General features: G+C 71.1%; 53 protein-coding genes and 1 pseudogene (1 of these 54 only partly in view). 33 read left to right on the top strand and 21 right to left on the bottom strand.

Going from position 1 to position 56,205, the window contains the following annotated elements; translation table 11 throughout:
• Together IO33_RS0112815 and trhA are read right to left on the bottom strand one after the other, a co-directional pair.
• A protein-coding gene (locus tag IO33_RS0112815) for an MFS transporter (RefSeq protein ID WP_031163890.1) crosses the window boundary here: on the bottom strand, positions 1–947 show its 5' portion. 604 nt of this gene lie to the left of the window's left edge; the window shows 947 of its 1,551 coding nt (coding positions 1–947); it begins with the start codon at positions 945–947; its stop codon lies off the left edge, out of view.
• 112 nt (positions 948–1,059) lie between these two features.
• Positions 1,060–1,773: a PAQR family membrane homeostasis protein TrhA gene (trhA, locus tag IO33_RS0112810; protein ID WP_031163888.1), complete on the bottom strand. Its 714-nt coding sequence runs from the start codon at positions 1,771–1,773 to the stop codon at positions 1,060–1,062.
• Positions 1,774–2,061: 288 nt separating this feature from the next.
• Between trhA and IO33_RS0112805 the strand changes: the two genes are divergently transcribed.
• On the top strand, positions 2,062–3,882 hold the full coding sequence (locus tag IO33_RS0112805; protein WP_031163886.1) for a phosphoenolpyruvate carboxykinase (GTP): 1,821 nt from the start codon (positions 2,062–2,064) through the stop codon (positions 3,880–3,882).
• Positions 3,883–4,088: 206 nt separating this feature from the next.
• On the opposite strand, the gene IO33_RS0112800 is transcribed toward IO33_RS0112805, so the two are convergent.
• Both IO33_RS0112800 and IO33_RS0112795 read right to left on the bottom strand, forming a co-directional pair.
• Positions 4,089–4,511: an SCO4983 family protein gene (locus IO33_RS0112800; protein WP_031163884.1), complete on the bottom strand. Its 423-nt coding sequence runs from the start codon at positions 4,509–4,511 to the stop codon at positions 4,089–4,091.
• A gap of 111 nt (positions 4,512–4,622) precedes the next feature.
• The gene (locus IO33_RS0112795; protein WP_031163882.1) at positions 4,623–5,834 is read right to left on the bottom strand and encodes a pyridoxal phosphate-dependent aminotransferase; all 1,212 of its coding nucleotides are present in this window, start codon (positions 5,832–5,834) and stop codon (positions 4,623–4,625) included.
• A gap of 125 nt (positions 5,835–5,959) precedes the next feature.
• Between IO33_RS0112795 and IO33_RS0112790 the strand changes: the two genes are divergently transcribed.
• The 3 genes from IO33_RS0112790 to IO33_RS0112780 all read left to right on the top strand — a co-directional run bounded on the left by IO33_RS0112790 (position 5,960) and on the right by IO33_RS0112780 (position 8,396).
• Positions 5,960–6,706, top strand: coding sequence for a hypothetical protein (locus tag IO33_RS0112790; RefSeq protein WP_245235771.1), 747 nt, complete (start codon positions 5,960–5,962; stop codon positions 6,704–6,706).
• Positions 6,707–6,802: 96 nt separating this feature from the next.
• A complete protein-coding gene (locus IO33_RS0112785) occupies positions 6,803–7,408 on the top strand; it encodes a DUF1707 SHOCT-like domain-containing protein (RefSeq protein ID WP_051926638.1) in 606 nt (201 codons plus the stop codon).
• A gap of 154 nt (positions 7,409–7,562) precedes the next feature.
• Positions 7,563–8,396: a trypsin-like serine peptidase gene (locus IO33_RS0112780; RefSeq protein ID WP_031163874.1), complete on the top strand. Its 834-nt coding sequence runs from the start codon at positions 7,563–7,565 to the stop codon at positions 8,394–8,396.
• Between the two features lie 3 nt (positions 8,397–8,399).
• On the opposite strand, the gene IO33_RS0112775 is transcribed toward IO33_RS0112780, so the two are convergent.
• Entirely contained in the window at positions 8,400–10,010 is a 1,611-nt protein-coding gene (locus tag IO33_RS0112775) for an N-acyl-D-amino-acid deacylase family protein (protein WP_031163872.1), read from the bottom strand.
• 24 nt (positions 10,011–10,034) lie between these two features.
• The gene (locus IO33_RS0112770) at positions 10,035–11,300 is read right to left on the bottom strand and encodes an amino acid deaminase (RefSeq protein WP_031163870.1); all 1,266 of its coding nucleotides are present in this window, start codon (positions 11,298–11,300) and stop codon (positions 10,035–10,037) included.
• Between the two features lie 202 nt (positions 11,301–11,502).
• On the opposite strand from IO33_RS0112770, the gene IO33_RS0112765 reads away from it, so the two are divergent.
• The 5 genes from IO33_RS0112765 (at position 11,503) to IO33_RS0112745 (ending at position 15,917) form a co-directional block, all read left to right on the top strand.
• Positions 11,503–12,531 (top strand): sugar kinase, encoded by a 1,029-nt coding sequence (locus IO33_RS0112765; RefSeq protein ID WP_031163868.1) that lies wholly within the window; start codon positions 11,503–11,505, stop codon positions 12,529–12,531.
• Entirely contained in the window at positions 12,528–13,301 is a 774-nt protein-coding gene (locus IO33_RS0112760; RefSeq protein ID WP_031163866.1) for an IclR family transcriptional regulator, read from the top strand. The genes IO33_RS0112765 and IO33_RS0112760 overlap by 4 nt, the downstream gene beginning before the upstream one ends.
• A 16-nt stretch (positions 13,302–13,317) precedes the next feature.
• A complete protein-coding gene (locus tag IO33_RS0112755) occupies positions 13,318–13,728 on the top strand; it encodes a RidA family protein (RefSeq protein ID WP_031163863.1) in 411 nt (136 codons plus the stop codon).
• 109 nt (positions 13,729–13,837) lie between these two features.
• Complete coding sequence (locus IO33_RS0112750) at positions 13,838–15,316, top strand: GntP family permease (protein ID WP_031163860.1); 1,479 nt, start codon at positions 13,838–13,840, stop codon at positions 15,314–15,316.
• 73 nt (positions 15,317–15,389) lie between these two features.
• Positions 15,390–15,917, top strand: coding sequence for a hypothetical protein (locus tag IO33_RS0112745; RefSeq protein WP_031163858.1), 528 nt, complete (start codon positions 15,390–15,392; stop codon positions 15,915–15,917).
• Positions 15,918–15,921: 4 nt separating this feature from the next.
• Here the strand turns inward: IO33_RS0112745 and IO33_RS0112740 are convergent, their stop codons facing one another.
• Complete coding sequence (locus tag IO33_RS0112740) at positions 15,922–17,265, bottom strand: M14 family metallopeptidase (protein WP_031163856.1); 1,344 nt, start codon at positions 17,263–17,265, stop codon at positions 15,922–15,924.
• A 194-nt stretch (positions 17,266–17,459) separates the two neighbouring features.
• The gene (locus IO33_RS0112735; RefSeq protein WP_037685274.1) at positions 17,460–19,184 is read right to left on the bottom strand and encodes a chitinase; all 1,725 of its coding nucleotides are present in this window, start codon (positions 19,182–19,184) and stop codon (positions 17,460–17,462) included.
• A gap of 310 nt (positions 19,185–19,494) precedes the next feature.
• Between IO33_RS0112735 and IO33_RS0112730 the strand changes: the two genes are divergently transcribed.
• From IO33_RS0112730 to IO33_RS0112665, 14 genes are all read left to right on the top strand, one after another.
• Entirely contained in the window at positions 19,495–20,379 is an 885-nt protein-coding gene (locus tag IO33_RS0112730) for a hypothetical protein (protein ID WP_107069293.1), read from the top strand.
• Between the two features lie 59 nt (positions 20,380–20,438).
• Positions 20,439–21,146 carry a Flp pilus assembly protein CpaB gene (gene cpaB, locus IO33_RS0112725; protein ID WP_031163849.1) on the top strand — a complete coding sequence of 236 codons (708 nt, stop codon included), beginning with the start codon at positions 20,439–20,441 and terminating at the stop codon, positions 21,144–21,146.
• Between the two features lie 12 nt (positions 21,147–21,158).
• Positions 21,159–22,391: a CpaE/TadZ family protein gene (locus IO33_RS0112720; protein WP_031163847.1), complete on the top strand. Its 1,233-nt coding sequence runs from the start codon at positions 21,159–21,161 to the stop codon at positions 22,389–22,391.
• 7 nt (positions 22,392–22,398) lie between these two features.
• A complete protein-coding gene (locus tag IO33_RS0112715) occupies positions 22,399–22,779 on the top strand; it encodes a TadE family protein (RefSeq protein ID WP_031163845.1) in 381 nt (126 codons plus the stop codon).
• Between the two features lies 1 nt (position 22,780).
• Entirely contained in the window at positions 22,781–23,125 is a 345-nt protein-coding gene (locus tag IO33_RS0112710) for a TadE/TadG family type IV pilus assembly protein (protein ID WP_031163842.1), read from the top strand.
• Between the two features lie 18 nt (positions 23,126–23,143).
• Positions 23,144–24,481: a TadA family conjugal transfer-associated ATPase gene (locus tag IO33_RS0112705; RefSeq protein ID WP_031163839.1), complete on the top strand. Its 1,338-nt coding sequence runs from the start codon at positions 23,144–23,146 to the stop codon at positions 24,479–24,481.
• Positions 24,482–24,488: 7 nt separating this feature from the next.
• Positions 24,489–25,433, top strand: a complete 945-nt coding sequence (locus IO33_RS0112700; protein ID WP_031163837.1) for a type II secretion system F family protein — start codon at positions 24,489–24,491, stop codon at positions 25,431–25,433.
• Between the two features lie 13 nt (positions 25,434–25,446).
• A complete protein-coding gene (locus IO33_RS0112695; protein WP_031163834.1) occupies positions 25,447–26,334 on the top strand; it encodes a DUF5936 domain-containing protein in 888 nt (295 codons plus the stop codon).
• A gap of 187 nt (positions 26,335–26,521) precedes the next feature.
• On the top strand, positions 26,522–27,784 hold the full coding sequence (locus tag IO33_RS0112690) for a sensor histidine kinase (RefSeq protein WP_037685272.1): 1,263 nt from the start codon (positions 26,522–26,524) through the stop codon (positions 27,782–27,784).
• 13 nt (positions 27,785–27,797) lie between these two features.
• Positions 27,798–28,550: a response regulator gene (locus IO33_RS0112685; protein ID WP_031163830.1), complete on the top strand. Its 753-nt coding sequence runs from the start codon at positions 27,798–27,800 to the stop codon at positions 28,548–28,550.
• Between the two features lie 125 nt (positions 28,551–28,675).
• Positions 28,676–28,873, top strand: a complete 198-nt coding sequence (locus IO33_RS0112680; protein ID WP_031163828.1) for a Flp family type IVb pilin — start codon at positions 28,676–28,678, stop codon at positions 28,871–28,873.
• Positions 28,870–29,481, top strand: a complete 612-nt coding sequence (locus tag IO33_RS0112675) for a pilus assembly protein TadG-related protein (RefSeq protein ID WP_031164215.1) — start codon at positions 28,870–28,872, stop codon at positions 29,479–29,481. Before IO33_RS0112680 ends, IO33_RS0112675 begins: the two co-directional genes overlap by 4 nt.
• 16 nt (positions 29,482–29,497) lie before the next feature.
• Positions 29,498–30,079, top strand: a complete 582-nt coding sequence (locus IO33_RS0112670; protein ID WP_031163826.1) for a hypothetical protein — start codon at positions 29,498–29,500, stop codon at positions 30,077–30,079.
• Positions 30,080–30,086: 7 nt separating this feature from the next.
• Complete coding sequence (locus IO33_RS0112665) at positions 30,087–30,704, top strand: OmpA family protein (RefSeq protein WP_031163824.1); 618 nt, start codon at positions 30,087–30,089, stop codon at positions 30,702–30,704.
• A gap of 63 nt (positions 30,705–30,767) precedes the next feature.
• Here the strand turns inward: IO33_RS0112665 and IO33_RS53520 are convergent.
• Positions 30,768–30,851 (bottom strand): annotated as a pseudogene (locus IO33_RS53520) (DUF3224 domain-containing protein); the annotation flags it as partial.
• A gap of 27 nt (positions 30,852–30,878) precedes the next feature.
• Complete coding sequence (locus tag IO33_RS0112660; protein WP_031163822.1) at positions 30,879–31,268, bottom strand: DUF192 domain-containing protein; 390 nt, start codon at positions 31,266–31,268, stop codon at positions 30,879–30,881.
• Positions 31,269–31,316: 48 nt separating this feature from the next.
• On the opposite strand from IO33_RS0112660, the gene IO33_RS0112655 reads away from it, so the two are divergent.
• From IO33_RS0112655 to IO33_RS0112630, 6 genes are all read left to right on the top strand, one after another.
• The gene (locus IO33_RS0112655) at positions 31,317–32,225 is read left to right on the top strand and encodes an LLM class flavin-dependent oxidoreductase (RefSeq protein ID WP_280921785.1); all 909 of its coding nucleotides are present in this window, start codon (positions 31,317–31,319) and stop codon (positions 32,223–32,225) included.
• A 183-nt stretch (positions 32,226–32,408) separates the two neighbouring features.
• Complete coding sequence (locus IO33_RS0112650) at positions 32,409–33,200, top strand: methyltransferase domain-containing protein (protein WP_031163817.1); 792 nt, start codon at positions 32,409–32,411, stop codon at positions 33,198–33,200.
• A gap of 810 nt (positions 33,201–34,010) precedes the next feature.
• Positions 34,011–34,784, top strand: a complete 774-nt coding sequence (locus IO33_RS0112645; protein WP_031163815.1) for an isoprenyl transferase — start codon at positions 34,011–34,013, stop codon at positions 34,782–34,784.
• Between the two features lie 397 nt (positions 34,785–35,181).
• Positions 35,182–36,507, top strand: coding sequence for an RNA 5'-3' helicase PhoH2 (gene phoH2, locus IO33_RS0112640; RefSeq protein ID WP_031163813.1), 1,326 nt, complete (start codon positions 35,182–35,184; stop codon positions 36,505–36,507).
• A gap of 399 nt (positions 36,508–36,906) precedes the next feature.
• Complete coding sequence (locus IO33_RS0112635) at positions 36,907–37,608, top strand: aggregation-promoting factor C-terminal-like domain-containing protein (protein WP_031163811.1); 702 nt, start codon at positions 36,907–36,909, stop codon at positions 37,606–37,608.
• A gap of 160 nt (positions 37,609–37,768) precedes the next feature.
• Complete coding sequence (locus tag IO33_RS0112630) at positions 37,769–39,124, top strand: AI-2E family transporter (RefSeq protein WP_031163809.1); 1,356 nt, start codon at positions 37,769–37,771, stop codon at positions 39,122–39,124.
• Positions 39,125–39,145: 21 nt separating this feature from the next.
• Here IO33_RS0112630 and IO33_RS0112625 read toward each other — a convergent pair whose 3' ends face one another.
• Together IO33_RS0112625 and IO33_RS0112620 are read right to left on the bottom strand one after the other, a co-directional pair.
• Entirely contained in the window at positions 39,146–39,679 is a 534-nt protein-coding gene (locus tag IO33_RS0112625) for an alkyl hydroperoxide reductase (protein WP_031163807.1), read from the bottom strand.
• Between the two features lie 3 nt (positions 39,680–39,682).
• Positions 39,683–40,237 carry a peroxiredoxin gene (locus IO33_RS0112620; RefSeq protein ID WP_023547062.1) on the bottom strand — a complete coding sequence of 185 codons (555 nt, stop codon included), beginning with the start codon at positions 40,235–40,237 and terminating at the stop codon, positions 39,683–39,685.
• Between the two features lie 133 nt (positions 40,238–40,370).
• Here IO33_RS0112620 and IO33_RS0112615 point away from each other — a divergent pair, with 133 nt between their 5' ends.
• A complete protein-coding gene (locus tag IO33_RS0112615; protein WP_031163806.1) occupies positions 40,371–41,315 on the top strand; it encodes a LysR substrate-binding domain-containing protein in 945 nt (314 codons plus the stop codon).
• A gap of 54 nt (positions 41,316–41,369) precedes the next feature.
• Here IO33_RS0112615 and IO33_RS0112610 read toward each other — a convergent pair whose 3' ends face one another.
• The 5 genes from IO33_RS0112610 to IO33_RS0112590 all read right to left on the bottom strand — a co-directional run bounded on the left by IO33_RS0112610 (position 41,370) and on the right by IO33_RS0112590 (position 46,182).
• Positions 41,370–43,709 carry an ABC transporter permease gene (locus IO33_RS0112610; RefSeq protein WP_031163804.1) on the bottom strand — a complete coding sequence of 780 codons (2,340 nt, stop codon included), beginning with the start codon at positions 43,707–43,709 and terminating at the stop codon, positions 41,370–41,372.
• The gene (locus tag IO33_RS0112605; RefSeq protein ID WP_031163802.1) at positions 43,706–44,401 is read right to left on the bottom strand and encodes an ABC transporter ATP-binding protein; all 696 of its coding nucleotides are present in this window, start codon (positions 44,399–44,401) and stop codon (positions 43,706–43,708) included. Before IO33_RS0112605 ends, IO33_RS0112610 begins: the two co-directional genes overlap by 4 nt.
• A complete protein-coding gene (locus tag IO33_RS0112600) occupies positions 44,398–44,922 on the bottom strand; it encodes a PadR family transcriptional regulator (protein ID WP_031163800.1) in 525 nt (174 codons plus the stop codon). Before IO33_RS0112600 ends, IO33_RS0112605 begins: the two co-directional genes overlap by 4 nt.
• Positions 44,923–45,016: 94 nt before the next feature.
• Entirely contained in the window at positions 45,017–45,250 is a 234-nt protein-coding gene (locus tag IO33_RS0112595) for a type II toxin-antitoxin system antitoxin (protein WP_031163798.1), read from the bottom strand.
• Positions 45,247–46,182: an SPFH domain-containing protein gene (locus IO33_RS0112590; protein WP_031163796.1), complete on the bottom strand. Its 936-nt coding sequence runs from the start codon at positions 46,180–46,182 to the stop codon at positions 45,247–45,249. Before IO33_RS0112590 ends, IO33_RS0112595 begins: the two co-directional genes overlap by 4 nt.
• Before the next feature lie 230 nt (positions 46,183–46,412).
• Between IO33_RS0112590 and IO33_RS0112585 the strand changes: the two genes are divergently transcribed.
• Entirely contained in the window at positions 46,413–48,749 is a 2,337-nt protein-coding gene (locus tag IO33_RS0112585) for a transglycosylase domain-containing protein (RefSeq protein ID WP_031163795.1), read from the top strand.
• A gap of 59 nt (positions 48,750–48,808) precedes the next feature.
• Here IO33_RS0112585 and IO33_RS0112580 read toward each other — a convergent pair whose 3' ends face one another.
• From IO33_RS0112580 to IO33_RS0112570, 3 genes are all read right to left on the bottom strand, one after another.
• Entirely contained in the window at positions 48,809–50,917 is a 2,109-nt protein-coding gene (locus IO33_RS0112580; protein ID WP_390984984.1) for an ATP-binding SpoIIE family protein phosphatase, read from the bottom strand.
• 268 nt (positions 50,918–51,185) lie between these two features.
• Complete coding sequence (gene fomD, locus IO33_RS0112575) at positions 51,186–51,875, bottom strand: cytidylyl-2-hydroxypropylphosphonate hydrolase (protein WP_031163792.1); 690 nt, start codon at positions 51,873–51,875, stop codon at positions 51,186–51,188.
• A gap of 90 nt (positions 51,876–51,965) precedes the next feature.
• On the bottom strand, positions 51,966–53,351 hold the full coding sequence (locus IO33_RS0112570; RefSeq protein ID WP_031163791.1) for a class II fumarate hydratase: 1,386 nt from the start codon (positions 53,349–53,351) through the stop codon (positions 51,966–51,968).
• Between the two features lie 86 nt (positions 53,352–53,437).
• Here IO33_RS0112570 and IO33_RS0112565 point away from each other — a divergent pair, with 86 nt between their 5' ends.
• A complete protein-coding gene (locus IO33_RS0112565; RefSeq protein ID WP_031163790.1) occupies positions 53,438–54,238 on the top strand; it encodes a helix-turn-helix domain-containing protein in 801 nt (266 codons plus the stop codon).
• Positions 54,231–54,464 (top strand): DUF397 domain-containing protein, encoded by a 234-nt coding sequence (locus tag IO33_RS0112560; protein ID WP_031163789.1) that lies wholly within the window; start codon positions 54,231–54,233, stop codon positions 54,462–54,464. The genes IO33_RS0112565 and IO33_RS0112560 overlap by 8 nt, the downstream gene beginning before the upstream one ends.
• Here IO33_RS0112560 and IO33_RS0112555 read toward each other — a convergent pair.
• The gene (locus tag IO33_RS0112555; RefSeq protein WP_031163787.1) at positions 54,433–56,103 is read right to left on the bottom strand and encodes a fumarate hydratase; all 1,671 of its coding nucleotides are present in this window, start codon (positions 56,101–56,103) and stop codon (positions 54,433–54,435) included. The two genes, IO33_RS0112560 and IO33_RS0112555, sit on opposite strands and share 32 nt — an antisense overlap.
• Positions 56,104–56,205 lie beyond the last annotated feature (102 nt).

Genomic DNA, 56,205 nt, shown 5'->3' with positions numbered 1-56,205 from the left:
GCGACCAACAGCCCGAGCGACAGCGGCAGCAGCCGCACCCCGGTGGCGAAGGCGTCCTGGCCGAGCACCGCCTGAAGGTAGGTCGGCACGGTGAACATCAGGCCGGACAGCACGAACATCACGAGGGTCGCGGCGACGGTGTTGAGCAGGAAGCCGCGGTGGGTCAGCAGGGTCATGTCGAGCATGGGCCGGACCATCCGGCGTTCGCGCAGGACGAGCGCGGTGAGCAGGACGGCGGCCGCCGCGAACGTCGCCAGCACCACCGGGTCGGTCCAGCCGCGGTCCGGGGCCTCGATGATCGCGTAGATGAGGGCGCCGAGGCCGGTCGCGGTGAGCGCGGTGGAGACGGTGTCGACCCTCGGGCCCGCCGGGTCGCGGGTCTCGGGCAGCAGGAGGAGGCAGGCGGCGATGCCGAGCCCGGCCATCGGGATGTTGATCAGGAAGACCGACCCCCACCAGAAGTGGTCGAGCAGGAAGCCGCCGACCAGCGGGCCGAGCGGCATGCCGAGGGCGGAGGCGGCGGAGATCATGCCGACGGCCTTGCCCCGCTCGTCGGGGGTGAACATCGCGGGCAGCACGGCCAGCGACAGCGGCATGATCAGCGCGGCGCCGACGCCCATCACCGCGCGGGCCGCGACGACGGCGTTCACGTCCGAGGCCAGGGAGCCCAGGACCGAGCCCGCCAGGAAGACGCCGAGTCCGGTGATCAGCATCCGGCGCCGGCCGAACCGGTCGCCGAGCAGGCCCGCCGGGAGCATCAGCGCGGCGAAGACGACGACGTACGCGTCCGCCATCCACTGCTGCTGACCGGTCGTGGCGCCGAGCTGCCCGGCCATGGTCGGCAGGGCCACGTTGAGGATCGTCGAGTCGAAGGCGAGCACCAGCATGCTCGCGACCAGGGCCCCCAGGGCCCACCAACGCCGAGGGTTCGGAGTGACAGTAACCATGAAATGAAAGTAACTCTCAAAAACATGTGACTGTCAATGGCGAGCTGGTGTCAGGCACACGAAAACGGCCACGGCTGGTGAGCCGTGGCCGGAAGGGGAAGGGGGTGCGGGGTTATGCGTGCTGGTACGCCACCAGCGAGATGCCGACGTAGTGGACGACGAACGCGGCGAGCGTCAAGGAGTGGAAGACCTCGTGGAAGCCGAACCAGCGCGGGGACGGGTTCGGCCGCTTGATGCCGTAGACCACGCCGCCCACGCTGTAGAGCAGACCGCCGACGATCACCAGGACCAGGACCGCGATGCCGCCGGTGCGCAGGAAGTCGGGCAGGAAGAAGACGGCCGCCCAGCCCATCGCGATGTAGCAGGGCGTGTAGAGCCAGCGCGGGGCGCCGACCCAGAAGACGCGGAAGACGATGCCGGCCGCGGCGGCGGCCCAGATCCCCCACAGCAGCCACTGCCCCTTCGCGCTGGGCAGGAGCAGCATCGTCAGCGGGGTGTAGGTGCCCGCGATGATCAGGAAGATGTTGGCGTGGTCCAGACGGCGCAGGACGCCGTCCATCCGGGGGCTCCAGTTGCCCCGGTGGTACAGCGCGCTGACGCCGAAGAGCAGGCAGGCCGTCAGGACGTAGATCCCGCAGGCGACACGGCCTCTGGTGGAGTCGGCGAGGGCGGTGAGCACGAGTCCCGCGATGAGTACGGCCGGGAACATGCCGAGGTGCAGCCAGCCGCGGAGCCTGGGCTTGACCGGGTGCGGCAAGGAGAGCGCGACGGGACCGCGGCCGCTGGCCGGCGTCTCCGTGGGCGCGTCAGGGGCGGACGCAGTCATGCGGGGCATGGTACCTACGACGCCGTAAGTCGGGTATCCGCGCGGCTCTTGGTCGATCGAACGCAAAAAGACCTTCAGGTGGCGCATACCTGGACGCAAAGGAAACGTAAACCCCGCTGGAAACCGTGGCCTTCCTCACGTGCTCACCTGTGAGGCCCCCTGGACATATGGGCACTCGTGTCGGATACGATCAAATGAGTGCAGTCGGCACCGGATGAGCATCACGAAGCGTCCGGGTCGCAGCCCCCACGGGGCCACCAGGACAAAATCCCTCACTTAGGAGCAACCGTGGCGCGCGACAACTCGGCTTCCAGCGTTCCCACCAACCATCAGGAACTGATCTCGTGGGTGCATGAGATCGCCGAACTGACGCAGCCGGACGACGTGGTCTGGTGTGACGGATCCGAGGCCGAGTACGACCGGCTGTGCGAAGAGCTGGTGGCCAAGGGCACCTTCAAGAAGCTCGACCCGATCAAGCGCCCCAACTCCTACTACGCGGCCTCCGACCCGACCGACGTCGCGCGCGTCGAGGACCGCACCTTCATCTGCTCGCAGAAGGAGGAGGACGCGGGCCCCACCAACCACTGGAAGGCCCCCGCCGAGATGCGGGAGATCTTCACCGGCGAGAAGGGCCTGTTCCGCGGCTCCATGCGCGGACGCACCATGTACGTCGTCCCGTTCTGCATGGGCCCCCTCGGCTCCCCGTTGTCCGCGATCGGCGTGGAGATCACCGACTCCGCCTACGTCGCCGTCTCCATGCGCACGATGACGCGCATGGGCCGGCCGGTCCTCGACGAGCTCGGCGACGAGGGCTTCTTCGTGAAGGCCGTGCACACCCTCGGCGCCCCGCTGGAGGAGGGCCAGCAGGACGTCCCGTGGCCGTGCAACTCCACCAAGTACATCTCGCACTTCCCCGAGGACCGCGAGATCTGGTCCTACGGCTCCGGCTACGGCGGCAACGCCCTGCTCGGCAAGAAGTGCTACGCGCTGCGTATCGCCTCGGTCATGGCGCGTGACGAGGGCTGGCTGGCCGAGCACATGCTGATCCTCAAGCTCACCCCGCCGCAGGGCGAGTCCAAGTACGTCGCCGCCGCCTTCCCGAGCGCCTGCGGCAAGACCAACCTCGCCATGCTGGAGCCGACGATCTCCGGCTGGACCGTGGAGACCATCGGTGACGACATCGCCTGGATGCGCTTCGGCGAGGACGGCCGCCTGTACGCGATCAACCCCGAGGCCGGCTTCTTCGGTGTCGCGCCCGGCACCGGTGAGCACACCAACGCCAACGCGATGAAGACGCTGTGGGGCAACTCGGTCTTCACCAACGTCGCCCTCACCGACGACGGTGACGTGTGGTGGGAGGGCATGACGGAGGAGACTCCCGCCCACCTGACGGACTGGAAGGGCCGCGACTGGACCCCGGCGTCCGCCGAGCCCGCCGCGCACCCCAACGCCCGCTTCACCACCCCCGCCGCGCAGTGCCCGATCATCGCGCCGGAGTGGGAGGACCCCAAGGGCGTGCCGATCTCGGCGATCCTCTTCGGCGGCCGACGCGCGAGCGCGGTGCCGCTGGTGACGGAGTCCTTCGACTGGAACCACGGTGTCTTCCTCGGCGCCAACGTGGCCTCCGAGAAGACCGCCGCCGCCGAGGGCAAGGTCGGCGAACTGCGCCGCGACCCGTTCGCGATGCTGCCCTTCTGCGGCTACAACATGGGCGACTACATGGGTCACTGGGTCGACGTGGCCAAGGGCAAGGACCAGTCGAAGCTGCCCAAGATCTACTACGTCAACTGGTTCCGCAAGAACGACGAGGGCAAGTTCGTCTGGCCCGGCTTCGGCGAGAACGCGCGTGTCCTGAAGTGGATCGTGGAGCGGCTGGACGGCAAGGCCGAGGGCGTCGAGACGCCGATCGGCATCCTGCCGGCCAAGGCGGCGCTGGACACCGACGGCCTGGAGCTGTCCGAGTCCGACCTGGACTTCCTGCTCACCGTGGACAAGGAGGTCTGGCGCGAGGAGGCCGCCCTGGTCCCCGAGCACCTCAACACCTTCGGCGACCACACCCCCAAGGAGCTGTGGGACCAGTACCGCGCGCTGGTGGAGCGCCTGGGCTGAACAAGCCCGTCCCAGACTCCACGGCCGGTCCGGATGCCCTGACCAGCGATCGTCACGGCCGGCCGTGGTGACCACCCCGGCGGGGCCCCGCACAACGGCGTGCGGGGCCCCGCCTTCCTTTGTCGCGCGCGATGTCATGGCGCCCGGTCCGCGCGTCGCTGCGGGTGCACGCGGACCGGGGCCGATCGGGGACCCCTCGTCGGGGGTCAGTGGGCCGCGCTGAGTTCCTTCGGGTCGGCCGACAGCGCGGCGCCGTGCGCGTCCATCCGCTCGGCCGCGAGGATGGCGGCCGCCGTGTCCGCGCGCGAGGCGGCGACCACGAGGGCGCGTCCGGCCAGGGCGTGCGCGCGCCGGTGCAGGGCCGTGAGGTCGGCGGCGGCGGACGGCGTCGCCCGCAGCGGGGCCCGCCCGCCCCGGAGCCGGGTCACCTGCTCGGCGAGCCGTTCGGCGGCGGTCTCCAGGTCGGCCGACGGGGCCGGTCCGCGCAGTTCGTCGGTCACGGCGAGCAGGGCCGCGAGGTGCCCGGCGAGCTGGATGTCCAGTTCCTCCTCGCGCGACCGGTGGGGGAAGTCGGAGGCGGTGCCGGCCGTCGTGCTGTGGACCGACTTGGTGCGGATCGGTTCGTACATGGGGACGGCCTCCTGTGCTCTGACAGGAAGCCATCCTAGCTTAGATTTCGTCTAAAGTTGAGTCGAGTCACGGAAGGGAGTCCATCGACTACACCCCGCCGTGTCCGTCCGCTACGGCTGGCCGTATCCGTCCAGGAAGTTCCCGATCCGGGTGATCGCGTCCCGGAGATCGCCGACCGACGGCAGCGTCACCACCCGGAAGTGGTCCGGCTCCGGCCAGTTGAAGCCCGTGCCCTGGACGACCATGATCTTCTCCTGGCGCAGCAGGTCCAGGACCATCTGCCGGTCGTCCTTGATCTTGAAGACCTGCGGGTCGAGGCGCGGGAAGAGGTACAGCGCGCCCTTGGGCCGCACGCAGCTCACGCCCGGGATCTGCGTCAGCAGTTCGTACGCGGTGTCCACCTGCTCCTTCAGCCGGCCGCCCGGCAGGACCAGGTCGTTGATCGACTGGCGTCCGCTGAGCGCGGCGACCACACCGTGCTGGCCCGGCATGTTGGCGCACAGCCGCATGTTCGCCAGGATCGTCAGGCCTTCGATGTACGACTGCGCGTGCGCGCGCGGACCGGAGATCGACATCCACCCGACCCGGTAGCCCGCCACCCGGTACGCCTTCGACATGCCGTTGAAGGTGAGGGTGAGCAGGTCGGGGGCGACCTTCGCGGTCGGGGTGTGGGTGGCGCCGTCGTAGAGGATCTTGTCGTAGATCTCGTCGGAGCACACCAGCAGGTTGTGCCGGCGGGCGATGTCGGTCAGGCCCTTGAGCACCGCCTCGTCGTAGACCGCGCCCGTGGGGTTGTTCGGGTTGATGACGACGATGGCCTTGGTGCGGTCGGTGACCTTGCGTTCGACGTCGGCGAGGTCGGGCATCCAGTCGGACTGCTCGTCGCAGCGGTAGTGCACGGCCGTGCCGCCGGACAGGGAGACCGCCGCCGTCCACAGCGGGTAGTCCGGGGCCGGTACGAGGACCTCGTCGCCGTCGTCGAGCAGGCCCTGCATGGCCATCACGATCAGCTCGGAGACGCCGTTGCCGATGAAGACGTGCTCGACGTCCGTCTCGACGCCGAGGGTCTGGTTGTGCATGACGACCGCGCGCCGGGCGGCCAGCAGGCCCTTGGCGTCGCCGTAGCCGTGCGCCGTGGAGACGTTGCGGAGGACGTCCTCCAGGATCTCGCGCGGGCACTCGAAGCCGAAGGCGGCCGGGTTGCCGGTATTGAGCTTGAGGATGCGGTGGCCCGCCGCCTCAAGCCGCATGGCCTCTTCGAGAACCGGACCCCGGATCTCGTAACAGACGTTGGCGAGCTTGGTCGACTGGATCACCTGCATGCCCGTGAGCTTACGGCCCGGTAACGCTTCATGGGTCGTGTTTTCCACCACGTGAGACCGGGGGTTTGCCCGGATATCGCCGAAGGCTGTCTCAGGAGCCACTTGCGTCCCTAGAATCCGCTGTCATGTCCACCGAACGGGAGCATGAGACGGGGGCGTACGGCGCGCAGGGCCCGGGCGGTGAGCAGCGGGAACGACCGCCCGCGCCACCCGCCCAGCCGGCGCTTTCGGTGCCGCCGAACGTCTACCTCCGGCAGGCCCCGGCGCCGGCGTACGACGACTACGCCGACCCGGCCGCCGCGCACGGCTGGCAGAACGCGTACGACGAGACGCGTGAGCTGCCCCCGCTGACCGAGGCCGCCCGGCCGGCCGAGCCGGTCCGGCCGGGCGAGGGCAGGGCCGCGCGGCGGCGTGCCGGGCGGCGCACGGGTGGCCGCCGACGGGTGGCGGCCGTCGCCGGGGTGCTGGGCGTGGCCGGCGCCGCCGCGGTGATCGCCGCTCTGGCGGGCGGCTCGGACGCCGCGCCCCCGGACGGGTCCCGCCCGGCCGGTACCGGGCGGGTCGCCGCCGGTGACTCGGCCGGCGTGAGCCCCCGTACGGGCACCGGCTCCCCGGCGGCGACCGTCTCGACGGCCGCCGGCGGCCCCGCCGCGGCGGCGCCGTCCGGCTCGGCCGCCTCCCCGGCCGCCCGCGCGTCCCGGACGGCCGGCGGCCCGAGCGGCGCCGCGTCCCTCTCGCCTTCCGCTCCGGCCACGTCGGCGTCGGTGTCCGCGCCCACGCCCACCGCGACGGCGGCCGGCCCGGCCTCCTCCGCCCCGGGCCTGCCCGGCGGCCGGGGGCACGGTCGCGGCGCCACCAAACACCCGCACTGACCGGCCGGCGGCCTCTTTGCCGTCAACACCCCTGTCCACCCAGCCGTTTGGCGCGCCGCCTGCCGTAAGTCGCGTCCCCCGTGCGAGGGTTGCCCCATGACAGAGCAGCCCCCTGCGGCGGAACAGCCGCCGACCGCTGCCGGCACGCTCGCCTGTGACGAGGACCGGGAGCGTGCCGTCGAGCGGGTGCGCGCCGCCGTGGCCGACGGCCGCCTGCCGCTGGCCGAGCTGGACGACCGGCTCGGCCGGGTGTACAGCGCCCGGACGCTCGGCGAGCTGGCGGTCGCCGTGCGCGGCCTGCCCGAACCGGGGCCCAGGGACGCGCTGGTGGTGGACCGGGTGCCCGACTCCCGCTGCGCGCTGGGCGTGTTCGGCGGCTTCGCCCGCGAGGGCCGCTGGGTCGTCCCGGAGCGGTTCACCTCCTGGTCGATGTGGGGCGGCGGCCGACTCGACCTGACCGAGGCCCGCTTCGCCTCCCGGGAGACCGAGATCCGGGCGGTCGCGCTCTGGGGCGGCACCGAGATCGTCGTCCCGGACGACATCGACGTCGAGGTCAGGGGCCTGGGCCTGTTCGGCGTGTTCGGCAGGCGTGGCGCCGGCAGGGCGCGGTGGCCCGGTGCCCCGCGCGTCGTGATCAGGGGGCTGGCGCTGTTCGGTGCCGTCGTCACCAAGCCGAAGGCGCTGGGCAAGACGTTCCGCTGACCGGCGAGCCGGCGCGGCCCTCCCGCACAGGGAAACCCCTATGACCTGACGTGGCTCCTTGTTCGCCACCCCTCGCAGCATTGAGAATGCGCATGACAAATCAAGGGTGGCCGGAAGATGTCCGGTCGCTCAAGTCGTCAGAGGGGACCCCCACATGAACAAGCCTCTCCTTGCCGCACTCTCCTCCGTGGCCATAGCCGGGCTGGGCGCGGCCCCCGCAGTCGCCGCACCGCACACCGCCGCCAAGCCCGCGGTGACCGTCAACTTCGCCGGCACCGTCTCGCTCAGCAACTGCTCCGGTTCCGTCATCCGCTTCCCCAACTCCGCGGACACCGACCCGGCGCTCGTGCTGACCAACGGCCACTGCCTGGAGACGGGCTTCCCCGAGCCCGGCGAGGTCATCACCGGCCAGTCCTCCAGCCGTAGCTTCGGCCTGCTCAACGCCAGCGGCAGCAAGGTCGCCACCCTCCGTGCCAACCAGGTCGTCTACTCGACCATGACGGACACGGACGTCACGATCTACCGCACCACCACCACGTACGCGGCGATCAAGAACTCCTACGGGATCTCCCCGCTCACCGTCCAGGACACGCACCCGACCGCCGGCACCGCCATCAAGGTCGTCTCCGGCTACTGGAAGCGCACCTACAGCTGCAACGTCGACGGGTTCGTGTACCGGCTCAAGGAGGGTGACTGGACCTGGAAGGACTCGCTGCGCTACACCTCCTCCTGCAACACCATCGGCGGCACCTCGGGCTCCCCGGTGATCGACACGGCCACCGGCAAGGTCGTGGCGGTGAACAACACCGGCAACGAGGACGGCGAGCGCTGCACCGAGAACAACCCCTGCGAGGTCGACGAGAGCGGCAACGTCACCGTCCGCAAGGGCATCAACTACGCCGAGGAGACGTACAACATCCCGGCCTGCTTCACCACCGGCAACAAGCTCGACCTCAGCGCGTCCGGCTGCACCCTGCCCAAGCCGTAGGGGTCACACCGGGGTACGGCGGACGGACCGGCCCGCGAGCACGTCCGTCCGCTTCCCGTCCTCGATGACGAACCGGCCGTCGACCAGGACGTACGGGATCCCCGTGGGAAGCGTCCGCGGCTCGGCGAAGGTCGCGCCGGACGCCACCGACCGGGGGTCGAACAGCACCAGGTCGGCCCGGTACCCCTCGCGTACCAGCCCCCGGTCCGGCAGTCGCAGCCGGGCCGCGGGCCGGGACGTGAGGTGGGCGACGCACTCCTCCAGCGAGAGGATCCCCGACTCGCGCACGTAGTGGCCGAGATAGCGCGGGAAGGTGCCGTAGGCGCGCGGGTGCGGCTTGTCGCCCCGCAGGATCCCGTCGGAGCCGCCCGTGTGCGTGCGGTGCCGCATGATCGCGCGGACGTTGTCCTCGTGGCCGACGTGCTGGAGGACCGTCGTACCCAGCCGGTCCTCGACCAGCAGCCGCCGGGCGGTGTCCCAGGGGGCCTCGCCGCGCGCGCCGGCCGCCTGCCGGACGGTGCGGCCCACCAGGTCCCCGAGCGCGGTGTCGGTGACGCCGGAGACCTCGATCGTCCCCCAGTCCACGGGCACGCCGTGGCAGCCGTCCGAGCCGGTCACCTCCAGGTCGTGCCGGATCCGCTCGGCCGCCGCCGGGTCGGTCAGCCGGGCCAGGACCGCCTCCGGGCCGCCCTCGCTCGCCCAGCTCGGCAGCAGCGCGGCCAGGGTGGTGCAGCCGGGGGTGTAGGGATAGCTGTCCAGCGTGATGTCCGCACCGGCGTCCAGGGCGTCGTCGAGCAGGGCCAGCAGCTCAGGGGCCCGTCCCTCGTTCACCCCGAAGTTCATCGTCGCGTGGGCCAGATGGAGCGGACAGCCGGCCTCGCGGGTGAGGGCGACCATCGCGGCGTACGCCTCCAGGGCGCCGGCGCCGTAGGAGCGGTGGTGCGGGCAGTAGTAGCCGCCGTACGACGCCACCACCCGGCACAGCTCGGTCAGTTCGGCGTCCGGGGCGTACATGCCGGGCGTGTAGGTGAGCCCCGACGACATCCCGACCGCGCCCTGCTCCAGCCCCTCCGCGACCGACCGCCGCATCCGGGCGAGCTCTTCCGGGGTGGCCGCGCGGTCCTCCCAGCCGACGACGAGGGCGCGGACCGTGCCCTGGGGGACGAGATAGGCCGCGTTCACGGCGATCCCGCGATCCAGCCGGTCCAGGTACTCGCCCACCGACCGCCAGTCGAGGTCGAGGTCGTCGCCGTACCCGTTCCACCCGGTGATCGCCCGGCGCACCTCCTCCAGGGTGCGGTCGTCCACCGGCGCGTACGACAGCCCGTCCTGGCCGATGACCTCCAGCGTCACCCCCTGCGCCGCCTTCGCGCTGTGATCGGGGTCCCGGAGCAGGGCGAGGTCGGAGTGGGCGTGCATGTCGATGAAGCCGGGGGAGAGGACCAGGCCCTCCGCGTCCAGCTCCCGCACGGCGCGCGGGCGCTGGCAGCCGGCCGCGGCGGCCTCCTTGACGATCGAGACGATCCGGCCGCCGTCGATCACCACGTCGGCCCGGTACGACGGCTCGCCGCTGCCGTCGGCGACGTCGGCGTCCCGGATGACCAGGCCCTCCATGTCCCGCCCTCCCTTCACCGGCTCCTAGAAGAACGTACGGATGTAGTCGACGACCGTCCCGTCCGCCTCGGCCACCGGGATCAGCTGCCACTTGTCGAAGGACGTGCACGGGTGGGACAGCCCGAGGCCGATCCAGTCGCCGACCTCGACGTCCGCGCCCGGTTCCGTGCGCAGCCACGCGTGCTGGTCGGACAGGCCGGTGACGGTGACGCCGGTGGCCGCGCGCTCGACACCGTTCCGGCGTACCACCTGGGCGGTGGGCAGGTCCAGGTCGTAGGCGGCGTCGCGCTTGCCGGCGTTGACGAAGGCCTGTTCGGGGGTGGGCCGGGAGACGACCTGCGCCCACAGCCGGAAGGCGGGCTCCAGGGCGCCCTCCTCGGGGACCCGGCTGAAGGGGGTGAGCCTGCGGTAGTGCCCGTCGTCGTGCGAGACGTACGCCCCCGAGCGCAGCAGCTTCAGCACGGGCAGGGAGAGGCCGGGGATCTCCTCGAACACCTCGGCCACCGCGTCGAACCACGCGCTGCCGCCCGCGCTGACGATGACCTCCTCGGCCTCCCCGAACCGGCCCTCCTTGTCCAGTTCGACGGCGAGTGCCACCAGCCGCCGCAGATACGACCGCACCCGCGCCGGATCCGCCCGCGGCACCTCGCCCTCGTACCCCGCGACGCCGACGAGCCGCAGCGTCCCGGTGGCCGCCACGGCGCCGGCGACGGCCAGGGCCTCGGCCTCGGTGCGCACACCGGTGCGGGCGCCCTCGCCGGCGCCGAGCTCGACGACGACGTCCAGGGGCCGGGCCGAGCCCTTGAGCGCGGAGTCCATCAGCTCGACACCGCGCACGGAGTCGACGTAGCAGACGAACCGGAAACCGGGGTCGGCGGCCAGCTCGCCCGCGATCCAGCGGAGCGCGGCGGTGTCGATCAGCTCGTTGGCGAGAAAGACCCGCTGGATGCCGAACGCCCGGGCGACGCGCACCTGGTGGGGCACCGCCAGGGTGATCCCCCAGGCCCCGTGCTCGATCTGGCGGTGGAAGAGCTGCGGGGCCATGGAGGTCTTGCCGTGCGGCGCGAAGGCGAGGCCGTGCCGGGCGGCGTACGTCTCCATCAGTGCCAGGTTGTGCTCCAGGCGCTCGGCGGACAGGGCGAGCACGGGGGTGGGGAAGTCGTCCGTGAAGAGGTTGCGGCGCTGGGCGGCCAGCTCGCCGACCGTGCGGCCGTCGGCGTCCGGCGGCAGGCCCTTGAAGCGGTGGTCGACGCGTTCCTCGGCCAGCCGGGCGAGCGCTTCGGTGCTCATGGAGCCCCTCTCCTGGCTGTTGCATCCTCTGCAACAGTCATTGCATGTGGTGCTAACTGGTGTCTAGCATCTCGCCGACACCGGGTCAACGGAGCCGTCACCCGGTCATCGGACAGGAGTCATCATCAACGACGCTGCTTACGTCTCGCCCGTTGCGCACGACCGCGTGGCAAACGTGGACGTCGTGGCGCTCGGCGAGTCCATGGTCACCTTCCTGCCCAGCCGGCCGGGCCGCCTCGCGGACGTGCCCTCCTTCGACCGCGCGATCGGCGGCGCCGAGTCCAACGTGGCCTGTGTGCTGGCCGCCGCCGGCCACAGCGTCCGCTGGGTCGGCCGGGTCGGCGCGGACGGCTTCGGCGACCACCTGGTGGAGCGGATCGCCGGGTACGGCGTCGACGTCTCCTTCGTGCACCGGGACCCGGCCCGCCCGACCGGTGTCTACTTCCGCACGGCCGGCGACCGGGGCACGGGCGCGCACGAGGTCGCGTACTACCGGGCGGGTTCGGCGGCGTCGGCGATGTCCGTGGCGGACGTGGACCGGACGGCGGTGCGAGCGGGCCGGATCCTGCACCTGTCCGGCATCACGGCGGCCCTGTCCGAGTCCTGCCGCACCCTGCTGCACACCCTGACGGCCCCCCGCCCCGGGCGCCCTGTCCTCTCCTTCGACGTCAACCACCGCCCCGCCCTGTGGCGAACCGCCGAGGGTCCCCTGGTGCTGCTGGACCTGGCCCGCCGAGCGGACCTCGTCTTCGTCGGCGAGGACGAGGCGGAGGAGGCATGGGGCATCACGGGCGGCCCCGAGGCGATCAGAAGGGCGCTGCCGGAGCCGGCGGTACTGGTGGTGAAGCAGGGCGGCAGAGGAGCAACGGCGTTCGAACGCCCCACCACCGGGCCGGAGACGGACGGCGTGCGCCCGCTCCGGCGTTCTCCCGCGGTCACCTTCGAACCGGCCCCGAAGGTGGACGTCGTGGCCACCACCGGCGCCGGAGACGCCTTCGCCGCGGGCTTCCTCTCCGGCACCCTGCGCGGCCTGCCCCTCGCGGCCCGGCTCAGGTACGGCCATCTCTTCGCCGCGGCCGCCCTCACCACCCCCGGCGACCTGGCCACCCCACCCGCCAGGGACCACGCCGACCGCCTGTCCGCCCTGGACCACGGCGCATGGGGGAGACTTCGACTCGCCCCCGGCTGGACGCAGGCCGAGCGGGCCAACGAGGAGGCGAACACCCCATGAGCCAGACCGTCGACCGCGCGCTGAGCATCCTGCCCCTGCTCGCGGAGGGCCCCGCCGACCTCGGCCAGGTCGCCGACCGCCTCGGCGTCCACAAGTCCACGGCGCTGCGGCTCCTGCGCACCCTGCACGAACACGGCCTGGTCTACCGCCAGTCCGACCAGCGCTACCGCCTCGGCGCCCGCCTCTTCGCCCTCGCCCAGGAGGCGATGGAGAACCTCGACATCCGCGAGATCGCCCACCCCCACCTCGCGCGGCTCAACGAGGCCTGCGGCCACACCGTGCACCTCGCCGTGTACGAGGAGGGCGAGGTGCTCTACATCGACAAGGTGGAGAGCCGCTACCCCGTCCGCATGTACTCGCGGATCGGCAAACCCGTCGCCATCACGGTCGCGGCCGTCGCGAAACTCCTCCTCGCCGACCTCCCCGAACCCGAGCGCCGCGCCCTCGCGGACAAGCTCGACTACCCCCTGTACACGCCCCGTTCGACCCCGAACGCCGAGGCGTTCCGCAAGGAGCTGGCCACGGTGCGCGAACAGGGCTGGGCGACCGACCTCGGTGGCCACGAGGAGTCCATCAACTGCGTCGCCGCCCCCATCCGCGGCGCCGACGGACGGGTGGTCGCCGCGATGTCGGTGTCCGCGCCGAACGTCGTCGTCACCGCCGAGGAACTCCTCACCCTGCTCCCGCAGGTCCGCAGTACCGCGGACGCGATCAGCGGCGAGTACTCCGGAAGGACGCCGGTGACGGACCCCGCGAAGGACCGCGCATGACAGACAAGGACGCCGTATGACCGAGAAGACCGCCCTCACCCCGAAGACCCACACCACCCCGCCCGCGAAGTTCTCGCACGGCGTGAAGAAGGGCAACATCCTCCAGGTCGCCGGCCAGGTCGGCTTCCTGCCCGCCGAGGACGGCAAGCCCCCGACGCCGGCCGGCCCCACCCTGCGCGAACAGACCCTGCAGACCCTCGCCAACGTCCAGGCGATCCTCGAAGAGGGCGGCGCGAGCTGGGACGACGCGATGATGATCCGCGTCTATCTGACGGACGTGGACCACTTCGCCGAGATGAACGACCTCTACAACGCCTACTTCGCGGAGCAGGGCCTCACCCAGCCGCCCGCCGCCCGGACCACGGTCTACGTCGGCCTCCCGGCCGGCCTCCTCATCGAGATCGACGCGCTCGCCGTACTCGGCTGACCTCCTGACGCGTCCCCGGCCCGCCGCACACGGCACGGCGCCCTCCGGCGCGCCGTGCCGCGATCCCCCCTGCCCGAAAGCACCATGTTCTTACGCAGAGGACCCCCGTATGTCGCGTTCCGCCCTTGCCGTATCCGCCCCCGCGACCCCACCCCGCACCGGAGGCCTGCTCCTCCTCCTCGACGGCACCCCCGGCCTCCTCACGGTCGCCGCCCTCGGCATAGCACTGCTCCTCTTCCTGATCATCAAGGTGCGACTGCAGCCCTTCGTGGCCCTGCTCGCCGTCTCCGTCGCCGTGGGCCTGCTGGCCGGCCTCTCCGTCACCGAACTCTTCGGCACCGTCCAGCGCTCCGACGCCGTCTCCACCATCGAGTCCGGCATGGGCGGCATCCTCGGCCACGTCGCGATCATCATCGGCCTCGGCACCATGCTCGGCGCGATCCTCGAAGTCAGCGGCGGCGCCGAGGTGCTGGCCTCCCGCCTGCTGGGCCTGTCCGGCGAGCGGCGCGCCCCGCTGGCCATGGGCCTGACCGGCCTGATCTTCGGTATCCCGGTCTTCTTCGACGTCGGCATCTTCGTCCTCGCGCCGCTCGTGTACGCGGCCGCCAAGCGCGGTGGCAGGTCGATCCTGCTCTACTGCCTGCCCCTCCTCGCGGGCCTGTCCATGACCCACGCCTTCCTGCCGCCGCACCCCGGCCCGGTCGCCGCCGCGGGACTGCTGCACGTCCAGCTCGGCTGGGTCGTCCTCATGGGCGTCGTCTGCGGCGTCCCGGCCGTCCTGGCCGCCTGGGCGTACGCCGCCTGGATCGGCAAGCGCGTCTTCGTCGCCGTGCCGCAGGACATGGCCGAGGCCGCGGAGGAGGCCCGGCGGGCCGTCGTCGCCGAGCAGCGCGCCCAGGGCGTGGAACCGCGGGAGAGGCCGGTGCCGCTCGGCACGGTCCTCGCCGTCATCGGTACGCCGCTGATCCTGATCCTCGCGGCCACCTTCTCCTCGATCGCGCTCGATCCCTCCCCGGGCCGCTCGGTGCTGGAGTTCTTCGGTCACCCCTTCGTGGCCCTGGCCCTCGCCCTGCTGCTCGCCTACCACCTGCTCGGTATCCGGCGCGGCTGGTCGCGCAAGTCCCTGGAGGCGGTGTCGACCGCGTCCCTGAGGCCGGTCGGCAACATCCTGCTGGTGGTCGGCGCGGGCGGGGTCTTCGGCGCCGTACTGAAGGCGAGCGGGGTCGCCCAGGCGCTCTCCGACACGTTCCACGGCGTGGGCCTGCCGGTGATCGTGCTGGCGTACCTGATCTCCCTGGTCCTGCGGGTGGCGCAGGGCTCGGCGACGGTCGCGATCGTCACGACGGCGGGCATCGTGGCACCCCTGCTGACGGAGGGCCACCACTCCCAGGCCTTCGTCGCCCTCGTCATCATGGCCGTCTCGGCCGGCTCCATCTTCGCCTCGCACGTCAACGACGGTGGGTTCTGGATGGTGGCCAAGTACTTCGGCATCACCGAACGGGACACGCTGCGGACGTGGACGGTCCTGGAATCGGTGCTGTCGGTGGCGGGGTTCGGGGCGGCCGCGGTGGTGAGCGTGTTCGTGTGAACGTGACGTGAGTGAAGCCGGGGATGAGCGGGCTGACTGGTTCCGGCACAGGGAAGTCGTCCATACTGCCGCCGTGGAGCAGCGCATAGGAGCGAGCAGCAAGCCGTCCAAGGCCGAGCCGTTGAAGGCCGAGCCCGTGACGGGCGCCGGTTTCGACCCGGCGTTCATCCCCGGCATCACGGCCCCGGCCAAGGCCGTGTCCGGCGAGCCGGAGCCTCAGGACGCGGCGGAGCCGGCGGAGCCCGAGGACGCGAAGGTGTCCGAGACGACCGCGGCGGCCGAGGACGTCACGGAGTCCGTGGACGAGGAAGGCCCGGCCGGCGGCCCCGTCTTCGAGGCGGCCGACCGCCGCGCGAGGATCGTGGCCGACCGCAAGGGCGTCCGCCTCAGCCTGGACGAGGAGTCCTGCGAGTTCCGCTGGGACGAGATCGCCGCGGTCGAGACGGAGTCGCCCCGCTTCGGCAAGCGTTTCACGGTCACCGTGCACACCCCTGACCGCCGCTGGTACCCGATCGAGATCGAGGCGGCGGCCAGGGCGCGCTTCCAGGAGTGGGACGAGCAGCTGGACGCGGTGCTCGACGCCTACTTCGAGGAGGCCTGAGGAGCTAGCTGCAGTACTGGGCGGCCTTGCCGATCGCCCGGTACATGCAGTCGGCGTTCTCCAGCAGCTGCAACACGGCGTCCTTGTTACGGGAGGTCTCCCGCTCGATCACCTCGTCGGGCGGGTAGAACCCGCCGTCCCAGGCGGACGTCGGATACATCTCGAAGGTGTAGTCGAAGATCTTCTGCGTACCCCACAGATAGTCGTCGATCGACCCGTCCGTGATGTACAGATCGCTCGACTGCTCCGGCGTGTACCCGTTGCTGGCGGCCATCTTCTGCCCCACGGCCTTGAAGGCGGCGGCGTCGTCGGCCGTCATGCCGGTCGCGGTGTCGTCGTACGTCCACCCGAACGGCCACAGCACCAGCTCGCTGTAGGTGTGGAAGTCGATCCCGGCCTTGATCTGCTGCTTGCCCCCGACGACCCGGCTGCGGACGAAGCCGGCGACGACCTTCACCTCGGGCGCGGACTCGGCGGAGGCACCGCGGTAGGTCTCGGACGACTTGCTGCCGGAGGACCCGCCGCAGCAGCCCCACTTGTAGTCCCAGTTCCGGTTGAGGTCCGTACCGACGGCCGAGGAACCGGGGTTGGGCTGCCGGTTCTTCCGCCACGACCGGTACGAGCCGGTGGCGATGTCGTACTCCCCGCCGTCCGGATTCAGATCCGGCACGATCCAGATCTCCCGGCTGTTGACGAGGTTGGTGATCCGGGAGTCCTTCCCGTACCCCGCGCCCAGCTCGCGCAGCAGGTACAGCGCCATCTCCACGGTCAGGTGCTCGCGCGCGTGCTGGTGGGCGGTGAAGAGCACCTCGGGCTCGTCCTCGTCGGTCCCGACGTTGTCGCTGACCTTGATGGCGACGATGTCCCGTCCCTCGTACGACTTCCCGATCACGCGTTTGCTCATGATGCCCGGGTAGGCGGCCAGCCGCTGGTCGATCTCGGCGTTCATCTCGGCGTAGTTGTGGTACTTCGAGTCGGCGCTCGGGAAGTCGTACGGCCGCGCTCCGGACCGCACGGGGGCGGCGCCCAACGGGCTGACCTCGTAGCCGAGTCTGCGCAGCGCGCGGATCTGGTCGGCACGCCCGGAGACGACGACGGTCTCCTCGTCGGCCTCGTCCACGGTGACGCCCGCGGCCTGGATGGCCGTACGGGTCACGGGAGTCGTGCTCTGGTGGATCTCGTACTGCCGGACGTCCTGTCCGGAGGGTGCGGCCTTGCGGATGCTGTCGGCGCTGGCGCTCGGCGCGGTCGCCGCCACGGGGGCGGCCAGGGCGAGGGCCAGCAGGGCGCCGAGGCCGGCGGCACGTCTGCCGCCGCGCGCGCCGGAGCCGCGGGTGCGAAGTCGCATGAAAACTCCTTGGGGTGGAGGTGGGGTGCTTCAGTGCGACGTGCGTGGGGTGCGGGCGCCTCATGGTCCGGCTATGTCATGGTCAGGTCAAGAAGGTAAAAGCGGCTCGGCTGAAAATGGGCGGGGCGGGTCATGCGGACGCGGCGCCCGGAGCCGTGCAGGCCCCGGGCGCCGCGGGTCGGTGGGCGCTCAGGTCACGGCATCGCGTGCACATGCGCTCCTACCGCGCCGGACCAGGCGTTCCCCGCCGACGCGTCCCAGTTCGTCGACCAGGTCATCGCGCCCCGCAGGTCGGGGTAGGTCTTCGACGGCTTGAACGAGCCGCAGTTGGTGCCCGCCGCCAGACAGTCCAGGGCGTTGTTCACGACCGTCGGGGAGACGTAGCCGCTGCCCGCCGCGCTGGTGGAGGCCGGCAGGCCGAGGCCCACCTGGGACGGGGAGAGGCCGCCCTGGAGCTGGATGCAGGCCAGCGCCGTGAGGAAGTCGACCGAGCCCTGGCTGTAGACCTTGCCGTCGCAGCCCAGCATGGAGCCGCTGTTGTAGTACTGCATGTTGACGACCGTGAGGATGTCCTTGATGTTCAGGGCCGTCTGGAAGTAGGAGTTGGACGTCGACTGCATGTCGATCGTCTGGGGGGCCATCGTGATGACGAGGGACGAGCCCGCCTTCGCCGACAGGGCGCGCAGCGCCTGCGTCATGTACGTCGCGTTGAGGCCGTTCTCCAGGTCGATGTCCACGCCGTCGAAGCCGTAGGTCTGCATCAGCGAGTAGACCGAGTTCGCGAAGTTCGCCGCCGACGTCGAGTCGTTGACCGACACCGTGCCGTTCTGGCCGCCGATCGAGATGACGACCTTCTTGCCGGCCGCCTGCTTCGCCTTGACGTCCGCCTTGAACTGGTCGACCGTGTAGCCGCCCAGCCCGGACGAGTCCAGGTTGAACGTCACCGCTCCCGGCGACGACGCCGTGTCCGCGAAGGCCACCGCGACGATGTCGTACGACGACGGCACGTCCGAGAGCTTCTGGACCCGCGCGCCGTTGGCGAAGTTCTGCCAGTAGCCGGTCACCGCGTGCCTGGGCAGGGAGCCGCCGCCTCCGCCGCCCGTGCCGGCGGGGGACGTCGTGGCCGTCACAGACGCCGACCGCGCCGACTCGCCCGCCGCGTTCGTCGCCGTCACCTGGAAGCCGTACGACGTCGACGCCGCGAGGCCCGTCACCGTCGCCGACGTTCCCGTCGCCGTCGTCGCCCTGGTGCCGTCACGGTAGACGGTGTAGCCCGTGGCGCCCGGTACCCCGGTCCAGGACAGCGACACCGACGACGACGTCGTACCGGAGACGGACAGGCCGGCCGGCGCGGCGGGGACCGTCGGGGCGGGGTCGCCGCCTCCGCCGCCGTCGGGGCCGTAGACCGAGACGTCGTCGGCGTAGTAGGCCGCCTGGCCGTACCAGCCGTGCGTGTAGACCGTGACCGAGGTCGTCGACGCGCCGGTGGTGAAGGTGGTCGAGAGCTGCTTCCAGGCCGTCGTGTCGGGGGTCCAGGCCGAGACGTCCGTCGTGCCGGTGCCCGTCACGCCCAGGTAGGAGTAGCCGCCCTGCACCCACGCGCTCAGTGAGTACGTCGAGTTGGGCTTGACCGCGACCGTCTGGGTGCATCGGGCGTCGTCCTGGCCGGCCGGGGTCGCCTTCAGCGCCGCCGACCCGCCGTGCGCCGGGGAGGAGACCGTCGTACCGCTGCCCGCGGTGCAGGTCCAGCCGGCCAGGCCCGACTCGAAGCCCGCGTTCCTGACGTTGTTGACGTCCGCGGCGGAGGCCGGGCCGGCGGCCGCGGTCAGGCCCGCGACGGAGAGGGCCAGGGCGGTGGCGGCGGACCACAGCGTGATTCGGCGTCCGCGGGGTCTGGGTATGCCTGGTGCATGGTCCACTGGGGCCTCCGGTGGGGGAGTGCGGCGAGGGAGCCGGAACAGGAGAGTTCCGCGGGGAGGGGTGAGGGACGGTGGCCACCGTTGGCCTACAAGTTGGTCCAGACCAATCCGGGTGTCAAGAGGTCCAGACCAACTCTGTTCATGGATCGCCGTTCAAGCTGTCCGGATTTGGCGGGACTTGCGCCGAGAGAGTTCCACGCGAGCTTCACAAACGCTGTTCTCCGGCCAGACGGCCGTGGATACAGTGCTCACGTAGTCACGCAGTGAAGTCGTCCTGGCGCACGGGAGTCACCCCGGTGGGCCGGCGGGTGTGAAGAGCGGGGAGCTGCGCGTGCCAACTGCCATTGCCGTGACCAGTGCCGACATGGCGCTGCCGGCACAGGACGAGCGGACCGTGCCGGCCGTCGTGCTCGGCGGCCTCGACCAGCGCCCGCTGGAGCAGTCGCTCACCGAACTCCACACCCTGACCGAGCAGTACGGCTATGTGGTCGTCGTCTGCTCGGCCGCCACCCCGGAACCCGTCGTACGCCGCCTGCACACCCTGCGCTCGCTGCTGGAGAGCGACCGCATCGCCCTGTTCCGGCCCGAACTGCCGCCCCTCGGCGTCGCCGTGCTCGCCCGCCAGCTCCGCCAGCTCGCCTCCTGCGACCTGAGCCCTGGAATCCTCGCCTCCGCTGGGCGCCTGCTCACCCACTACATCCACGCCGGGGCCGTCCTCGGCTCGGTCGCCAAGCTGGACCGGGTGCCGGTCGGACTGAAGGCGCACGCCAAGTCCTGGGTGCCCGGCAGTCAGTTCGCCGTCCTCGCCCATCCGGAGCCGCAGCTCGTGCGCACAGGGCCCGGCGCCACCCTCAAAGGGCCCGAGTTCAACACCTGGATGCTCGTCGCCAGGGGCCAGCAGTTGCCGGGCGACTGGGTCGCCGGACTGGCCGGCCAGTGGAGCGTGCACGGTCTGCGCGAGGTCCCCCTGCCCGCCGAGTCCCCGGTGTGGTGGGGCACCGGCCGGATGACCGAGTTCTGCAGCTACCTCGCCGACCTGTCCGTCCTGTACCAACTCGTCACCTCGGTGCGGCAGACCGGCTGCCACTGGTGCGGCCTGGACGTCATAGGCGACCGCTGTGTCTTCTGCTCCGCCACCCCGCCCGCCCGCGAACCCGCCGCGCCCCGCGCCCTGGAACAGCGCACGCCCGCCTGACCGCACGCACCCGACTCACATCCCGCTCGACCGATTCCCCCAATGAGGTTGCACGGTTCATGAACTCCCGTCAGCGCCGCGGCGTGATACTGCTCGTCCTGTCGGTCCTGTGCGCGCTCGGCGCGTTCGCCGGTGTGCTCTCCGTCGTCCATGACGTGAATTCCAAGGTCGGGCCCGAGGTCACGGCCTACCGGGTCCGGTCCGACGTGCAGCCCTACACCGCGCTGGACGCGACCCAGTTCGAGAAGACCTCCATGCCGAAGCGCTGGCTGTCCGGCACCGCGGTCACCGACCTTCGCCAGATCCAGGGCAAGATCGCCGTCACCACCCTGCGCGCCGGGTCCCTGCTGCAGACCGACATGATCGTCGACCAGCCCGCCCTCCAGCCCGGGCAGCAGGAGGTCGCCATCATGATCGACGCGGCGACGGGCGTGGCGGGGAAGATCACCCCCGGGGCGCGGGTCAACGTCTACGCCACCTTCGAGGGGAAGAAGGACGGCGACCCCGACCAGTCGAAGATCATCGTGACCGACGCCCGCGTCCTCGACGTCGGCCGGATCACCGCCCTCGACCCCGACAGCGGAAAGAACCAGCAGCAGCCCACCGAGGCCGTCCCCATCACCTTCGCGCTGTCCACCCTCGACGCCCAGCGCATCACCTACGCCGAGTCCTTCGCCCAGCGCGTCCGGCTCGCGCTGGTGGCCCCCGGCGGCGAGACCGGCGTCCCGGACAAGGACCGCACCTACGAACTCGCGACGGACAAGTGAGAGGCGGCCCGCATGCCCACCAGGATCCTCCCGGCCGGCGCGGACCCGGATGCCGTCCGCTCCCTCGTCACCCTGCTCAGCCAGCTGCCCGACGCCGAACCGCAGCCACCGGTCGGTGACTCCACGCAGCTGGTCGACACCCTCGCCCGCCTCGCCGCCGACTCCATGGACGAACTCCCGGAAGTCGTCGTCGTACACGAACGCATCGGGCCCGTCCCGGCCCTGGAACTGATCCGCGAGGTCGCACTGCGCTTCCCCGCGGTCGGCGTCATCCTCGTCACCACCGACGCGAGCCCCGGCCTGTTCTCCGCCGCCATGGACTCCGGCGCCCGCGGCCTGGTCGCGCTCCCGCTGTCGTACGAGGAACTCGCCAGCCGCGTCCAGGTCGTCGCCCAGTGGTCCACGGGGGTACGGCGCCATCTCGGCCACGGCGCGGACGCCTTCGGCGGAGCCGGCGGTACGGTCGTCACGGTCAGCGGCGCCAAGGGGGGCGTGGGAGCGACCCTGACGGCCATCCAGCTGGCCCTCGCCGCGCAGGCCTCGGGCCGTCCCACCGTCCTGGTCGACCTCGACCTCCAGACCGGGGACATCGCCTCCTACCTGGACATCCAGTTCCGCCGGTCCGTGGTCGACCTCGCCGCCATCACCGACATCTCGCCCCGCGTCCTCGCCGACGCCGTCTTCCGCCACGACACCGGGCTCGCCCTGCTCCTCGCCCCCGCCGAGGGGGAACGCGGCGAGGAGGTCACCGAGCGCGCCACCCGGCAGATCGTCAGCGCGCTGCGCTCCCGCTACGAGGTGGTCGTCGTCGACTGCGGCGCCCAGCTGAGCGCCGCGGGGGCGGCGGCGGTGGAAACGGCCGACACCGCGGTGCTCGTCACCACGCCGGACGTCATCGCCGTGCGCGCGGCCAAACGGACGGTACGGATGTGGGACCGGCTGCAGATCCGCAAGGCGGAGGAGACCACGGCGGTCGTCAACCGGCACACGCGCAGCACGGAGATCCAGCCGGCGCTGGTGCAGCGCATCACCGGGACCGCCCTGGCGCGTACCGCCGTCCCCGCCAACTTCAAGGAACTGCAGGGCGTGGTGGACGCGGGACGGTTGCACGAGCTGGACGGCAGAAGCTCCGTGAAGCAGGCACTGTGGGCGCTCGCCGGGGAGCTGGGACTGGTGAAGGCGGCCGAGGGGACGCACCGCGGGAGCGGGCGGGGCCCGGTCGGATTCCGGCGGCGGAAGGAGTGAGCGCCCCATGAGGAGGCCGGGTGGGGACCGGGGACAGGTGAGCATCGAGTTCCTGGGCATGACCCCGCTGATCATTCTGACCCTGGTGCTCGTGTGGCAGGCCGTGCTGGTGGGGTACACCTTCACGCTCGCCGGGAACGCCGCGGACGAGGGGGTGCGGGCCGGGACGGCGGTGCCTTCGGGGGAGCGTTTCGACGCGTGCCAGGAGGCCGCGCTGAGGCATCTGTCGAAGGCGTGGAAAGGGGGTGCCAAGGTGGAACACTGCGGCGGCAGCGGCTATGTGACGGCCGACGTCTCCCTCCGGGTCCCGGCCCTCTTCCCCGGACTGTTCTCCTTCCCCGCGACCGTGCACGGCCACGCCGGTGCCGTCGAGGAGGTGAAGCGCTGAGATGTCCCCGCGCCGGAGTGGCGACCGCGGTCAGGTGGCCATCGAGTACCTCGGGTTCATCCCGGTGCTGCTGATCGTGGCCATGGCGGGCATCCAGATCGGCGCGATCGCCTACGCCGCCGAGCAGGCCGGTACGGCGGCGCGGGCGGGGGCCCGGGCGGCCTCCCTGCGGCAGGACGCGCAGCAGGCCTGCGCCGGCGCGGTCAGCGGCCCGCTCACCGTCCGGTGCGCGCAGAGCGACGGCGGGGACGACTCGGTCACCGTCACCGCCACCGTCCACATCCCCGAGATCTTCTGGGACTTCGGGGACGCCACCAAGACCGCCACCATGCCCCGCGACCACTGACCGAGGAGAGGCGACCCCATGAGCCTGCGGGCACGCATCAGCACTCCCGAGGAGCACGGCAGCCGGGGCGAGGACGGGCATCTCGTCGCCTCCTACCGGGCCAAGCTGCTGGAGGAGATCGACCTCGCGGAGATGAGCGCGCTGGCCGCCGCCGAGCGCCGGGCGCGACTGGAGCGGGTGCTCGGGCACATCATCAGCCGGGAGGGCCCGGTGCTGTCGACGGTGGAACGCTCACAGCTGATCCGCCGGGTCGTGGACGAGGCGCTGGGCCTCGGCATCCTGGAGCCCCTGCTGGAGGACGCGTCGATCACCGAGATCATGGTGAACGGCCCCGACGCCGTCTTCGTGGAACGCGGCGGCCGCGTCGAGCAGTTGCCGCTCCGGTTCGTCTCCGCCGACCAGCTGATGCAGACCATCGAGCGGATCGTCTCCACGGTGAACCGCAGGGTCGACGAGTCGAACCCGATGGTGGACGCCCGCCTGCCCTCCGGCGAGCGGGTCAACGTCATCATCCCGCCGCTGTCCCTGACCGGCCCGATCCTCACCATCCGCCGCTTCCCGCGCTCCTTCACCCTCCAGGAGCTGATCTCCTTCGGCTCGCTGGACGAGCACATGGTGTACCTGCTGGCAGGCCTGGTGCAGGCGAAGTTCAACATCATCGTCTCGGGAGCCACCGGCACCGGGAAGACCACCCTGCTGAACGCCCTGTCCGGACTCATCCCGTCCCACGAGCGCATCATCACCATCGAGGACTCCGCCGAACTCCAGCTCCAGCAGACCCACGTGGTCCGCCTGGAATCGCGGCCGCCGAACGTCGAGGGCAAGGGCCAGGTCACCATCCGCGACCTGGTCCGCAACTCCCTGCGGATGCGCCCGGACCGGATCGTGGTCGGTGAGGTCCGCGGCGGCGAGTCCCTCGACATGCTCCAGGCGATGTCGACGGGCCACGACGGCTCGCTCGCCACGGTCCACGCGAACAGCGCCGAGGACGCCCTGACCCGGCTCCAGACCCTCGCCTCCATGTCCGACGTCGAGGTCCCCTTCGTCGCGCTGCACGACCAGATCAACAGCGCCGTCGACGTCATCGTCCAGCTCACCCGGTTCGCCGACGGCGCCCGCCGGATCACCGAGATCGCGCTCCTCGACAGCCACGGCGGGGAGCCGTACCGGCTCGCGACCGTGGCCCGGTTCGACGCCCAGCCCCTGACCCCCGACGGCCGCGTCTACGGCGCCTTCCAGTACTTCCCGCTGCCCCGCCGTACCGCCGACCGCCTCTACATGGCGAGCCAGCCCGTCCCGCAGGCCTTCGGAGTCGCCCACTCCACCGACCAGCTCGCCACCCGAGAAGCCAGGTAGGCCACCCATGGAACTCCACACCCTCGTCCAGCTCACCGCCGGCGTGACGCTGCTGACCTGTGTCCTGGCGGTGGCCGGCGTGCACGCCTACGCCTCGGGCCGGGCCCAGCGCGCGGCGCTCGTGGACCGCCTCTCGCACACCGGCCCGGCCCCGGCGACCGGCCGCAGACGCCGCTTCCGCGACCTCGACCGGCGCCTGCGCCGTACCCGCCTGGGCCGCTGGCTGGAACTGCGGCTGGCGGCCACCGGCCTGGACGTCACCCCGGGCGAGTTCTTCGTCGGCATCCTCGCCGCCGTGGCCGCGCTCTGGCTGATCGGCCAGGCCGCGCTGGCGCCGTTCTTCGGACCCCTCGCCGGCCTCCTCGGCGTGTGGGCGGCGGTCCAGTTCCTCAACTGGCAGCGCCAGAAACGCATCGAGCGCTTCATCAACCAGCTCCCGGAACTGGCCCGCATCCTGGCCAACGCCACCCAGGCCGGCCTGGCCCTGCGCACCGCGATCGGCATGGCGGCGGAGGAACTGGAGGCCCCGGCGGGACAGGAACTGGGCAAGGTGGCCGACCAGTTGGCCATCGGGCAGTCCCTCGACGACGCGCTCGGCGAACTCGCCGAGCGCCTGCCGTCGCGTGAACTGGTCGTCCTCGTCACGACCCTGGTCCTCTCCAACCGGGCGGGCGGCCAGGTCGTGTCCGCCCTGCGGAACCTGACCGAGACCCTGGAGGAACGCAAGGAGACCCGGCGCGAGATCCGCACCCAGCTGAGCCAGGTGACCATGACGTCCTACGCCGTCCCCGTCCTGGGCGTCGGCGCGCTGTTCCTGATGAACGGCGTCAAGGACGGCGCGCTGGCCCGTATGACCGGCTCACCGGTCGGCCAGGCCTGTGTGCTCATCGCGTTCGCGATGTACGCGGTCGGCTTCGTCCTCATCCGCCGCCTGAGCCGGATCGACGTGTGAGGGAGAGGTCCCCGTGGCATTCCTGCTCGCCCTGCTGACGGGCCTAGGCGTCTGGGGCGCCTTCACCGGCGTCCGCATGTACCGCGCGGACGCCAGGCTCCCCGGCGACCTCGCCCTCGCCCTGGAGGTCGGCGCCACCCGCGCCGGCGCGGTCGGCTCGGTCATCGACCGGATGGGCATGCGCTACGCCCCCGCCGTGCTGCGCCTGATGGGCCCGCGCCTGGTCGCCAGGTACCGCCGCAAGATCGACCTCGCGGGCAACCCCGGAGGCCTGACCATCGACCGCTACGCGGCCCGCCGGGCGGTCTACGGCGCGCTGGGCGCGGTCGGCTTCCTGGTCTTCCTGCTGCGCGGCCAGTGGTTCGTGGCGGTACTCCTGCTGCTGTTCGGGGCGTTCTGGACGGAGGTCGGCATCTGGTCGGCGATCCGGGTCCGCAAGGACGTCATCGAGCGCACCCTGCCCGACTTCCTGGACGTGCTGGCGGTGGTGGTCAGCGCGGGCCTCGGCTTCCGCCAGGCCCTGGACCGGGTGGCCTCCCGCTACGAGGGCCCGTGGGCGGACGAACTGCGCATCACCCTGCGCCAGATGGACCTCGGCATGAGCCGCCGCCAGGCCTTCGCGGAGCTGCGGCGCAGGAACGACTCGGAACAGGTGGCGATGTTCGTGACGGCCCTGCAGCAGGGGGAGGAACTGGGGGCGCCGATCGTCGACACCCTCGTCTCCCTGGCCAAGGACATGCGCCGCACCGACGCCCAGAACGCCCGCCGCAAGGCGGCCCGGGCGGTGCCCAAGGCCACCCTGATGATCACCACGTTCATGGTCCCGGCCACGATGCTGCTGCTGGGGGCGGGCCTGATCCTCGGCTCCGGAGTGGACTTCGGCTCCCTCACGGGGAAGTGAGGCGGACGTGACGGTGACGGGGTGGACGGGGCGTGCGGGGAATTCGGTCTTCGAGGGCCGTCTGAGCCGCCTGAAGGGGACCGGAGGGCGGTTCTCATGGCGCCGGAGGCCGACCTCCGCTGCGCCGCGTCCCGCCACGGCCCCTGCCGAACCCTCGGAGAAGATCCAGGTCAGCGCGCTGCAGGCGATGTGCCGGCAGGTCTTCGGCTTCCGCCTGGCCATGATCGCCGTGGCCGCCCCCGCCGCCCTGCTCAACGCGGCCCCCGGCCTGGGCGTCCGCCTGGTCGGCGCGGCGGTGGTCGTCACCTTCATGGTGTCCTACGTCCTCTTCCGCGACTGGGAACGCTTCGGCCCCCTCCTGCTGCGCCACCCCAGCCTCCTCGCCGCCGACACCCTCTTCGGCTCCTTCCTCCTCGTCTCGGCCGGCCCGGACACCACGCTCGCCTACGTCAGCGTGTGCACCCCGCTGCTCGCGGGCCTCGTCTACAGCTGGCGCGGCGCGGCCTGCTTCGCCTCCCTCCAGTCCCTGATCCTGCTCCTGGTCCACGCCACCCTGAAGGCCGACCGGCACGCACCGGTCGCCGAGGCGTTGCTCCTGCCCGGCCTGTGCGTCATCGCCGGCGCCATGGGTTCGACCCTGCGCAACCTGATGCTCCGCTTCGGCGCGGCGACCCAGGCCCTCACGACGGTCCAGGCGCGCCTCGCCGCGGCGGAGGCGGTCAGCGCGGAACGCACCCGGCTGGCCCGCGAGATGCACGACTCCGTGGCCAAGACCCTCTACGGCGTCGCCCTCGCGGCGGACGGCCTGGCGGCGACGGCCTCCGCCCAGACCCTGGACCCGGCTCGCATCAGGGAACAGGCGGAACTGGTCTCCCGCTCGGCACGCAGGGCGGCGGCGGAGTCGAGGGAACTGTTGTCGGACCTGCGGCGGGAGCGGCCGGACACCCCGGGGGAGGCGGCCCCCTGGACCGAACTGTCCTCGGCCGCCGACGACTTCGCGCGGCGTACGGGCCTCCACGTCACCTGCTCCTGGCGGGACGCGCCGGAACCGGTGAGGGCGGCGGAGGCGGTGCGAGCGGCGGACGCGGATCCCGTGCTTCCCCCGCTGCCCGCCCCCGTGGCCCGCAACCTCTTCTCCATCGCCACGGAAGCGCTGGAGAACGCCCACCGGCACGCGGGCGCGACCCGGGTCGACGTCCACGCGGCGGTGTACGGCGACCTGCTGCGCCTCACGATCCACGACGACGGCCGGGGTCTTCCGCCCGGCACCACGCTCGAACGGCTCCGCGAGTGCGGCCACTTCGGCCTGCTCGGCATGGTGGAGCGGGCCGCGCAGGCGGGCGCCCGCATCCGTATCGGCCGGGGCGGTCACGAACGGGGCACGGAGGTCCGTGTGGAACTTCCCCTGTCGGCCCTGGACCGCTCCGGCCCGTCCCCCCGGAACGCCTGAGAGGAGGCAGCTCATGCAGCACGGTCATCCCTGGCCCCAGGCCCCCGCGCCGGCTCCTGTTCCGCTGCGGCTGTTGGTGGCCGACGACAACCCGGTGGTCCGGGCGGGCCTGACGGCCCTGCTGTCGGGCCGCGCCGACACCACGGTGGTGGCAGAGGCCGCGGACGGCCGCGAGGCCTACGAGGCGGCCCTGCGACACCGCCCCGATGTCATCCTCCTCGACGTCCGCATGCCCGGAGTCGACGGAATCTCGGCATTGCCACACCTGGTGCGGCTGGCGCCGGTCATGATGCTCACCTACAGCCACGAGACGGAGACCGTGCGGGAGGCGTTGCGGCTGGGGGCGGGGGGATACCTGGTGCACGGCGAGTTCACGACGGAGCAGTTGGTGCGGGCGGTGCGGGATGTCCGCGAGGGCCGGCCGCATGTGACGCCGGGGGCGGCGAAGGCGTTACTGGTGGAACTGCGGGCAAGTGCACCTGCACACATTGACCACCAAATCCCGGACGATTTAGGGGAAAGCTCAGGCCAAACGCTTTCGCAACTGCAATCATCTGTGGGACAGTCATTCCGTTCACGTTTCCGGTTGAGTGCGAGGGAGGCGGAGATCATGGACCTCATCGCGTCCGGCATGACCAACCAGCAGATCGCCGCCGCCTGCTTCATCTCCGAGAAGACGGTCAAGAACCACATCAACCGCATCTTCGCCAAGCTCCAGACCACCACCCGCTCGCAGGCGGCCGCGAAGTGGCTGGGGGTGGCCTGAAGTGGGGACACGGGCGAGCGGGAAGGGCCGCGAATGGGTCCGGTGTTGGGCCCTGGGGCCCTCTGCCCGGCGCGCTGCCCGGGCATACGTTCTCCGGATCGGAGGCGAACCCGGAGGGGACCACCATGAGCAACTGGTTCAACACCACCGTCGCGTACCTGCAGGCCCGTGTCGCTCGAAGCGACAAGGGGCAGACAGCGGTGGAGTACCTCGGCATCATCGCGGTGGTCGTGGCGATCGTGTTGGCGATCACGGGGACGAGCATCGGTCAGACGATCTTCGATGCGATCACGAACAAGATCACCGAGGTGACCGGCGGCTGATTGCTCCACGGAGCGACACAGGGCAGGCCTTTCCCATCTACATCACGGTGGTGGCAGGCCTGCTCTTTCTTGCGCTGGCCTATCTCGCCGTGGGTCAGGCCGCGGTGAACCGGAGCAGCGCGCAGACGGCGGCGGACGCGGCGGCACTGGCGGCGGCTCAGAAGACCCGTGACCAACTTGCGGGCCTGTGGCTGGCCAACGTACGCGACCCCGCCAAGTGGCAGGCCATCTTCGCCGGGGACGGGGGCGGCGACTTCTGCCTGCGGGCCGACCGGCTCGCCGCGCTGAACGGCGCGACGGAGCACTGCGCGCCCGACGGTCCGCTGAGCTACGTGGTCGAGGCCACGACGATCAAGGGCGTGGGGCACTCCGTCGTGCCCGGCACCGAAGACATGCGATCGACGGCGCACGCGACTGCCGTGATCGAACCCCTCTGTACGCCCCCGCCCGACGAGGGCACCGAAGGCGCCGTGGGCGCTGACCCGCCTGCACTCACCTGCAAGGACCACAAGGTCTGGCATCCGAAGCCGGACGACTCCACGAGCCTCCCGAAGCCGGAAGACCTCTTCGACGTCCACCTTGCCGACTCACCGGCGCACGATCAATGACGAAGGAAGCGGAGCGATGAGCATGCGGTTCACTGCGAAGGCCCGCAAGGGGATGGTCGCGTTGACCGTTGCGGCTGGTCTGGCCATGGGTGTGGCGGCTTGCGGTGGAGGCGGCGGCGATGACGAGAAGCCGGAGCACTCCGCGACCGCTTCCCGGACAACCGGCTCCGACCCGAGCACCCAGGAAGGACAGTCGGGCCAGCCGCTGGCCGAACTGAAGGGGTCGGACGGCCTGCTTCTCCAGATCACCTCCGCTCAACGTGATGCGGGCGGCTTCGTGACGGTCAACGGCACGTTGAAGAACGACGGGGCTCAGACCATGGTGATCCCCTCCGCGCTGAGCGGCAACGAAACAGAGATCATCAAGAACGGAAAGTCTCTCGGTGGTGCCACACTGGTCGATTCCCAGGGCAAGAAGCGTTACTACGTGCTGCGGGACACCGAGGGCAGACCGCTGACCACCACCGGCTTCTCCGCCCTCAGGGCCGGTGCCACCCTGGCGGTGTTCATGCAGTTCCCGGCCCCGCCCACGAACACCGCCGAGGTGGAATTCCAGCTGCCGACGTTCTCCTCGGCCACCATCAAGATCTCCGGGTGAGGCCCAAGTGACCCCCACCCGTCTCGCCCTCACCCTCGCCGCAGCCACCCTCCTCCTCGCCGCCGCCGCCCAAGCCCACGCCGACGACACGGACCCGAGCCAGCCCCCCGTCACCGAACCCTCCGCCGTGGCCCCCGTGAAGATCGACCCCACCGACCCGGACCTCAAGCTCCCGGAGGGCGCCACCCTCGCCGCGCCCAAGGTGCTGGACATCAAGTCGGTCGTCGAGGACCAGAGTGGGGACGAGCGCCGCGAGGACACCAACGCCGACGTCACCTTCGCCCTCCAGGCCGAAGTCCTGTTCGGCAAGGACAGCTCCAGGCTCGGCGACGAGGCCAAGGCGCGGATCTCCGCCATCGCCCAGGAGATCAGGAAGCAGAACGCGACCCAGGTCCGCGTCTTCGGCTTCACCGACGACCTCGGCTCCTCCGCCCACGGCGACATCCTGTCCAAGCAGCGCGCCAACGCCGTACAGGCGGTCCTGGACCAGGACCTGAACGACCCGAACGTCACCTTCGAGGTCCGCGGCTACGGCGAGCAGTTCCCGATCGCCGACAACTCCACGGAGGAGGGCCGGCGGAAGAACCGGCGCGTCGAGGTGACCTTCCCCCGCACCAAGGAGTGAGCCCGGAGTGGGTCGGGACCGAACCCGCGGGAGCCCCTCCGCGCCCACCTCGTACTCGAACCGGATCCGGTGGGTGCCGACCGCGTCGGTCCGCAGAGCGCCGGCCCCTCGGATCCCGGCCAGCGCCCCCGTCCCGCGGCCCGGCACGATCACCAGGAAGTCGGCGCCGCGAGGCTAGGCCGAGCCACTGACATCACCCTTGACCTGGACACTCACCCCTGCCCGCAGACCCCATCCAGCCATCGACCCGGCCTCGGCCTCCAGGACGTGCCGGGCCCGCAGCCGGGGCAGGCCCAGGCGGCCCGGGGCCATCGTCCGGACGGCGAGGACGGTCAGGCGGCGGTCCAGGTAGGCGACGTCGATCGGGATGCGCATGCCGAAGGTGTGCACCCCGCTCGCCGGGGACAGCAGCATCGCCCCGGCGAGCGAGTCCCGGCCCAGAAGCCCCCGTGTCCGTGCCCGGTAGGAGGCCGCGATCTCCAGGGGGAGGACCACCGGGCCGTCCGCACCCCCGGGCCCCGGCACGACCAGTTGCCCGGTCCCGTCCCGCCAGCGTCCTCCCATGTCCCCTCCCTCATCCCCCGGTGCCAACTCTCCGCCCGGGAAAACCAGTTGTCACCCCACCTCCTCCCCACTAGGAAGGGACCCATGACTGGACTCGGTGTCGTCTTCCGCCCCCAGCTGCCGCCCGAGCGTCTGCGGGCCGTCGCCCGGGCCGCGGACGAGGTGGGACTCGAAGAGCTGTGGTTGTGGGAGGACTGTTTCCTGGAGGGCGGGATCTCGACGGCCGCCGCGGCGCTCGCGTGGACGGAGCGCGTGCGCGTGGGCGTCGGGCTGCTGCCCGTGCCCCTCAGGAACGTCGCCGTGACCGCGATGGAGACCGCGTCGCTGCACCGGATGTTCCCCGGCCGCGCGACCGTCGTCGTCGGGCACGGGGTGCAGGACTGGATGGGGCAGGTCGGCGCCCGTGCCGCCTCGCCCCTCACCCTCCTGGGTGAGCACCTCGACGCCCTGCGGGCCCTGCTGAGCGGGGAGAAGCTCACCGTGCAGGGGCGGTACGTCACCCTCGACGACGTGGCCCTCGACTGGCCGCCGGAGGGCGCCGTGCCGGTCTTCGCCGGCGCCACCGGGCCGCGGACGCTCCGCCTCTCCGGCGCCAGGGCCGACGGCACGCTCCTCACCGCCTCCACCTCTCCTGACGGCGTACGGCGGGCCCGGAGGCTGATCGAGGAGGGGCAGCGAGAGGCGGGGCGCGGCGGGCCGCACAAGGTCGTCGTCTACCTGCTGGCCGCGACGGGCCCCGACGCGGACGCGCGGCTGCACGCCGAACTCGCCGCCGAGGGCCTGGAGCCGGCGCCGGGCGTGGGCGTCGCGGGGGACGCGGGTGCCGTGGCCGCGGCCGTACGGCGCCTCGCCGAGGCCGGTGCCGACACCGTCGTGCTGCAGCCGACCGGGGACGAACCCGACCCGGAGGGGTTCGTGCGGTTCGCCGCCGAGGAAGTCCGCCCGCTGGTGCCGTAGCCGTATCCGTAGCCGCGGGTGGCGAGGCGTTGTCGGGCCCGCTGTCCCACCGCCGCGCATCCTCGGCGGCCCCGGCTCCGCCGTGCGCACGGTCACCGCGGGCGCCCGGGGGGCGGGGCCCCCGCCCCCCGATGAGGGGGCGCGGAAATCGGGAGGCCGTGCCGAGAAAGCCCTGCGATCATGATGCGCGTGGCAGTGCATCGTTCGTTTGAAGACCTCCTGGCCGAGGGCGTCGCCGTACCGACCGAGGGATGGGACTTCTCCTGGTTCGAGGGGAGGGCGAGCGAGGAGCGGCCCTCGTGGGGGTATGCCGTGTCGGCGGGGGAGCGGCTGGCCGGGGCCGGGGCCGTGCTCGACGTCCAGACCGGCGGCGGTGAGGTGCTGGACTTCGCGCTGGGCAGGGCGGAGCCGGCCCGGCCGGTGCTGGCCGCGGCGACGGAGGGCTGGCCGCCGAACGTGGCGAAGGCCACCGCCCTGCTGCGGCCGCGCGGCGTGGTGGTCGTCGCCGCCGCGGACGACGCGCCGCTGCCGTTCGCCGACGAGACCTTCGACCTGGTGCTGAGCCGTCATCCGGTGCGCCCGTACTGGGACGAGATCGCCCGGGTGCTGCGCCCCGGTGGCACGTACTTCGCCCAGCACGTCGGACCGGCCAGCGTCTTCGAGCTGGTCGAGTACTTCCTCGGACCGCAGCCGGAGGAGGTGCGGGCCGGCCGGGACCCCGAGCGGGAGCGGGCCGGCGCCGAGGCGGCCGGCCTGGAGGTGGCGGGGCTGCGGGCGGAGCGGCTGCGGATGGAGTTCCACGACATCGCCGCGGTTGTCCATTTCCTGCGCAAGGTGGTGTGGATGGTCCCGGGCTTCACGGTGGAGGGGTACGAGCGCCAACTCCGTGCGCTGCACGAGCGGATCGAGAAGCAGGGCCCGTTCGTCGCGTACAGCTCCCGGCACCTCTTCGACGTTCGCAAGCCGGCCCGCTGAGGCATCGGCGAGCCGGACGAAACAGCGCAAAACCGGCGCGGTTCACCTGGAGGCCGCCGGAGGTTTCCACATTGTTATCGGTCCCGGTTCACATCCGCCCCACCCGTCACGTAAGTTCAGACCAAGGTTATTCGCGCCAGCAAAGCTGTGCGGGCGGTACCGCGCAGTGGAGGGGGCTGCGCGGTGCCGTGAAACCGGGTGATCGTCCGCGCGTCCCGTAGTGGAACCGTCAAGTCGGCATTCGCTGACGGGGTAGCCCGTCGGGGGGACCCGAAATCAAATCGCCACCATGTCCCCAAGTTGGCGCAAAACCGCCGGATACCCTCCGAATGGCTTTGTATCCGGCTGGTTCTCCCTGGGAATCCGCTGTGAACCGGCCATGAAACACCCCCGAACGCAGCATTCCGCGCCCACCGGGGCGTCGCCGGATGATTCCGGAGAGTAGTTGTGTCACGCCGATGCACCCACGATCCCTTACGAAGGGTTATGGTGGAAACCCCCCCTCGGGCCGGTCCGTCTCCCCCCCACGGACCGGCCCGTTTTTTCTTTCCGGGCGCCGGCGCGATTCCCGGCGCCGGCTTCGGGAACCTCCCGGCGCCGGTCCGGCGTCCTAGAAGGGGCACGGGTCCGCGCTCGGTGTGCGGCTCCGCCGCGTGGGCGCGATCAGCCCCCGCGCGGCCGCATCCGACGGCGGCACCGCCCGCCTTTCGACCTCGATCCCCAAACCCCGGGCCCGAACCAGGCCTGCGGCGGGGGTAGGCTCAGCACCTCCCCCCGTCGACACCCCGCCGCCAACCCCCGGAGGGCCACGTGAACCTGCGCGACAACCTGCGCAGCCTGCTCGTCAGGCTCTACGCACGCCGGGTCGAGGGCCACCTGGACCACGCTCAGGTGCCCAAGCACATCGGCGTCATCATGGACGGCAACCGCCGCTGGGCGAAGGCGTCCGGCTCCACCACCGTCCACGGCCACCGGGCCGGCGCGGAAAAGATCGAGGAGTTCCTCGGCTGGTGCACCGAGACCGACGTCGAGGTCGTCACCCTGTGGCTGCTGTCCACGGACAACTTCGACCGGCCCCAGGACGAACTCGTCCCGCTGCTCGGCATCATCGAGGACGTCGTCCGCACGCTCGCCGCCGACGGCCGCTGGCGCGTGCACCACGTCGGCACGATGGACCTGCTGCCGGCCGGGATGCAGCGCACCCTGAAGGAAGCCCAGGAGAGGACCGCCCACGTCGACGGCATAGTCGTCAACGTGGCCATCGGCTACGGCGGCCGGCAGGAGATCGCCGACGCCGTGCGCTCCATGCTGCTCGACGCCCAGGACAAGGGCGTGACGATGGAGGACCTGGCCGAGTCCGTCGACGTCGACATGATCGGCCGTCACCTCTACACCGGCGCCCAGCCCGATCCGGACCTCGTCATCCGCACCAGCGGCGAACAGCGGTTGTCCGGATTCATGCTGTGGCAGACCGCGCACTCCGAGTACTACTTCTGCGAGGTCTTCTGGCCGGCCTTCCGCAAGGTCGACTTCCTGCGCGCGCTGCGCGACTACGCCGCACGTCACCGCCGTTACGGCGGCTGAGACGCATCGAACGCCCCGCCGGCCCCGACGCCGGCGGGGCGTTCCGCTTACCCCGGTTCGGGCGGATGTAACAAGGAGTTCACCGGCACGCCGGTGGCCGCTTTTGCATGGCGGTGCATGTTCGAGGGCATAAGCCAAACAGGTCGACACCCGAACCACGGGTGTCGGATCTCAGCGGGCGGCACGGGGCCGTCCGCCCGGGAGGCCCTTTGCACCAGCCCGACCGTGCGGTCACTGCACGGAAGCAGCCGCGGAGGGCCGGTTCACGGCCCGCCACGCGCACGGGCCGTCGACCGGCCTGGATTTTCCCGCCCTCCCGGGCCGGGAATCTCCCCTTCTCCCGGCCCAGCTTCCACTCCGTCGCTCCCCGACCTCATCCGAGGGGGTACGTCCTTCCGTGGTGACCAGCGCAAAGCGCCACAAGCCAGACCGGCGCACCTATGTTCTCGACACCAGCGTCCTGCTGGCCGACCCGAACGCCCTGACCCGCTTCGACGAGCACGAGGTCGTGCTCCCCATCGTGGTGGTCACGGAACTGGAGGCCAAGCGGCACCATCCGGAACTCGGCTACTTCGCCCGCCAGGCGCTGCGCCTGCTGGACGACTACCGGGTGAAGAACGGTCGCCTCGACGCCCCCATCCCGATCGGGGAGCTGGGCGGGACCGTCCGTGTCGAGCTCAACCACTCGGACCCCAGCGTGCTGCCCACCGGCTACCGCCTCGGGGACAACGACTCCCGCATCCTCGCGGTGGCCCGCAACCTGCAGGCCGAGGGGTACGACGTCACGGTCGTGTCGAAGGACCTGCCGCTGCGGATCAAGGCGTCCTCCGTCGGGCTGCTCGCCGAGGAGTACCGGGCCGAACTCGCCATCACGGAGAACTCCGGCTGGACCGGTATGTCCGAACTGACGCTGTCCGGCGAGCAGGTGGACATCCTCTTCGAGGAAGGCCATGTGTATGTGCCGGAGGCCTCCGACCTCCCCGTGCACACCGGCCTGACCATCCAGTCCGAGCGCGGCAAGGCGCTCGGCCGCATCACCGCCGAGGGCAACGTCCGGCTGGTGCGCGGCGACCGGGAGGCGTTCGGCATCAAGGGCCGCAGCGCCGAGCAGCGCATCGCGCTCGACCTGCTGCTCGACCCGGATGTCGGCATCGTCTCGATGGGCGGCCGGGCCGGCACCGGCAAGTCGGCGCTGGCGCTGTGCGCGGGCCTGGAGGCGGTCCTGGAGCGCCGTCAGCACCAGAAGGTGATGGTCTTCCGGCCGCTGTACGCGGTCGGCGGGCAGGAGCTGGGCTATCTGCCGGGCTCCGAGGCGGAGAAGATGAGCCCGTGGGCGCAGGCCGTCTTCGACACGCTCTCGGCGGTGACCAGCCGCGAGGTCATCGAGGAGGTCACCGCGCGCGGGATGCTGGAGGTGCTCCCGCTCACCCACATCCGCGGCCGTTCACTGCACGACGCGTTCGTGATCGTGGACGAGGCGCAGTCGCTGGAGCGGAACGTCCTGCTCACCGTTCTGTCCCGCATCGGCGCGAACTCACGGGTGGTTCTCACCCATGACGTGGCACAGCGGGACAATCTGCGCGTCGGTCGCTACGACGGTGTGGTCGCCGTCGTGGAGAAGCTGAAGGGACACCCGCTCTTCGCGCACGTCACGCTGACCCGGTCCGAGAGGTCGCAGATTGCCGCGCTTGTGACCGAAATGCTCGAAGACGGTCATATCTGACCCACTGGGCAAAGCGGTTGGCGCCGTCCGGCAAAGGGCAAGAGCCTAGCCGGGCGGCGCCTTGGTGTGGGGAGCTTTCCTGAAATCCCTGGGGTCAAACGGCATGTGACGTTTCCCACGCAACACAGAATTGCCACCCGGCGTCCGGTTACGGCAGAGTCTCGTTCCTGTCAGGCCCCGCATACGACACAGCCGTACCCCCAGCGGTACAGCGCCACAGAAGCACCACCAACTCCATAACGTTCGTCGTATGCCGCCCGCGCACCACGCGGCGCTCCCTCCAGGGGAGTTGCCCACCGGGCCCGCGCCTCCCGTGACCCCGCAGTTGGGAGGCCAGTGTCAGGGGCACGATTGCGTCCGCCAGGGTCACCGAAGCGGGCGATGCTGGAAGGAAACCGTGTGAGCCGGATCTCGGTCCGGGGATTCGCAGTGGCCTCGGCCACCGCGGTCACCGCCGTCGGAAGCGTCGTCGGAGTTGCCTCGGGCAGCGTCGCGCAGAACAACAACGACGCTGAGGCGACGGCAGCCGACACCACGCTCCTCGCCGACATACCCGCGGGCCAGCAGGCCCAGGTGCAGTCCGCGTCCCTGACGCAGCAGGCCGACGCACAGGCCATCGCCGCGGACGCGAGTGCCAAGAAGGATGCCGAGGAGGCGGCCCGCAAGGCAGCCGCCGAGACCGCCATCGCGAAGAAGGCCGCGGCCGAGCAGGCGGCCAAGGAGGCCAAGGCGCGCGCCGAGGCCAAGAAGCAGGCGGCCACCCGCTCCGCCGCGCGCGACTCCTCCAGCTTCCCGGTCCAGACCAGCTACACGGTCGCGCAGATCCAGGCGATGGCGCGTCAGATGGTGGCCGGCGACCAGTTCCAGTGCTTCAGCAACATCGTGGACCACGAGTCCAGCTGGAACTACCACGCGACCAACGCCTCCTCCGGCGCCTACGGTCTCTTCCAGGCTCTGCCCGCCGGCAAGTACGCCTCGGCCGGTGCCGACTGGCAGACCAACCCGGCCACCCAGATCAAGTGGGGCCTCAACTACATGAACAGCCGCTACGGCAGCCCCTGCCAGGCCTGGTCGTTCTGGGCGGCCAACCACTGGTACTAGGCCTGCCGGTCCCCTGGGGGACCAGCCCGGCCCGCTCGACCACGCGCAGCCCCTCCCCGTCCTCAGGGGAGGGGCTTTCGCCCTGTACGGTCGTACCCGAATGCCTCCAGGGGGAGGAGAGGTGGCGAGCACGCGGGGACGCGGGGGAAGAGGACGGATCATGTCGCGAGTGCCACGGTGGCTCGGCCGGGTCGGTGCCCGTCTCACGGAGATGAGCGAGCGCCTGGACCAGCGCCGTGCGGAGGTCGAGCGCGAGCAGAGCACAGCCGCCGAGGACACCGCGCCCGAATCCGGCGCCGCCGACCCCGCCACAGCTGCCGCGGCTGCCGCCGCCGCACCCCCCGTCCACCGGCCCGCGCCCCCGGCCGGCCCCCGCCCCGATCCCGCCGAGGCCGTGCCCTGGGGCGTACGGGTGGCGGCCGAGGCGGGCTGGCGGCTGCTGGTCCTCGCGGGCACGGTCTGGGTCCTGATGCGGGTCATCAGCGCCGTCCAGCTGGTGGTGTTCGCCTTCGTCATCGCGCTGCTCGTGACCGCGCTGCTGCAGCCGACGGTCGCCCGGCTCACCCGCCGCGGGGTGCCGCGCGGCCCGGCCACCGCGCTCACCGCGATCAGCGGGTTCGTCGTCATAGGGCTCATGGGCTGGTTCGTGACCTGGCAGGTCATGGAGAACATCGACACGCTCTCCAACCAGATCCAGTCCGGCATCGACGACCTGCGCGACTGGCTGCTGAAGAGCCCCTTCCACGTCACCGACAAGCAGATCAACCAGATCGCGAAGAACCTCCGCGAGGCGATCGGCGCCAACGCCGACCAGATAACGTCCGCGGGCCTGGAGGGCGTTCAGGTCATCATCGAGACCCTCACCGGCATCCTGCTGGTGTTCTTCTCGACGCTGTTCCTGCTCTACGACGGCAAGCGCATCTGGGAGTGGTTCCTGAGGCTGGTGCCGACCGCCGCGCGCCCGGGCGTGGCCGGTGCCGGCCCGCGCGCCTGGCGCACCCTGACCGCCTATGTGCGCGGCACGGTCCTGGTCGCCCTGATCGACGCCATCTTCATCGGTATCGGCATCTACTTCCTGAACGTGCCGATGGCCGTCCCGCTGGCCGTCTTCATCTTCCTGTTCTCCTTCATCCCGCTGGTCGGCGCGGTCGCCTCCGGCGCGCTCGCGGTGATCGTGGCGCTGGTGACCCAGGGTGTCTTCACGGCCGTCATGACCCTGGTCGTCGTCCTCGCGGTGCAGCAGATCGAGGGTCACGTCCTGCAGCCCTTCATCCTCGGCCGCGCGGTCCGCGTCCACCCGCTGGCGGTCGTCCTCACGGTCGCGGCCGGCGGCATGGTGGCCGGCATCGGCGGCGCGGTGGTGGCCGTACCGCTGGTGGCGGTGACGAACACGGTGGTCGGGTATCTGCGGCAGTACTCGGTGGAGCTCCAGGCCCAGAAGGCCGCCGCGCTCGCGGACGAACCCGCCCCGGCGAGCACCGGTGAGAACGCGGAAGACCCCGCCCACCAAGGGTGAGCGGGGTCCTCGCGGAACGGCCTACTCGGCCAGGACGGCCTCGGTCTCAAGCGTCACGCCGACGGCCTGAACCACGGACGCGATCTTGAACGCCTCCTGGATCACCTCGCGCTCCACGCCGGCCTTGCGCAGCACCTGCTCGTGCGAGTCCAGGCACAGGCCGCAGCCGTTGATCGCGGACACCGCGAACGACCACAGCTCGAAGTCCACCTTCTCCACACCGGGGTTGCCGATGACGTTCATCCGCAGACCCGCGCGCAGCGTGCCGTACTCGTGGTCCGACAGCAGGTGGCGCGTCCGGTAGAAGACGTTGTTCATCGCCATGATCGCGGCGGCCGACTTCGCGGCCGTGTACGCCTCCGGCGAGAGGTTCGCCTTCGCCTCCGGCTCCAGCTCACGCAGCACGATCGGGGAACGGGAGGCGATGGCGGTCGCCAGCACCGTGCCCCACAGCTGCTGCGCGGGCAGGTCGGAGTTGCCGATGACCGAGCCCAGGTTGAGCTTCAGGTCCTTGGCGTAGTCCGGGACGCGGGACTTCAGCGAGTCGAGCGACATGGGTCACTCACCAGCCAGCAGCGCGACCGGGTCCAGGGTGTCCTCGCCCTTGCTCCAGTTGCACGGGCACAGCTCGTCGGTCTGCAGGGCGTCCAGGACCCGCAGGACCTCCTTGGGGTTACGGCCCACGGAACCGGCGGTCACCATCGTGAACTGGATCTCGCGGTTCGGGTCGACGACGAAGACGGCGCGCTGCGCGAAGCCGTCCTCGCCCTCGATGCCCAGGTCGCGCATCAGCTCGTGCTTGGAGTCGGCCATCATCGGGAACGGCAGGTCGGTCAGGTCCGGGTGGTCCTTGCGCCAGGCGTGGTGGACGAACTCGGAGTCACCGGAGAAGCCGAGGATCTGGGCGTCGCGGTCGGCGAACTCGTCGTTCAGCTTCCCGAACGCGGCGATCTCGGTCGGGCAGACGAAGGTGAAGTCCTTCGGCCATGCGAACACGACCAGCCACTTGCCCTCGTAGGACTTGTGGTGGATCTGCTCGAACTCCTTGCCCTTCTCCAGCGAGACGCAGGCGGTCAGTTCGAACTCGGGGAACTTGTCACCGACAGTGAGCACATGCTCTCCTTGCAGCGAAGAAAGACCCCTTTTGAGGATCTTTCCCATGGGTTGGACGTTGTCGATGTTGGCACAGGGTGCATTGATTAGGGAAATAGCTACACTCGGTCAGGTTGATCGGAGGTGGTTATCAGTGACCACGAGTAACGGCAAGCGAAGGCAGCCGAGCCTCGCACAGCTGCGGGCCTTCGCCGCCGTCGCCGAGCACCTGCACTTCAGGGACGCGGCAGCCGCCATCGGGATGAGCCAGCCCGCCCTGTCCGGCGCGGTCTCGGCACTGGAGGAGACCCTCGGGGTGACCCTCCTTGAGCGTACGACGCGCAAGGTGCTGCTCTCGCCCGCCGGTGAACGTCTCGCCGTGCGCGCGAAGGCGGTACTGGACGCGGTCGGCGCGCTGCTGGAGGAGGCCGAGGCGGTCCGTGCGCCGTTCACCGGCGTCCTGCGCCTCGGGGTGATCCCGACCGTGGCACCGTATCTGCTGCCGGCCGTACTGCGGCTCGTCCACGAGCGTTACCCGCACCTCGACCTCCAGGTGCACGAGGAGCAGACCGCCAGCCTCATCGAGGGCCTCAACTCCGGCCGCCTCGACCTGCTGTTGCTGGCGGTCCCGCTCGGCGTGCCCGGAGTCGTCGAACTCCCCCTGTTCGACGAGGACTTCGTGCTCGTCACCCCGCTCGACCACTGGCTCGGCGGCCGCGAGGGCATCCCGCGCGAGGCGCTGAAGGAGCTCAACCTGCTGCTCCTGGACGAGGGCCACTGCCTGCGCGACCAGGCCCTCGACATCTGCCGGGAGGCCGGCCGCGCGGACGCCCCGGTCACCACGACGGCCGCCGGACTGTCCACGCTGGTCCAGCTGGTGGCCGGCGGCCTCGGCTGCACACTGCTGCCGCGTACGGCGCTGAAGCTGGAGACCACCCGGAGCAGCCAGCTGCTCACCGGCTACTTCGCCGAGCCGGCACCCAGCCGCCGCGTCGCCTTCGCCATGCGGGCCGGCGCGGCGCGCTCCGCGGAGTACGAGGAACTGGCCTCCGCCCTCCGCGAGGCGCTGCGTCCGCTGCCGGTGCGGGTGCTGGACTAGCGCCGCGCGCGCCTTGACCAGCGCCCCGCACTCCTGGAGTGGCGGCGACGCCGCCTACTCCGTGCGCAGCCCTTCCGGCCGCATCAGCCGGACCAGCGGAGGCAGGCTCAGTACGGTGACCGTGAGGACCACCGCCGCGCCGGCGCCGGTCATCGACAGCACGCTCGGCCAGTCCACGGACACCGTCGTTTTCACCATCTTCAGCAGCACCGTGCCCAGCGTCAGCCCCATGGTCAGGGCGAGCAGCAGGCCGAGCGTGATCGGGATCGCCGTCTGCCAGAGCACCGACATCCCCAGGGTGCGCCGCCGGGTGCCGAAGGCGACCAGCGCCGACAGCAGTTTCCTGCGCTCGCGCAACTGCTCCAGCTGGGAGACCAGCAGGCTCACACCGATCAGCGCCAGCACACAGACGGCGCCGGCGAACGTGGCGGTGCGGATGGAGGAGAACTGCGCCGACCGGTCGTTGGCCGCGTACACCATCGCGTCCGCGAAGGGGTCGATCCGCGCCGCCGTGTTGCGGACGTACTCGTGCACGTCCGGCACCGACTCGTCGAGCGAGAGGTACATCGCCCCGGTCAGCGCGCTGCCCATCCGGGCGGACACGGCGGCCGGAGTCATCAGCACGCCGCTCTCCTTGATCCCGTTCGGGCTGGTGATCGCGCGGGCCCGCTTCAGCCCGCCCGGTACGGTCCACACGACATCGTGGCCGTCGCGCAGGCCGTCGCTGGTGTTGGCGTGCAGGGTGCGGCCCGGACGGGCGAGCTTCGCCACGTCGGCGTCCCGGTCCCCGCCGGTCGCCGCGAAGACGTCCCCGTCGCGGCAGCTCGGCAGGTCGGCCACCTCGCGCAGCGCGGCGCAGGTGCCGACGGTGAGGCCTACGGAGTTCTCCGGCCCCCGGCCGGAACGGAAGCGCCGGTCGCCGAGCTCGGTGCTGCCCAGCGCGACCGCCCTCCGTACGCCCTCGGTCGCGGCGAACTTCTCGGCGGCCTGGGTGAAGGGGAGCCCCCGCGACAGGTTGACCTGCATCTGCACGCGGTCGGTGTCCTGCCCGGTGGCTTTGGTGAAGTCGCCCTGGACGCCGGCGAACAGCATCTGCAGCGCGATCGCCCCGGCCACCGCGACCGCGATGCCGTTCACCATGCGGGCCGCCGACCCGCTGCTCAACTGCAGTCGCCGCACCGCCAGTTGCCAGGCAACTCCGCCGCGCCCCAGTCGGGCCACCACCGCCTCGACGGCCCACGGCAGCAGCGCGGTCAGGCCGATGAGCAGCAGCAGGACGCCGCCGACCACCAGGTACTCGTTGAAGTCGCTGGTGTGGCCGTTCCCGATCATCGGCGTGAGGCAGGCCAGTCCGCCCAGTGGCAGCAGCAGCCGCCACCACAGCCGGCGGCGCCTGGGCCTGGCCGTACGGACCACGCCCAGCGGCTCGATGACCACCCCGCGCAGCGCGAACAGCGTGACCAGCACCGCGGCCGCCGGAACAGCGACCGCGACCAGGGCGGCCAGCGCCGGGGAGGGGTCGAGGTAGCTGGGGAACACGCTGATGCCCACGATCTCGACCGAGCCCGCGAGCTGCCGGCCGAGCAGGAAGAACACGGTGCCGAAGACGAGTCCGACCAGCGAGCCGGCGAGCGCCTCGCCCGCCGCGATCCGCCGGGTCATCCGGCTGTCGGAACCCACCAGCCGCAGCGCGGCCAGCCTGCGGTCGCGCCGCTCGCCGCCGAACCGTACGGCCGTGGCGATGAACACCGCGACCGGCGTCAGCAACACCACGAAGACGACCAGGACCAACAGGAGCAGGACCGGGTCCGTCTTGTCGGGCGGGGTCACCTGCGGCGACCCGAAGCGGGTGATCCGGGCCGTCCGCCAGCCGTCGAGGTGCTGTGCCAGGTTCTTCGCCCCGGCGTAGTAGGCGAGGTCGTGCGAACCGATGAGCCCGGGCTCGCCGATCGTCCCGGCGATCCGGTACGGCAGCCGCTCACGCAGCAGCTTGCCGGCATCGGAGTCGAGGAGGTCCTTCAGCGCGGGGGAGACGACCATCTCGCCCGGGGCCGGATACTTCGACAGGCCCGGTGCGAGCGGTGCCCGCGGCCCCTCCGGTTCCACCAGCCGGCCACGGACATCGCTGCCGTGGTAGGTCGTGTCCTCGTCGGAGATCACCAGGGTGTTCGCGGCCTTCGGCCGGTTCGGGCCGTAGGTGTAGTCCTGGCGGGCGTCGTTGCGCTGGTCCCGTACCGCGAGCGCGGTCGGGAACGCGGTCGTCAGCAGCAGCAGCGCCACGCCCAGCCCCACACCGACCGCCGTCAGCAGCACCCGGATCCAGCCCTCGCGCCCGCCGGTGAAGGCGAACCGGACCCCCATGCCCAGATCCCTGGACCACTGCCGCACGTTCATACGGCGCGCTCCATGTCGCGGGACTTGCCGTCGCGCACGACGATCTCGCGGTCGGAGTAGGCGGCCACCCGGGCCTCGTGCGTGACCAGGACGACGGCCGCGTTGGTGGAGCGGGCCGCGTCGGTCAGCAGCTCCATCACCCGCTCGCCGTTGAGGGAGTCGAGCGCGCCGGTCGGCTCGTCGGCGAACACCACCCGGGGCCCGGTGACCAGCGACCGCGCCACCGCGACCCGCTGCCCCTGGCCGCCGGAGACCTCACCGGGCCGCTTGTCCCTGAGGTCGTCCACCTCCAGCCGTTCCATCCAGCCGAGCGCGGCCCGCTCGGCCTGCCTGCGGGAGGTGCCGTTCAGCCGGAGCGGCAGCGCCACGTTCTCCACGCAGGTCAGCTCCGGGACGAGCTGCCCGAACTGGAAGACGAACCCGAACTCGCTGCGGCGCAGCGCGCTGCGCTCGGTGTCGCTCATGCCGGTCAGTTCACGGCCGTTGTAGGTGATGGTCCCGGAGTCGGGCGGCACGATGCCGGCGAGGCAGTGCAGCAGCGTCGACTTGCCGGAGCCGGAGGGGCCCATCACGGCGACGACCTCGCCGGGGTGGATGGAGAACTCGGCGCCGTCGAGCGCGACCGTGGGGCCGTAGACCTTGTGCAGGTTCTCGGCGGCGAGCAGGGAGCCGGGGGGAGGGACGCTGGTCACGCGGTCACCGCCGCACGGAGCTTGTCCAGGCGCGCGGCGGTCAGTTCCAGCCAGCGCAGATCGGCCTCCAGGTGGAACAGTGCGTGGTCGCAGATCAGCTGGTCCGCGAGGTCGCCCTTGCGCTTGCGGTCGGTGAGGATCCGCATGCTGCGCAGGTGCTCGGCGCGCTGGGTGTCGAGGATGACGGAGGCGTCGCGGTGGGTGAGGAGGGCGAGGACGACCTTGGTGTACAGGGTCGACTGCAGGTACTCCTCCGGCTTCTCCGGGGTGCCGAGCCAGCGTTCGACGTCGGTGATGCCCGCGTCGGTGATCGCGTACCGCTTGCGCTCGGGGCCGCCGCCCGCCTCGATCCCGTCGACTTCCACGAGGCCGTGCTTCAGCAGCCGGGACATCGTGGAGTAGACCTGGCCGTAGTGCAGCGGCCGGTCGTGACCGAACTTGTCGTCGAAGGCCCGCTTGAGGTCGTAGCCGTGGCACGGGCCGGACTCCAGGAGCCCTAGGAGGGTGTGACCGATGGACATGCAGAGCACTCTACACACGGTGTATACGCCGGATGTATACACGGAGTGTGATGATCGTGGCGGGGTGTGCGGCGGTGCAGGTGGGGGGCCATTGTCACGGTTCGGACACGGGCGGCCTTCCCCTGCGCGGCAGCGGTCCCGTCTCCTTCGGCAGCCGGCCCGCCTCGGCCAGTGCCTTCCTGAGGAGGAACTCGATCTGCGCGTTGGCCGACCGCAGTTCGTCACCGGCCCAGCGGGCCAGCGCCTCGTACACCGACGGATCCAGCCGCAGCAGCACCTGCTTGCGCTGCTGCGGCCGTCGCTTCGGAGCCTCCGAAGGATCCGTCACTGGTAGAGCGTCCCGGTGTTGAGGACCGGCTGCGGGGCGCGGTCGCCGCACAGCACCACCATCAGGTTGGACACCATCGCCGCCTTGCGCTCCTCGTCCAGTGCCACGATGTCCGCCTCGGCGATCCGGCCGAGCGCCGCCTCGACCATGCCGACCGCGCCGTCCACGATCTGGCGCCGCGCGGCCACGACCGCGCCCGCCTGCTGCCGCTGGAGCATCGCCGAGGCGATCTCGGGAGCGTAGGCGAGATGCGTGAACCGCGACTCGACGACCTGCACGCCGGCCGCCTCCACCCGCGCCTGCAGCTCGACGGCCAGCTTCTCGGTGATCTCTTCGGCGTTGCCGCGCAGCGACAGACCGTCCTCGTCATGGGCGTCGTAGGGGTACTCGATCGCGATGTGCCGTACGGCCGTCTCGGTCTGCGTGGCCACGAACTCGGTGAAGTCGTCCACCTCGAAGGTGGCCTGCGCGGTGTCCTGGACCTTCCAGACCACGACCGCGGCCAGCTCGATCGGGTTGCCGTAGGCGTCGTTGACCTTCAGGACGGCCGTCTCGTGGTTGCGTACCCGGGTGGAGATCCGGGTCCGCGAGGTGAAGGGGTTGACCCAGCGCAGGCCGTCCTGCCGGATCGTGCCCCGGTAGCGGCCGAAGAGCTGGACGACCCGGGCCTCACCGGGCGAGACGGTGTTCAGCCCGCGCAGCGAGATGATCGCGGCGAGGAAGACCACGATCCCGCCGACGATGAGCCCGGCCTTGGGGCCGGCGGCGGAGACGGCCGAGGCGGTGGCGAGCAGCGCGACGGTGGCGCCGAGCCCGAGCAGGCCGAGCAGCAGGGCGAGCCCGCCGCCGATGCTGTGGGCGGCGAACTCCCGCACCCGTGGCGCGGGCATCTCGGGTACGTCGGCGGTGGCGGCCGGGTCAAGTGCGGACATGGTGGTCCCCGTTTCTCATGAGGCCTGGCGCGGCAGGCCCTAGCGTGCTTCTAGCTAAGTGATATCACTTTTAGCGGTGGAAGCAACCCCGTGACTTCCAGAGTCGTCGGTTCCCAGGGGGCAGGTGCTGATTCTCACGTCCGTAAAAGAACGGATCAGACGCCCTTTGTCATATAGGTGAGTGTTAGCTTTCGGAGCTGACCCCGAGACGGAAGCGAGCGTAGGGACCCATGGGACGAGCGGAAGAGAGACGAGCGCGACAGCGCGGTGGCCGCCGCGCGGCGCCCCAGCGCCGCCGCTCCACGCCCGAGACGGGGGCAGCCGGCTCCGGGGCCGGCGGCACAGCCGCCAAGAAGAGCCTCATACGCCGGCTCTTCACCTGGAAGAAGATCCTGGGCACCTTCTTCGGCTTCTGCCTGCTGATCATCGCGGCCTTCATCGGGCTCTACCTGTACGTGGACGTCCCGGCGGCCAACATCGCCGCCCAACAGCAGAGCAACGTCTACAAGTTCAGCGACGGGCGGACCGTCCTCACCCGTGACGGCAAGGTCAACCGTGAGATCGTCGACCTCTCGAAGGTGCCGCGCAAGGTCCAGCTGACCTTCGTCGCCGCGGAGAACAAGAGCTTCTACCACGACGCCGGCGTCGACTTCAAAGGCACCGCCCGCGCCCTGCTCAACACGGTCTCCGGCAAGGGCAAGCAGGGTGGCTCGACGATCACCCAGCAGTACGTCAAGAACTACTACCTCAACCAGGACCAGACCGTCACGCGCAAGCTGAAGGAACTGGTCATCTCGCTGAAGGTGGACCGCGAGAAGAAGAAGGACGACATCCTCGCGGGCTACATCAACACCAGCTACTACGGCCGCAACGCCTACGGCATCCAGGCCGCGGCCCAGGCGTACTTCCACACCGACGCCGAGAAACTCGACGTCGCGCAGGGCGCCTATCTCGCCGCGCTGCTCCAGGCACCCAGCCAGTACGACTGGGCCGTCGCCACGGACACCGGCAAGCGGCTGGTGACGGCGCGCTGGAACTACGTCCTGAACAACATGGTCGACGAGGGCTGGCTGTCCAAGCCCCAGCGCGACGCCATGCACTTCCCCAAGATCAAGGAGCCCAAGGCCGCCGCCGGCCTCGGCGGGCAGAAGGGCTACCTGGTCGCGCTCGCCAACCAGCAGCTCGAACAGCAGCTCATGGCCGAGCAGGGCCTGACCCAGTCCGAGGCGGAGAACGCGGTCGTCGGCAAGGGCTGGACCATCACCCTCAACATCGACCGCAAGAAGCAGGCCGCGCTGGAGAAGGCCGTCAAGAGCCAGCTCACCGGCGAGCTCGACAAGAAGAAGCGCAAGGTCGACGGCGCCGTCCAGCCCGGCGCCGTCTCGGTCGACCCCAAGACCGGCAAGATCGTCGCGCTCTACGGCGGCCAGGACTACTACAAGCACTACTACAACAACGCCACCCGCAAGGACTACCAGCCGGCCTCGACGTTCAAGCCGGTCATCCTGGCCGCCGCGCTCCAGAACAGTGCGACCACGCAGGACGGCGATCCCATCACGGCCAACACGGTCTACGACGGCACCAGCGGCCGCCAGGTCATCGACCACGGCAGCAAGGTCGACTTCGGCCCGCCGAACGAGGACCACAAGGACTACGGCCCGATCACCGTCCAGCAGGCGATGAACAACTCCGTCAACTCCGTCTTCGCGCAGATGGGCATGGACGTCGGGATGGCCAAGGTGATGGAGACGGCCAAGCAGCTCGGCATGGACACCAAGGGCATGGAGCCCGTGCCCGCCCAGACACTGGGCTCCATGGGCGCCAGCCCGCTGGAGATGGCCGGCATCTACGCCACCTTCGCCAACCACGGCGAGAAGGTGACCCCGACCATCGTCAAGTCCGCGGAGCGGCAGGGACGTACGGTGAAGATGCCGGACCCGATCGGCGGCTCGGTGATCGCACGGACCGCCGCCGACACGGTGACCTCCGTGCTCACCGGCGTGGTCGACGACGGTACGGCCAAGCGCGTGGCCGACAACCCGCTGCGCGACGGCCAGCAGGTGGCGGGCAAGACCGGTACCTCCGACGAGGACAGGTCCGCCTGGTTCACCGGCTACACGCCCGACCTGGTCACCTCCGTCGGTCTGTTCGGCGAGGACCCGAAGAGCAAAGCCCATGTCTCCCTGACGGGTGCGGCCGGCCTGCTCGACTCCACCGGCGGTCCCGGCCGCGTCAACGGCGGCGGCTTCCCGGCGCAGATCTGGGCCGCGTACACCTTCGGCGTGACGGAACGGGCCAAGTTCGACCTGAACACCACGCAGGGCGCGGCCGTCGCACCGCCACCGTCGTCGCCGGCGCCGAGTCACTCGTCGTCGCCGTCCCCCAGCCGCAGCTCGTCGTCGCCGTCCCCGAGTCACTCGTCGTCGCCGTCCCCGAGCCGGAGCTCGTCGTCACCCTCGCCGAGTCACTCGTCGTCGCCGTCCCCGACTCACTCGTCGTCGCCGTCCCCGAGTGAACCCACGGACGACATCACCCCGGAGGACCCGCTCGACCCCGGCAAACAGTAGGGGCACAGGCGAGGGGCGCCCGGCATCAGCCGGGCGCCCCTCCCTCATGTCCGGGGCCCTCAGCCCCGGTTCAGCTCGAACCAGACCACCTTGCCCGTGCTCAGCCGGGTCGCACCCCAGCGCCGCGCCAGCTTGTTGACCAGGTACAGACCGCGCCCGCCCTCGTCCGTGGCCCGGGCCTGCCGCAGCCGCGGCAGCTGCGGCACATCGTCGCCGACCTCGCAGCGCAGCACGTCCGTGCGCAGCAGCCGCAGCGTCACCGGCCGCGACGCGTACCGTACGGCGTTCGTCACGACCTCGCTGACCAGCAGCTCCACCGAGTCCGTCAGCTCCTCCAGGTCCCAGCGCGCGAGCGCGTGCCGGGCCAGCCGGCGGGCCTGCCCCGGCGCGGAGTCCTCCGGCTCCAGCCGCCAGTACGCGACATCGCTGGGCGCGATCCCGTCGAAGCGGGCCGCGAGCAGCGCGATGTCGTCGTCCCGGTCGCCCGGCCCGAGCATGTCCAGCACCTCGTCGCACAGGGCTTCCAGCGGCGGCGGATGGTCGGGGCCGGTCAACTGGGCGGTCGCGGCGAGCCGTTCCCGCAGCTGCTCTATACCGGTCCACACGTCCCGCAGCCGGGACTCCACCAGCCCGTCGGTGTACAGGAGCAGCGTGGCCCCGGCGGGCGCGTCCAGCTCGACGGCCTCGAAGTCGACCCCTCCGACGCCGATCGGCGCGCCCGGCGGCACCCGCAGCACCTCGGCCCGGCCGCCCAGGTGCAGCAGCACGGGCGGCGGATGACCGGCGTTGGCGATCGTGATGCGGTGCGTGACCGGGTCGTAGACGGCGTACAGACAGGTCGCCATCCGGTCGGTGCCCAGCCGCTGCGCCTGCTCGTCCAGGTGGTGCAGCACCTCCTGCGGCGGCAGGTCGAGCCCGGCCAGGGTCTGCGCCGTCGTGCGCAGCTGACCCATGATCGCCGCCGAGGTCATGGAGTGCCCCATGACATCACCGACGACCAGCGCGACCCGGCTGCCGGGCAACGGGATCGCGTCGTACCAGTCGCCGCCCACCCGCGCGGTCTCCGCGGCCGGCAGGTACCGGGACGCCAGCCGCACACCCGTGGGCCGGGGCAGCGTCTCGGGCAGCATGGTGCGCTGCAGCTCGTCGGCGATGTACGCCTCCCGGCCGTACAGCACCGCCTTGTCGATGCCGAGCGCGCTGTGCGTGGCCAGCTGGGCCGCCACCAGCAGGTCGTCGGCCTCGAACGGCAGCCGCTCCGGGCGGCGCAGGAACAGGGCCGCGCCGATCACCCGGCGCCGGCCGCGCAGCGGCGCGAGGATCGCGTGCTGCCCGGACGGTACGACCGCCTCACCGCCCTCGCCGAGCAGCTCGGGCAGCGCGGCCCGGGCGGCGGGCGCGTCGGCGAACACCGGGCGCACCCCGCGCAGCACCTCGTTCAGCGCGCCGCCGGGGCGCACCTCGCACAGCTCGGTGGTGAGCGCGGACAGCTCGGCCAGCGCGCTCGGCTCCGGCTCCGGCTCCGGCTCGAAGGCGGGCGGCAGCAGCACACCGTCGGTGTCCCGCTCCTCCGGGACCCGGTCGGTACGGCGCAGCCGCAGCACCACCGGACCGGTGGGCCGCTCGTCGCCGACCGGCAGCGGGTCGCGCAGGTAGACCAGGATCGCGTCCGAGAACGTCGGCACCGTCGCCCGGCACAGGCCCATCACGATCTCGTCCAGATCGAGGCCGCGGGCGATCCGCCGGGTGGCCGCGCCCACGAACCTCAGCCGGTCCCCGTCGCGCCGCATCGGCATCGGCCGGCCCGGCGGCAGACCGCGTCCGCTACGGCGCTCCTGGCCGCCCGACGTCCGCTCCTGCTCGGTGCCGGGCTGCGGCGGAATGGCCTCCGGCGCGGGGCGCGGGCGGTGCGCGCCGGGCTCGGTGGTGGCGGGCTGGGAGTGCTCGGGGCCGTTGACTGGGGGCTCCTTCCCCTTGTTCCCCTTGCCGCAGGGCGTGGTCGTCCCCGGGCCCGGGGGCGTGCCGTCCGTCCGGGCCTGGACCGGTAAGGCGGCGGACCCGCCGAGCTGCTTCGGGGCACGCCGGAGCGCCCCGCGGGCCTCCGCGGGGTCGGCGCCCTGGGGGCGCTCGAAGGAGGTGGGCTGCTCCGTCACGCGTGTCGCATCCATCCGTACGGCACTGCGCGCCGGGCGCGCAGTTGCTCCCGCAGAAGTCCCGATACCCGCAATACGTGCCCCAGGAACAGAATTCCCGCGTGCTCAGAGGTGGTTCCTGTGCCGCCACCGATCGCGGTGGTCACGCCGTCGTACCCCTCGCTCACGTCCTGCCGCCCCTCGGTGACGATCGGTCAAGCCGGGTCCATGCTCCCGGAGTTGCTTATGTGCGCCCTTGCGGAGGACGATCCTACGTTTCTTGCCCGGGGGCGCATCAAGGGTCTCATGAGGACACGTGCGCGGGCGTACGGTCCCAGTCCTCGGGGAGAGAAGGTACCGGCCAGGACGGATCCGGGCGCCAGTGCTGCCAGCCGTCCGGGAACGGCGGTCCCCACGCCTCGATCGCCTCGACCGCGTCCCGCCCGGCCGCCCGGACCCGTTCGGCGGTGGCCGCGTCCATCAGCCCGTCCCGCTGGGCCTGCGCGAACTCGTCCTCGTCGCGCCAGTGCCAGCTGCGGTCGGGGTGGACGGAGATGTCCAGGAAGTAGTCCACGGAGTCCACCCCGCCCGCCCAACGGGCCAGGGGCTGCTCAAGGTTGACGTACCAGTTCTTGAACCGCCAGCCCGGGTCCCAGAACAGCCACACCGACCAGGGCCGGCCCGGCTGGGCCAGCTTCAGCACACCGGTGCCGAACCAGCGGTCCCGCTGCACCGTGCGAGGCTTGGTGTAGCGGGACTCCAGCGGCTCCTGGTGCACGGGCGTGCCGTCGGCCAGGGCGGGTTTCATGCAGTCGGTGCCGGGGGCCAGCCACACGGCGAGCAGTTCGGCGTCGTCGCGTACGACGGTGACGGGCCGGGCGATGTGGAAGTGCTCACCGGCGTTCTCCCGGTACCGCCACAGGATCTGGTCCCCGGGGTTCCAGTAGGTCGCAGGTTCCGCGTCCACGCGTGTCATCGCTCCGTCGTCCGTCATGGAGAGATATTAGGTGCCGTAGGCATACGACGCTGCGGCGCACGTCACGGTTCCGGGCGGGGGCCGTGGCCGGAAAAGGCCGGGCCGAGGTCAGGGGTGGGTCATCCGCAGGACGTCCAGCGCCTCGTCGAGCTGTTCCAGGGTCAGCTCACCGCGGTCGACGTACCCGCTCTCCAGCACCACCTCGCGGATCGTCTTCCGCTCGGCGAGGGACTTCTTGGCGACCTTCGCGGCCTCCTCGTACCCGATGTACTTGTTGAGCGGGGTGACCACGGACGGGGACGACTCGGCATACTCGCGGGTCCGCTCCCGGTCGGCGGTGATGCCGTCGATCGTCCGGTCGGCCAGCAGCCGCGAGACGTTGGCGAGCAGCCGGACGGATTCGAGCACGTTCTTGGCGATGACCGGCAGCATGACGTTCAGCTCGAAGTTGCCCGCGGCGCCGGCGGTGGCGATGGTGGCGTCGTTGCCGACGACCTGCGCGGCGACCATCAACACGGCTTCGGGCACCACCGGGTTGACCTTCCCCGGCATGATGGACGAGCCCGGCTGGAGGTCGGGCAGCCGGATCTCCGCGAGCCCGGTCCGCGGCCCCGACGCCATCCAGCGCAGATCGTTGGCGATCTTCGTCAGCCCGACCGCGATGGTCCGCAGCTGCCCGCTGGTCTCCACGATCCCGTCCCGGGCGCCCTGCGCCTCGAAGTGGTCGCGGGCCTCGGTCAGCGGCAGCCCGGTGGCCCGGGCGACCTCCTGGATGACGGCGGCGGAGAACCCGGGCGGGGTGTTGATCCCGGTGCCGACGGCGGTCCCGCCCAGTGGCAGCTCGGCGAGCCGGGGCAGGGAGGCCCGCAGCCGCTCGACGCCGTAACGGATCTGGGCGGCGTATCCGCCGAACTCCTGGCCGAGGGTCACGGGTGTGGCGTCCATCAGATGGGTCCGCCCGGACTTGACGACGTCGGCGAACTCCTCGGACTTGCGGGTCAGGGAGGCGGCGAGGTGCTCCAGGGCCGGGATCAGGTCCTGGGTGACGGCGGCGGTGGCGGCGATGTGGAGGGAGGACGGGAAGACGTCGTTGGACGACTGCGAGGCGTTGACGTGGTCGTTGGGGTGCACGTCCCGGCCCAGCCGCTCGCTCGCCAGGGTCGCGATGACCTCGTTGGTGTTCATGTTGGACGAGGTCCCGGAGCCGGTCTGGAACACGTCGACGGGGAAGTGCTCGTCCCACTGTCCCCGGGCGACCTCGGCCGCGGCCTCCTGGATGGCCTCGGCGACCTCCTTGTCGACCACACCGAGCTCCGCGTTCACCTTGGCGGCGGCACCCTTGATGTGGGCGAGGGCCTCGATGTGGGCGCGTTCGAGACGCTGACCCGAGATGGGGAAGTTCTCGACGGCGCGCTGGGTCTGCGCGCGCCACTTGGCGGTGGCGGGGACGCGGACCTCGCCCATGGAGTCGTGCTCGATGCGGTAGTCGCTCATGGGAGTTATAGCGATCGGGCACGCGGAGTTGTTCCCGGGCGTTACGCTGAGTGAGCGAACGATCGCCGACTGCGAAGGGGCGCCTCATGGGGACGGCATACGGGGACTGGCTCCGGCAGCAGCGGGAGGCGGCGGGGATGACGCAGGAACAGCTGGCGGAGGCGGCGATCATGTCGCGCACGCACATCGCGCACATCGAGGCGGGGCGAAGGGTGCCGTCGAAGGAGGACGCACGGCGCCTGGACCAGGTGCTCAACACGAGGGGGGCGCTGATCAAGTTCCGGCCGGGTCATGACCGCAGGCCGGTGGTGGCGCATTTCGAAGCGGCGCTGGCGCTGGAGCAACAGGCATCGGTGATCCGGGAGTTCGCCCTGTCGTTCGTGCCCGGCATCCTCCAGACGGAGGCGTACGCCGATGCGGTGCTGCGGGACGGGGCGTTCCCGCCGCTGGGCAAAGAGGAGCGGGCCAAGGCCGTTGCCACGCGGCTCGACCGGGCGCGGATCCTCAACGACCCCGTCAACCCAGTGGTCTGGGCCCTGATCGACGAGGCCGTGCTCCGGCGACCGGTGGGCGGCGCAGCGGTGATGGCCCATCAGATCAGCTACCTCGTGCGGCTGGTGGAGGCTGAGCGGATCCGGGTGCACGTAGTGCCGCTCGGCCTCGGCGGGCATCCCCTCATGGTGAGCATGCTCTCGCTGATGTGGTTCGAGGACCAGCCTCCCGTGGCTTACGTCGAAGCCCTGCACACCGGCGCGGTGCACGACGAACCGGCCCTGGTCGAACGCTTCCAGGCGACCTACGCTCTCGTGCTGGGGGACGCCCTGCCGCAGACGGAGTCACTTGCTCTGATGCGGTCGATCGCGAAGGAATACGGCCATTATGACTGAGCAGCGCATAGTCCCGGACGCCTCTGTGCTGAAGGGTTGGCGCAAGTCGTCCCACAGCGGCGGCGACGAGGGCAGCTGCCTCGAAGTCCTCGACCACCACCCCCACGGCCTCCCCGTGCGGGACTCGAAGGTCCCGCACGGTCCGGCCGTCGTCTTCGGCCGGTCGGCCTGGTCGTCGTTCGCGACCTGGGTCGTCACGCCAGCCCGGGACCGCGCACCGGAATAGACGTGAACGTCGGCTGGGGGGCCGGGTCCTGGAAGAAGTCGTTGCCCTTGTCGTCCACGACGATGAACGCCGGGAAGTCCTCGACCTCGATCTTCCAGACCGCCTCCATGCCGAGCTCCTCGTACTCCAGGACCTCGACCTTCTTGATGCAGTCCTGGGCGAGGCGGGCGGCGGGGCCGCCGATGGAACCGAGGTAGAAGCCGCCGTGCGCGTCGCACGCGTCGGTTACCTGCTTCGACCGGTTGCCCTTGGCCAGCATCACCTTGGAGCCGCCCGCCGCCTGGAACTGCTCCACGTAGGAGTCCATGCGGCCGGCCGTCGTCGGGCCGAAGGAACCGGAGGCGTAACCCTCGGGGGTCTTCGCGGGGCCGGCGTAGTACACCGGGTGGTCCTTCAGGTACTGCGGCATCTCCTCGCCCGCGTCCAGCCGCTCCTTGATCTTCGCGTGCGCGATGTCACGGGCCACGACCAGCGGGCCGGTGAGGGAGAGGCGGGTCTTGACCGGGTACTTGGTCAGCTCGGCGAGGATCGTGTCCATCGGCTGGTTGAGGTCGATCCTGACCACGTCGGACGACTCGTCGAGGTGCTCGTCCGTGGTCTCCGGCAGGAAGCGCGCCGGGTCGGTCTCCAGCTGCTCCAGGAAGACGCCCTCGGCCGTGATCTTCGCGACGGCCTGGCGGTCCGCCGAGCAGGAGACGGCGATGGCCACCGGGCAGGACGCGCCGTGCCGGGGCAGGCGGACGACCCGTACGTCGTGGCAGAAGTACTTGCCGCCGAACTGCGCGCCGATGCCGATCTTCTGGGTCAGCTCGAAGACCTTCTCCTCCAGCTCCTTGTCCCGGAAGCCGTGGCCGAGCGGCGAGCCCTCGGCCGGGATCTCGTCCAGGTAGTGCGCGGAGGCGTACTTCGCGGTCTTCAGCGCGTACTCGGCGCTGGTGCCGCCGACGACGATCGCCAGGTGGTACGGCGGGCAGGCGGCCGTACCGAGCGAACGGATCTTCTCCTCCAGGAACTTCATCATGGAGGCCTCGTTCAGGACGGCCTTCGTCTCCTGGTACAGGAAGGACTTGTTGGCCGAGCCGCCGCCCTTCGCCATGAACAGGAACTTGTAGGCGCCGCCGTCGGTGGCGTACACCTCGATCTGGGCCGGCAGGTTGGAGCCGGTGTTCTTCTCCTCCCACATGGTGAGCGGAGCCATCTGCGAGTAGCGCAGGTTCAGCTTGGTGTAGGCGTCGTAGATGCCGTGCGACAGGTGCTTCTCGTCCGCGCCTTCGGTGAGGACGTTCTGGCCGCGCTTGCCCATGACGATCGCCGTGCCGGTGTCCTGGCACATCGGGAGCACGCCCGCCGCCGCGATGTTCGCGTTCTTCAGCAGGTCCAGGGCGACGAACTTGTCGTTGCCGGACGCCTCCGGGTCGTCGATGATCCGGCGCAGCTGGGCGAGGTGGGCCGGGCGCAGGTAGTGCTGGATGTCGTGGATGGCCTCCTCGGCCAGCTTGCGCAGCGCCTCCGGCTCCACCTTGAGGAACGTCCGTCCGTCCGGTCCCTCGACGGTGGACACGCCCTCCGAGGTCACCAGCCGGTAGGGGGTGGTGTCCTCGCCCTGGGGGAGCAGATCGGTGTACGCGAACTCAGGCATCTCAGCCCATTCCTCACTCTGACGGACGGCCGCCCGCCGACGCTGGCGGGCCTCACCAGCCTAGAACCTGCCACCGACACGGAACCTGTGAGGTGAGGCTCA

It is taken from the genome of Streptomyces durhamensis (assembly GCF_000725475.1).
Lineage (GTDB): Bacteria > Actinomycetota > Actinomycetes > Streptomycetales > Streptomycetaceae > Streptomyces > Streptomyces filipinensis.
Note: the sequence above shows the minus strand (reverse complement) of the source record. Positions and strands in the feature narration are given on the sequence as shown.

Excerpts from the sequence above, each read along its gene's own strand:
- trhA (WP_031163888.1), bottom strand. The coding sequence starts at position 1,773 with ATGACTGCGTCCGCCCCTGACGCGCCCACGGAGACGCCGGCCAGCGGC.
- IO33_RS0112800 (WP_031163884.1), bottom strand. The coding sequence starts at position 4,511 with ATGTACGAACCGATCCGCACCAAGTCGGTCCACAGCACGACGGCCGGC.
- IO33_RS0112795 (WP_031163882.1), bottom strand. The coding sequence starts at position 5,834 with ATGCAGGTGATCCAGTCGACCAAGCTCGCCAACGTCTGTTACGAGATC.
- IO33_RS0112790 (WP_245235771.1), top strand. The coding sequence starts at position 5,960 with ATGTCCACCGAACGGGAGCATGAGACGGGGGCGTACGGCGCGCAGGGC.
- IO33_RS0112785 (WP_051926638.1), top strand. The coding sequence starts at position 6,803 with ATGACAGAGCAGCCCCCTGCGGCGGAACAGCCGCCGACCGCTGCCGGC.
- IO33_RS0112780 (WP_031163874.1), top strand. The coding sequence starts at position 7,563 with ATGAACAAGCCTCTCCTTGCCGCACTCTCCTCCGTGGCCATAGCCGGG.
- IO33_RS0112775 (WP_031163872.1), bottom strand. The coding sequence starts at position 10,010 with ATGGAGGGCCTGGTCATCCGGGACGCCGACGTCGCCGACGGCAGCGGC.
- IO33_RS0112770 (WP_031163870.1), bottom strand. The coding sequence starts at position 11,300 with ATGAGCACCGAAGCGCTCGCCCGGCTGGCCGAGGAACGCGTCGACCAC.
- IO33_RS0112765 (WP_031163868.1), top strand. The coding sequence starts at position 11,503 with ATGGTCACCTTCCTGCCCAGCCGGCCGGGCCGCCTCGCGGACGTGCCC.
- IO33_RS0112760 (WP_031163866.1), top strand. The coding sequence starts at position 12,528 with ATGAGCCAGACCGTCGACCGCGCGCTGAGCATCCTGCCCCTGCTCGCG.
- IO33_RS0112755 (WP_031163863.1), top strand. The coding sequence starts at position 13,318 with ATGACCGAGAAGACCGCCCTCACCCCGAAGACCCACACCACCCCGCCC.
- IO33_RS0112750 (WP_031163860.1), top strand. The coding sequence starts at position 13,838 with ATGTCGCGTTCCGCCCTTGCCGTATCCGCCCCCGCGACCCCACCCCGC.
- IO33_RS0112740 (WP_031163856.1), bottom strand. The coding sequence starts at position 17,265 with ATGCGACTTCGCACCCGCGGCTCCGGCGCGCGCGGCGGCAGACGTGCC.
- cpaB (WP_031163849.1), top strand. The coding sequence starts at position 20,439 with ATGAACTCCCGTCAGCGCCGCGGCGTGATACTGCTCGTCCTGTCGGTC.
- IO33_RS0112720 (WP_031163847.1), top strand. The coding sequence starts at position 21,159 with ATGCCCACCAGGATCCTCCCGGCCGGCGCGGACCCGGATGCCGTCCGC.
- IO33_RS0112715 (WP_031163845.1), top strand. The coding sequence starts at position 22,399 with ATGAGGAGGCCGGGTGGGGACCGGGGACAGGTGAGCATCGAGTTCCTG.
- IO33_RS0112710 (WP_031163842.1), top strand. The coding sequence starts at position 22,781 with ATGTCCCCGCGCCGGAGTGGCGACCGCGGTCAGGTGGCCATCGAGTAC.
- IO33_RS0112705 (WP_031163839.1), top strand. The coding sequence starts at position 23,144 with ATGAGCCTGCGGGCACGCATCAGCACTCCCGAGGAGCACGGCAGCCGG.
- IO33_RS0112700 (WP_031163837.1), top strand. The coding sequence starts at position 24,489 with ATGGAACTCCACACCCTCGTCCAGCTCACCGCCGGCGTGACGCTGCTG.
- IO33_RS0112690 (WP_037685272.1), top strand. The coding sequence starts at position 26,522 with ATGTGCCGGCAGGTCTTCGGCTTCCGCCTGGCCATGATCGCCGTGGCC.
- IO33_RS0112685 (WP_031163830.1), top strand. The coding sequence starts at position 27,798 with ATGCAGCACGGTCATCCCTGGCCCCAGGCCCCCGCGCCGGCTCCTGTT.
- IO33_RS0112680 (WP_031163828.1), top strand. The coding sequence starts at position 28,676 with ATGAGCAACTGGTTCAACACCACCGTCGCGTACCTGCAGGCCCGTGTC.
- IO33_RS0112670 (WP_031163826.1), top strand. The coding sequence starts at position 29,498 with ATGAGCATGCGGTTCACTGCGAAGGCCCGCAAGGGGATGGTCGCGTTG.
- IO33_RS0112660 (WP_031163822.1), bottom strand. The coding sequence starts at position 31,268 with ATGGGAGGACGCTGGCGGGACGGGACCGGGCAACTGGTCGTGCCGGGG.
- IO33_RS0112650 (WP_031163817.1), top strand. The coding sequence starts at position 32,409 with ATGCGCGTGGCAGTGCATCGTTCGTTTGAAGACCTCCTGGCCGAGGGC.
- IO33_RS0112630 (WP_031163809.1), top strand. The coding sequence starts at position 37,769 with ATGTCGCGAGTGCCACGGTGGCTCGGCCGGGTCGGTGCCCGTCTCACG.
- IO33_RS0112625 (WP_031163807.1), bottom strand. The coding sequence starts at position 39,679 with ATGTCGCTCGACTCGCTGAAGTCCCGCGTCCCGGACTACGCCAAGGAC.
- IO33_RS0112610 (WP_031163804.1), bottom strand. The coding sequence starts at position 43,709 with ATGAACGTGCGGCAGTGGTCCAGGGATCTGGGCATGGGGGTCCGGTTC.
- IO33_RS0112600 (WP_031163800.1), bottom strand. The coding sequence starts at position 44,922 with ATGTCCATCGGTCACACCCTCCTAGGGCTCCTGGAGTCCGGCCCGTGC.
- IO33_RS0112590 (WP_031163796.1), bottom strand. The coding sequence starts at position 46,182 with ATGTCCGCACTTGACCCGGCCGCCACCGCCGACGTACCCGAGATGCCC.
- IO33_RS0112585 (WP_031163795.1), top strand. The coding sequence starts at position 46,413 with ATGGGACGAGCGGAAGAGAGACGAGCGCGACAGCGCGGTGGCCGCCGC.
- IO33_RS0112580 (WP_390984984.1), bottom strand. The coding sequence starts at position 50,917 with ATGGATGCGACACGCGTGACGGAGCAGCCCACCTCCTTCGAGCGCCCC.
- fomD (WP_031163792.1), bottom strand. The coding sequence starts at position 51,875 with ATGACGGACGACGGAGCGATGACACGCGTGGACGCGGAACCTGCGACC.
- IO33_RS0112570 (WP_031163791.1), bottom strand. The coding sequence starts at position 53,351 with ATGAGCGACTACCGCATCGAGCACGACTCCATGGGCGAGGTCCGCGTC.
- IO33_RS0112565 (WP_031163790.1), top strand. The coding sequence starts at position 53,438 with ATGGGGACGGCATACGGGGACTGGCTCCGGCAGCAGCGGGAGGCGGCG.
- IO33_RS0112560 (WP_031163789.1), top strand. The coding sequence starts at position 54,231 with ATGACTGAGCAGCGCATAGTCCCGGACGCCTCTGTGCTGAAGGGTTGG.
- IO33_RS0112555 (WP_031163787.1), bottom strand. The coding sequence starts at position 56,103 with ATGCCTGAGTTCGCGTACACCGATCTGCTCCCCCAGGGCGAGGACACC.